The sequence below is a fragment of the Candidatus Krumholzibacteriota bacterium genome (assembly GCA_016931295.1).
Lineage (GTDB): Bacteria > Krumholzibacteriota > Krumholzibacteriia > Krumholzibacteriales > Krumholzibacteriaceae > JAFGEZ01.
The window spans coordinates 1-57,671 of sequence record JAFGEZ010000046.1 but is presented as its reverse complement, the minus strand read 5'-3'; the positions used below and the strand labels follow the sequence as shown (position 1 = coordinate 57,671).

Annotated in this window: 46 protein-coding genes (1 of these 46 running past the window's edge); 34 read left to right on the top strand and 12 right to left on the bottom strand. The window is 69.0% G+C overall.

Going from position 1 to position 57,671, the window contains the following annotated elements; genetic code table 11:
- The 7 genes from JW876_11495 to JW876_11465 form a co-directional block, all read left to right on the top strand.
- On the top strand, positions 1-186 hold the 3' portion of the coding sequence (locus tag JW876_11495) for a mechanosensitive ion channel (GenBank protein MBN1886129.1). The gene continues 633 nt to the left of window position 1, outside the view; 186 of the gene's 819 nt are visible here — the last part of the coding sequence; its start codon lies beyond the left edge, outside the window; it ends in the stop codon at positions 184-186.
- Between the two features lie 340 nt (positions 187-526).
- Positions 527-1,180 carry a class II aldolase/adducin family protein gene (locus JW876_11490; GenBank protein MBN1886128.1) on the top strand — a complete coding sequence of 218 codons (654 nt, stop codon included), beginning with the start codon at positions 527-529 and terminating at the stop codon, positions 1,178-1,180.
- Positions 1,177-1,881 (top strand): outer membrane beta-barrel protein, encoded by a 705-nt coding sequence (locus JW876_11485; GenBank protein MBN1886127.1) that lies wholly within the window; start codon positions 1,177-1,179, stop codon positions 1,879-1,881. Before JW876_11490 ends, JW876_11485 begins: the two co-directional genes overlap by 4 nt.
- Before the next feature lie 74 nt (positions 1,882-1,955).
- Complete coding sequence (locus JW876_11480; protein ID MBN1886126.1) at positions 1,956-3,350, top strand: MATE family efflux transporter; 1,395 nt, start codon at positions 1,956-1,958, stop codon at positions 3,348-3,350.
- Entirely contained in the window at positions 3,347-3,802 is a 456-nt protein-coding gene (locus JW876_11475; protein MBN1886125.1) for a pyridoxamine 5'-phosphate oxidase family protein, read from the top strand. Before JW876_11480 ends, JW876_11475 begins: the two co-directional genes overlap by 4 nt.
- The gene (locus JW876_11470) at positions 3,799-4,539 is read left to right on the top strand and encodes a ubiquinone/menaquinone biosynthesis methyltransferase (GenBank protein MBN1886124.1); all 741 of its coding nucleotides are present in this window, start codon (positions 3,799-3,801) and stop codon (positions 4,537-4,539) included. The genes JW876_11475 and JW876_11470 overlap by 4 nt, the downstream gene beginning before the upstream one ends.
- Entirely contained in the window at positions 4,536-6,368 is a 1,833-nt protein-coding gene (locus JW876_11465) for an amino acid permease (protein ID MBN1886123.1), read from the top strand. The genes JW876_11470 and JW876_11465 overlap by 4 nt, the downstream gene beginning before the upstream one ends.
- Positions 6,369-6,453: 85 nt before the next feature.
- Here JW876_11465 and mscL read toward each other — a convergent pair whose 3' ends face one another.
- From mscL to asd, 3 genes are all read right to left on the bottom strand, one after another.
- Entirely contained in the window at positions 6,454-6,912 is a 459-nt protein-coding gene (gene mscL / locus JW876_11460; protein MBN1886122.1) for a large conductance mechanosensitive channel protein MscL, read from the bottom strand.
- A 266-nt stretch (positions 6,913-7,178) separates the two neighbouring features.
- Positions 7,179-8,546, bottom strand: a complete 1,368-nt coding sequence (locus JW876_11455) for an aspartate kinase (GenBank protein MBN1886121.1) — start codon at positions 8,544-8,546, stop codon at positions 7,179-7,181.
- On the bottom strand, positions 8,546-9,619 hold the full coding sequence (gene asd, locus JW876_11450) for an aspartate-semialdehyde dehydrogenase (GenBank protein ID MBN1886120.1): 1,074 nt from the start codon (positions 9,617-9,619) through the stop codon (positions 8,546-8,548). The genes JW876_11455 and asd overlap by 1 nt, the downstream gene beginning before the upstream one ends.
- Before the next feature lie 143 nt (positions 9,620-9,762).
- Between asd and JW876_11445 the strand changes: the two genes are divergently transcribed.
- Positions 9,763-10,167, top strand: coding sequence for a hypothetical protein (locus JW876_11445; GenBank protein ID MBN1886119.1), 405 nt, complete (start codon positions 9,763-9,765; stop codon positions 10,165-10,167).
- On the opposite strand, the gene JW876_11440 is transcribed toward JW876_11445, so the two are convergent.
- Positions 10,131-13,751, bottom strand: a complete 3,621-nt coding sequence (locus JW876_11440) for a hypothetical protein (GenBank protein MBN1886118.1) — start codon at positions 13,749-13,751, stop codon at positions 10,131-10,133. The genes JW876_11445 and JW876_11440 overlap by 37 nt on opposite strands.
- Positions 13,752-13,919: 168 nt before the next feature.
- On the opposite strand from JW876_11440, the gene JW876_11435 reads away from it, so the two are divergent.
- From JW876_11435 to JW876_11425, 3 genes are all read left to right on the top strand, one after another.
- Positions 13,920-14,192, top strand: a complete 273-nt coding sequence (locus JW876_11435; protein ID MBN1886117.1) for an acylphosphatase — start codon at positions 13,920-13,922, stop codon at positions 14,190-14,192.
- Positions 14,193-14,222: 30 nt separating this feature from the next.
- The gene (locus tag JW876_11430) at positions 14,223-14,963 is read left to right on the top strand and encodes a hypothetical protein (GenBank protein ID MBN1886116.1); all 741 of its coding nucleotides are present in this window, start codon (positions 14,223-14,225) and stop codon (positions 14,961-14,963) included.
- Positions 14,964-15,132: 169 nt separating this feature from the next.
- Positions 15,133-16,596: a DegQ family serine endoprotease gene (locus tag JW876_11425; GenBank protein ID MBN1886115.1), complete on the top strand. Its 1,464-nt coding sequence runs from the start codon at positions 15,133-15,135 to the stop codon at positions 16,594-16,596.
- Between the two features lie 118 nt (positions 16,597-16,714).
- On the opposite strand, the gene JW876_11420 is transcribed toward JW876_11425, so the two are convergent.
- The gene (locus tag JW876_11420; GenBank protein MBN1886114.1) at positions 16,715-18,028 is read right to left on the bottom strand and encodes an inositol-3-phosphate synthase; all 1,314 of its coding nucleotides are present in this window, start codon (positions 18,026-18,028) and stop codon (positions 16,715-16,717) included.
- Between the two features lie 179 nt (positions 18,029-18,207).
- Between JW876_11420 and JW876_11415 the strand changes: the two genes are divergently transcribed.
- Both JW876_11415 and JW876_11410 read left to right on the top strand, forming a co-directional pair.
- Positions 18,208-19,143: a LysR family transcriptional regulator gene (locus tag JW876_11415; GenBank protein MBN1886113.1), complete on the top strand. Its 936-nt coding sequence runs from the start codon at positions 18,208-18,210 to the stop codon at positions 19,141-19,143.
- The gene (locus JW876_11410; GenBank protein ID MBN1886112.1) at positions 19,140-19,961 is read left to right on the top strand and encodes an inositol monophosphatase; all 822 of its coding nucleotides are present in this window, start codon (positions 19,140-19,142) and stop codon (positions 19,959-19,961) included. The genes JW876_11415 and JW876_11410 overlap by 4 nt, the downstream gene beginning before the upstream one ends.
- A 109-nt stretch (positions 19,962-20,070) precedes the next feature.
- Here JW876_11410 and JW876_11405 read toward each other — a convergent pair whose 3' ends face one another.
- Complete coding sequence (locus JW876_11405) at positions 20,071-21,234, bottom strand: hypothetical protein (protein ID MBN1886111.1); 1,164 nt, start codon at positions 21,232-21,234, stop codon at positions 20,071-20,073.
- Between the two features lie 420 nt (positions 21,235-21,654).
- On the opposite strand from JW876_11405, the gene JW876_11400 reads away from it, so the two are divergent.
- Positions 21,655-22,044: a hypothetical protein gene (locus JW876_11400; GenBank protein ID MBN1886110.1), complete on the top strand. Its 390-nt coding sequence runs from the start codon at positions 21,655-21,657 to the stop codon at positions 22,042-22,044.
- A gap of 46 nt (positions 22,045-22,090) precedes the next feature.
- Here JW876_11400 and JW876_11395 read toward each other — a convergent pair whose 3' ends face one another.
- Positions 22,091-24,256: a patatin-like phospholipase family protein gene (locus JW876_11395; protein ID MBN1886109.1), complete on the bottom strand. Its 2,166-nt coding sequence runs from the start codon at positions 24,254-24,256 to the stop codon at positions 22,091-22,093.
- Between the two features lie 99 nt (positions 24,257-24,355).
- Here JW876_11395 and JW876_11390 point away from each other — a divergent pair, with 99 nt between their 5' ends.
- Both JW876_11390 and JW876_11385 read left to right on the top strand, forming a co-directional pair.
- Positions 24,356-24,931 (top strand): hypothetical protein, encoded by a 576-nt coding sequence (locus tag JW876_11390; protein MBN1886108.1) that lies wholly within the window; start codon positions 24,356-24,358, stop codon positions 24,929-24,931.
- Between the two features lie 253 nt (positions 24,932-25,184).
- Positions 25,185-26,291 carry a hypothetical protein gene (locus JW876_11385; GenBank protein ID MBN1886107.1) on the top strand — a complete coding sequence of 369 codons (1,107 nt, stop codon included), beginning with the start codon at positions 25,185-25,187 and terminating at the stop codon, positions 26,289-26,291.
- Positions 26,292-26,348: 57 nt separating this feature from the next.
- Here JW876_11385 and JW876_11380 read toward each other — a convergent pair whose 3' ends face one another.
- The 3 genes from JW876_11380 to JW876_11370 form a co-directional block, all read right to left on the bottom strand.
- Positions 26,349-27,281 carry a fused MFS/spermidine synthase gene (locus tag JW876_11380; GenBank protein MBN1886106.1) on the bottom strand — a complete coding sequence of 311 codons (933 nt, stop codon included), beginning with the start codon at positions 27,279-27,281 and terminating at the stop codon, positions 26,349-26,351.
- A gap of 97 nt (positions 27,282-27,378) precedes the next feature.
- Positions 27,379-29,634, bottom strand: a complete 2,256-nt coding sequence (locus JW876_11375; protein MBN1886105.1) for an acetate--CoA ligase family protein — start codon at positions 29,632-29,634, stop codon at positions 27,379-27,381.
- Positions 29,621-29,809 carry a hypothetical protein gene (locus JW876_11370; GenBank protein MBN1886104.1) on the bottom strand — a complete coding sequence of 63 codons (189 nt, stop codon included), beginning with the start codon at positions 29,807-29,809 and terminating at the stop codon, positions 29,621-29,623. Before JW876_11370 ends, JW876_11375 begins: the two co-directional genes overlap by 14 nt.
- Positions 29,810-29,899: 90 nt before the next feature.
- Here JW876_11370 and JW876_11365 point away from each other — a divergent pair, with 90 nt between their 5' ends.
- The 8 genes from JW876_11365 (at position 29,900) to JW876_11330 (ending at position 38,860) form a co-directional block, all read left to right on the top strand.
- Positions 29,900-31,606, top strand: a complete 1,707-nt coding sequence (locus JW876_11365) for a ChaN family lipoprotein (GenBank protein MBN1886103.1) — start codon at positions 29,900-29,902, stop codon at positions 31,604-31,606.
- A gap of 89 nt (positions 31,607-31,695) precedes the next feature.
- On the top strand, positions 31,696-32,052 hold the full coding sequence (locus JW876_11360) for a hypothetical protein (GenBank protein ID MBN1886102.1): 357 nt from the start codon (positions 31,696-31,698) through the stop codon (positions 32,050-32,052).
- An 89-nt stretch (positions 32,053-32,141) separates the two neighbouring features.
- Positions 32,142-33,479 carry a potassium transporter gene (locus JW876_11355; GenBank protein MBN1886101.1) on the top strand — a complete coding sequence of 446 codons (1,338 nt, stop codon included), beginning with the start codon at positions 32,142-32,144 and terminating at the stop codon, positions 33,477-33,479.
- A gap of 31 nt (positions 33,480-33,510) precedes the next feature.
- On the top strand, positions 33,511-34,176 hold the full coding sequence (locus tag JW876_11350) for a TrkA family potassium uptake protein (GenBank protein ID MBN1886100.1): 666 nt from the start codon (positions 33,511-33,513) through the stop codon (positions 34,174-34,176).
- Positions 34,177-34,236: 60 nt separating this feature from the next.
- On the top strand, positions 34,237-35,025 hold the full coding sequence (locus JW876_11345) for a hypothetical protein (protein ID MBN1886099.1): 789 nt from the start codon (positions 34,237-34,239) through the stop codon (positions 35,023-35,025).
- A gap of 16 nt (positions 35,026-35,041) precedes the next feature.
- The gene (locus tag JW876_11340) at positions 35,042-36,427 is read left to right on the top strand and encodes an MFS transporter (GenBank protein MBN1886098.1); all 1,386 of its coding nucleotides are present in this window, start codon (positions 35,042-35,044) and stop codon (positions 36,425-36,427) included.
- Positions 36,424-38,187, top strand: a complete 1,764-nt coding sequence (locus JW876_11335; protein MBN1886097.1) for a Na+:solute symporter — start codon at positions 36,424-36,426, stop codon at positions 38,185-38,187. The genes JW876_11340 and JW876_11335 overlap by 4 nt, the downstream gene beginning before the upstream one ends.
- A 106-nt stretch (positions 38,188-38,293) precedes the next feature.
- Entirely contained in the window at positions 38,294-38,860 is a 567-nt protein-coding gene (locus JW876_11330) for a right-handed parallel beta-helix repeat-containing protein (GenBank protein MBN1886096.1), read from the top strand.
- A 22-nt stretch (positions 38,861-38,882) separates the two neighbouring features.
- Here JW876_11330 and JW876_11325 read toward each other — a convergent pair whose 3' ends face one another.
- On the bottom strand, positions 38,883-39,983 hold the full coding sequence (locus tag JW876_11325; protein MBN1886095.1) for a glycosyltransferase family 4 protein: 1,101 nt from the start codon (positions 39,981-39,983) through the stop codon (positions 38,883-38,885).
- Between the two features lie 138 nt (positions 39,984-40,121).
- On the opposite strand from JW876_11325, the gene JW876_11320 reads away from it, so the two are divergent.
- From JW876_11320 to JW876_11295, 6 genes are read left to right on the top strand one after another with little or no spacing between them, the layout of a single operon-like run.
- Entirely contained in the window at positions 40,122-41,225 is a 1,104-nt protein-coding gene (locus tag JW876_11320; GenBank protein ID MBN1886094.1) for a glycosyltransferase family 2 protein, read from the top strand.
- 56 nt (positions 41,226-41,281) lie between these two features.
- On the top strand, positions 41,282-42,010 hold the full coding sequence (locus JW876_11315; protein ID MBN1886093.1) for an SDR family oxidoreductase: 729 nt from the start codon (positions 41,282-41,284) through the stop codon (positions 42,008-42,010).
- The gene (locus JW876_11310; GenBank protein MBN1886092.1) at positions 42,007-42,930 is read left to right on the top strand and encodes a WecB/TagA/CpsF family glycosyltransferase; all 924 of its coding nucleotides are present in this window, start codon (positions 42,007-42,009) and stop codon (positions 42,928-42,930) included. The genes JW876_11315 and JW876_11310 overlap by 4 nt, the downstream gene beginning before the upstream one ends.
- Positions 42,923-43,849 carry a polysaccharide deacetylase family protein gene (locus JW876_11305; GenBank protein ID MBN1886091.1) on the top strand — a complete coding sequence of 309 codons (927 nt, stop codon included), beginning with the start codon at positions 42,923-42,925 and terminating at the stop codon, positions 43,847-43,849. Before JW876_11310 ends, JW876_11305 begins: the two co-directional genes overlap by 8 nt.
- Positions 43,846-44,958 carry a radical SAM protein gene (locus JW876_11300; protein MBN1886090.1) on the top strand — a complete coding sequence of 371 codons (1,113 nt, stop codon included), beginning with the start codon at positions 43,846-43,848 and terminating at the stop codon, positions 44,956-44,958. The genes JW876_11305 and JW876_11300 overlap by 4 nt, the downstream gene beginning before the upstream one ends.
- Positions 44,951-46,201 (top strand): SGNH/GDSL hydrolase family protein, encoded by a 1,251-nt coding sequence (locus tag JW876_11295; GenBank protein ID MBN1886089.1) that lies wholly within the window; start codon positions 44,951-44,953, stop codon positions 46,199-46,201. The genes JW876_11300 and JW876_11295 overlap by 8 nt, the downstream gene beginning before the upstream one ends.
- On the opposite strand, the gene JW876_11290 is transcribed toward JW876_11295, so the two are convergent.
- Positions 46,138-48,138 carry a tetratricopeptide repeat protein gene (locus JW876_11290; GenBank protein ID MBN1886088.1) on the bottom strand — a complete coding sequence of 667 codons (2,001 nt, stop codon included), beginning with the start codon at positions 48,136-48,138 and terminating at the stop codon, positions 46,138-46,140. The two genes, JW876_11295 and JW876_11290, sit on opposite strands and share 64 nt — an antisense overlap.
- Before the next feature lie 441 nt (positions 48,139-48,579).
- Between JW876_11290 and JW876_11285 the strand changes: the two genes are divergently transcribed.
- From JW876_11285 to JW876_11270, 4 genes are all read left to right on the top strand, one after another.
- On the top strand, positions 48,580-51,810 hold the full coding sequence (locus tag JW876_11285) for a PD40 domain-containing protein (protein MBN1886087.1): 3,231 nt from the start codon (positions 48,580-48,582) through the stop codon (positions 51,808-51,810).
- A gap of 122 nt (positions 51,811-51,932) precedes the next feature.
- On the top strand, positions 51,933-53,225 hold the full coding sequence (locus JW876_11280) for a peptidase C1 (protein MBN1886086.1): 1,293 nt from the start codon (positions 51,933-51,935) through the stop codon (positions 53,223-53,225).
- Positions 53,226-53,378: 153 nt separating this feature from the next.
- Positions 53,379-55,703 carry a hypothetical protein gene (locus tag JW876_11275; protein MBN1886085.1) on the top strand — a complete coding sequence of 775 codons (2,325 nt, stop codon included), beginning with the start codon at positions 53,379-53,381 and terminating at the stop codon, positions 55,701-55,703.
- 19 nt (positions 55,704-55,722) lie between these two features.
- Positions 55,723-57,606 carry a CehA/McbA family metallohydrolase gene (locus JW876_11270; GenBank protein MBN1886084.1) on the top strand — a complete coding sequence of 628 codons (1,884 nt, stop codon included), beginning with the start codon at positions 55,723-55,725 and terminating at the stop codon, positions 57,604-57,606.
- Positions 57,607-57,671 lie beyond the last annotated feature (65 nt).

Genomic DNA, 57,671 nt, shown 5'->3' with positions numbered 1-57,671 from the left:
GCCGTCACCGAGCTGGCCGATTCGAGCGTCAACCTCGTGTCCCGCTGCTGGGCGAAGAAGGAGGACTACTGGGACGTCAGGTTCGACGTGATGCGGAAGGTCAAGGAGGAACTCGACCTCGCCGGGATCGAGATCCCCTTCCCGCAGACCGTCGTGCACATGGCGAAGGAGGCGGGCGTCTCCTAGAAACGGGCGAATCCACGCGAAACGGCGCCGCCGCGAAGCCGTCGGAACGGACTCGCGGCGGCGTTTTCGTTTCGGATCAGACAGAAAGGGGGGCGTCGGCGGGCGGATTGACGACCGCATGGGGGATGCGATCCGGCTGCCGGTGCCCGCACGGGACGCCCCCTCCGGCCTGGACCATGGAATGGCGGGACCGCTGTACCGGTCTCTCGTCCGGACCGGGATTCCACATCCCTAGTATATCCCGTTCGCGGAGATCCGCCAGAGGGGTATCGCGCCGACGCCGCGTCGCCGGGGCCGGAAGACCCTCGCGGAACAATCGAAGATATGGTACAGTCGATCCATGGACGAACGCGAGATCAGGAACGAGGTGGCCGCATTCATGCGGCGGCTCTACGACCGCGGGCTCACCACCTGTTCAGGGGGGAACGTGAGCGCCCGTCTCGGCGATCGCGTCTTCGTGACCCCCTCCGGCCTCGACAAGGGGCGTCTCTCCGGGGACGAGGTGGCCGCGGTCGGTCCGGACGGACGGTTGATTGCCGGCGGACCCGCGCCGAGCATGGAGACGGGGCTGCACCTCGCCGTCTACCGCTCGCGGCCGGACGCGTCGGCGATCGTCCATGCCCACCCGCCCGTCGCCACCAGCTTCACCGCCTCGAGACGGCGGATCGACTGTTGCCTCGTCGGCGAGACCCGGGCGATCGTCGGCGAGCCCGTCACGGCGCCCTACGCCCTCATGGGGAGCGAGGAACTCGCCGAGGCGGTCGCCGAGGCCGCCGTCCGAGGCGACGTCGTCCTCATGGCGAACCACGGCGTCCTCGCCGTCGGACAAACGCTGCTCGAGGCCTTCGACCGTGTCGAGGTGCTCGAGGTGGCGGCCCGGATGACGGTGATCGCCGGGTTGATCGGCGATTCGCGGCCCCTCGGCGATCGGGAGGTCGCCGGAATCGACGCGCTCTTCGGAAGAGCAACCCCCGACGAAAGGACGAACCGATGAAACGGACGATCGTGATCCTCGCCGCCGTGATTCTCGTCCTGGCGGCCGCCTGTCCCGCCGGGGCGGAGACGGGATTCTTCCTGCGGGCCTCGTACGGCGCCGGGCACCCCACGCTCGGCGAGTGGAAGGATTTCTGGGATGATGTCGACGACGACGGCTTCTACGAGCAGCCGACCTTCGGCCAGTATCTCGGGATGGAATTCGGCTGGTCTTTCAGCGACCACCACGCCGTCGTCTTGTCCGTGGAGCACATCGGCGTCGAGCCGGTCTTCTTCTCGTCTCTCGTTCTCTACGACCTCTCCGACATCATCGGCGAGGCATCGTGGGCCATCTCCTGGGACATCTCGACGATACCGATCGGGCTCTCGTACGAGTTCCGCCCGGCCGTCGATCTCTCCTGCGTGCGTCCCTTCCTCGGCGTCGGGGGCGCGCTCTACCTGAGCGAGGTAGCCGTCGAGGTGCACGAGGTCACGAACACGGGCGACTGGCCGATTCCCTCGGGCAAAAACACCCGCGACGGCACCGGCTGGGGGCTGCACGCATGGATCGGCGCCGAGGCCGACCTCTCGGATGCGGTTTTCCTGCACACGCGCGTGCGGGGGCGCTACGCCGACGGGCTCGCCTTCGACGACGAAGACGGCGATATCAAGGTTGAGTTCACCGGCGTCGATTTCAATCTCGGCATCGGGGTGCGGTTCTAGGAATGACTGACGGACGACGCTTCCGCCGCGGCAGCGCCGCGTGAGGGGCGCACCGTCCGCGACGGGGGCGCCGGATGACGGCTATCGAGAGGGCGACACTGATAGACGGTCCGGTGGGGCGGACGCTCGCGCGTCTCACCGGGCCGATGATCCTCGGCATCGTGGCGATGATCGCCTTCAATCTCACGGACACCTTCTTCGTCAGCCGGCTCGGCACGCTTCCGCTCGCGGCGCTCTCCTTCACCATGCCCGTCGTGTACGCGATCAACCACATCATCATGGGCATCGGGATCGGGGCCTCTGCGGCCGTCTCGCGCGCCGTGGGAAGCGGCGACATCGAGGAGGCGCGGCGGCTGACGATGGCGAGCCTCTCGCTGGCCCTCGTCTTCACCGCCGTCTTCGTCGTCACCGGCTTCCTCTTTTCCGGTTCCCTCTTCCAACTGCTCGGCGCCGACGCGGTCACGATGCCGCTGATCGACCGGTACATGCGCATCTGGTTCGCCGGCGTCCTCTTCCTCGTCTTCCCGATGGTGGGAAACAACATCATCCGCGCGCTCGGCGACACGAAGATACCCGCGGCGATCATGGTGATCGCGGTCGTGCTCAACATCATCCTCGATCCGCTCCTTATCTTCGGTATCGGGCCCTTTCCACGGATGGAACTGGCCGGGGCGGCGCTCACCACCGTCCTCTCCCGGTCGGTGACGATGGCGGTGGCGATCCTCGTTTTGTGGCGCCGCTACCGGATGATCACCTTCCGCGGACTCGATCCCGGGCGACTTCTCTGCTGCTGGAGATCGATCCTCTTCGTCGGCCTCCCCGCGGCGGCCACCAAGGCGATCATCCCCGCCGCGCTCGGCGTGATCACCCGCGTGATCGCCCGGTTCGGGCCGGCGGCCGTCGCCGGGTACGGCGTGGCGATGCGCGTCGAATTCTTCGCGCTCGCCGTCGTCATGGCCCTCTCCTCGGTCATCGGCCCCTTCGTCGGGCAGAACTGGGGCGCGGGGCGGCGCGACCGCGCGGAACGGAGCATCTTTCTCTCGACGCGGTTCGCCCTGGCGTGGGGGCTCGGCATGCTCGCGCTCCTCGCCTTGCCGGCGCGGTGGATCGCCGGTATCTTCTCGGACAACCCCGCCGTCGTGGACACGATCGTCCTCTATCTCAGGATCGTGCCGCTCTGCTACGGGCTCGAGGGAGTCTTCGTGATCGCCGGCGCCGCGCTGAACGTCATCCGGCGCCCGATACACGCGGCGGCGCTCGCTTTGGTGCAGATGTTCGCCCTCGCCGTGCCCCTCGCGCTGCTCGGGCGCCGTCTTCTCGGCGTCGGCGGGATATTCGGCGGGATCACGGCGGCCTATCTCCTCGCCGGGCTCGTCGCCTGGCTCGTTCTGCGGCGGTCGCTCGACCAGGTGTCGTGGGACCGGCCGCCGCGCGGGCAGATGGAAATCGCCGACATGGAGGCACCATGAGACGACACGAACAGGAGATCGCGGATCACGACGCCCTCGAGGCGGTCATCGCCGCGGCGCAGGTCTGCCGGCTCGCCGTCGCCGATGGCGAGACGCCGTGCATCGTCCCGCTCTGCTTCGGGTACGAGGCGGAACGGCTCTACTTCCACTCGGCGCCCGCGGGGCGCAAGATCGATCTGCTCAAAAGCGCCGGCCGGGCCGCCTTCGAGGTGGAGACCGACGTCAAGTTCACCGGGGAGGGGGCGGCCTGCAACCGCACGATGCGCTACCGGAGCGTGATCGGCGCGGGCGCCGTCGTCTTCGTCGAGGACGAAGCGGAGAAACAGCTGGCACTCACCCTGATCTCGCGGCAGTATGGCTGCGCGGACGAGACCTTTCCGCCGGGCGTCGTCGAAAAGACGACGGTCTTCCGCCTCGACGTCGAGGAGATGACGGGGAAGAGATCGGGATGAACGTCGCGGGCATCGAGAGGATGTACGAGGGCATCGCGCCCGCCTACGAGCGGGCCAACCGACTCTTCACGCTGGGTCTCGACAAACGGTGGCGGCGGGTTGCCGCGGACACCGCCGCGGACGGCGGGGGAGAGCGGTGGGTGGATCTCTGCTGCGGCACCGGCGACCTCGCGCGCGCGCTCATCGCGGCGGCCGGGCGGAGGCGGGGAGGCGCTCCCGCTTTTCTCGCCGGGATCGATCTCTCGCGGCCGATGATCGACGAGGCGCGGCGGCGGGCGGGGACGGAACGGGCGGCGTGGATGATCGCCGAGGCCGGCGCACTTCCCCTCGCCGCGGGTTCGGTCGATCTCGTGACGATCGGATTCGCCCTGCGCAACCTCTGCACCGCCTACGGCTCGCTTTGTCCCGTCTTTGCCGAGGTGCGCCGGGTCCTCGCCCCCGGCGGGCGGCTCGTGACGGTCGAGACGAGCCGGCCGGCGTCGCGGGTCGTCGACGGGGCGATGCAACTCTACGCGCGCACCGCAGCAGCGGCCGCCGGGCGCCTCGTCAGCGGCGAGGCGGGGCCCTATCGCTACCTCGCCCGGTCGGTGGCCGACTTCCACGGTCCGGCCGCCGTCGAAGGGATGCTATTCGAGGCCGGATTCGAGACGGTGGCGTGGCGGACGCTCACGCTCGGCGTTGTCGCCGTCCACGTGGCGACGGTCGCCGGCGCCGTCCACGGAGGGGAGACGGCATGAAGCTCGGCAGGGAACTCGGACTGCTCCACGTCTTCTGCGTGGCGAGCGGCGCGATGATCTCGTCGGGACTCTTCATTCTGCCGGGGATCGCGCACGCGAAGGCCGGCCCGGCCGTCGTCATCTCCTACCTCATCGCCGGATTCCTCGCGATGACGGGGATGCTGAGCCAGGCGGAGCTCGTCTCGGCGATGCCGAAGGCGGGCGGAACCTACTTCTACGTGAAGCGCTCGATGGGCCCGGCCGTCGGCACGGTCGACGGGCTCATCACCTGGTTCTCCCTTTCGCTGAAGAGCGCCTTCGCGCTCGTCGGCATGGCCGCCTTCCTCGCGGTCGTCGCGCCCGTCGATGCGCGTCTCGCGGCGATCCTGCTCTGCGTGCTCTTCACTGCGATCAACATCGCGGGGGTCCGCGAGGCGGGGCGCGTGCAGGTGGCGCTGGTGACCGGGCTCATCGCCGTTCTCGTCTTCTACGTCGTCCGGGGCCTGCCCGCGGTCACACTCCGCAACCTCGAGCCCTTCGCGCCCCACGGCTACGCGCCGGTCGTCGCGACCGCCGGCTTCGTCTTCATCTCCTTCGGCGGCCTGCTCAAGGTGGCGAGCGTCGCCGAGGAGGTGCGCGACCCGGGCAGGACGGTGCCGTTGGCGATGTTCCTCTCGCTTCTCGTGGTGACGGCGCTCTACCTGCTCGTCGTCTTCGTGACGACCGGCGTCCTCGACGGGCGTCTGCTCGACGGCTCCCTCACGCCGATCACCGACGGCGCGCGGGCGATCATGGGGCGGGGCGGGGCGATCCTGCTGAGCATCGCGGCGATCCTCGCCTTCGTCTCCACGGCGAACGCGGGGATCCTCTCGGCGTCGCGCTACCCGCTCGCCCTCAGCCGCGACGGGCTCCTTCCCGCCGGACTCGGCCGGGTGAACGCGCGGTGGCGCACGCCGCACGTTTCGATACTGATCACCGGACTCTTCATGGCCGCCAGCCTGCTCCTCAGGCTCGACGCCCTCGTCAAGGCCGCATCGACCGTTCTCATCCTCACCTACCTCTTCTCCTGCCTCTCGATCGTCATCCTGCGCGAGAGCCGGCTGCAGAACTACCGCCCGACCTTCCGGGCCCCGCTCTACCCGTGGGTGCAGATCGTCGGGATCGCCGGATTCCTCTGGCTGCTCGCCGGGCTCGGACGGCCGGCGCTCGTCACCGCCGGCGCCGCCCTCGTGAGCGGCCTCTTCGTCTACTGGTTCTACGGGCGGATCAGGGCGGAGCGCGAATTCGCGCTCCTGCATCTCGTCGAACGGATCACGGCGAAGGAGCTGACCGCCGGCCGCGGCCTGGAAAGCGAACTCAGGGAGATCATCAGGGAACGCGACGAGATCGTGGCCGACCGTTTCGACCGCACGATCGAGGAGAGCGCCGTCCTCGATCTCGACGAGCGCCTGTCCGTGGGAGCCTTGTTCAACATCGTGGCGGAAACGATGGCCGCCCGCCTCGATCTCCCGCCCGGGGACGTTCTCGACGCCCTGCGACGCCGCGAGGAGGACAGCAGCACCGTTCTCACACCCGATCTCGCGATTCCGCACGTCGTCGTCGAGGGGGAGGGGCGGTTCGACATCATGCTCGTCCGTGCGCGCGAGGGAGTCGAGTTCTCGCCCGAGGCTCCCGCCGTCAAGGCGGTGTTCGTCCTCGCCGGGACGCGGGACGAGCGGAACTTCCACCTCCGCGCCCTCTCGGCGATCGCGCAGATCGTCCGCGATCCGCATTTCGAGGAGCGCTGGGCGGCGGCGAGGGGCGTGGAGGGGCTCCGGGACGTGATCCTTCTCGGCACGCGCAGGCGGTGAGGCGATCCCGGTTGACAGTACGAGAGGCCCGGTGGGGCCGTTCTCCGCCGGCGGCGCGGAGAACGGCCCTCCGAAGGGGTGCGCGTCAGGCGCCCGCGGGAAGATCCGAGGTGCAGAAGGGGCAGCGCGACGCCTTGATCGGCACGGTCGAGAAGCAGCGCGGGCATTCCTTCGTCGTCGGCTCCGCCGGCTGCGCTTCCTCGGTGCGCTTCAGCCTGTTGAGATTCCTGATGACGAGGAAGACGGCGAACGCGACGATCAGGAACGAGATGATCGTGTTGATGAAGACGCCGTAGTTGATCGTCACGGCCCCGGCCGTTTGGGCATCGGCGAGCGAGGCGTAGGGGCCGGCCGTCGCTCCGGCGCGGAGAACGAGGAAGAGATTCGCGAAGTCGACGTTGCCGAGCAGCAAACCGATCGGCGGCATGATGACGTCGGCGACGAGGGACTTCACGATCGTCCCGAAGGCCGCGCCGATGATGATTCCCACCGCCATGTCGACGACGTTGCCGCGCATGGCGAATTCCTTGAACTCCTTGAACATCGATTGCCTCCCCGTGCGAGTGACGATTCCGGCTAGCGTCGAAGTCCGCGGGCTGGATAGCCGTCCGGCGGCGAGCGCGTCACCGCCGTTCCGCGCGTAGCCGGACGGATCGTTCGAATGGATCTGGATACACCGCTCCGGGGAGTGTAACGGGCGAAACGATGTTTCTCAAGAACTATTCCGGAGGCACCGGGAGCCGGGAGACGGATGCGGATACGAAACCGCCAGTTGCCGAACGCGGGGGATGCCGCAATCGGGGACGCGCTCTATCCGAAGAACTCGGCGTGTATGGCGCGCACGGCCGCCGTGCGGTCCCTGCGCCGGACGAGGAAGTAGCCGGCCACCCGCGACGAGCCGGCCGAGATCATCTGGATGTTGATGCGGCGGCGTGCGACGGCGCCGAGGACGCGCGCGGCGATCCCCGGCCGCTCGAGGAGCCCCTCGCCGACGATCGCCACGAGGGCGACGTCGTCGTGCGTCTCGATCTCGTCGATGACGGCGAGACGCAGGTTGCGCACGATTCGGGCGCTTCTGGCGAGGTCCCGCCGGGAGAGGATGAAGTTGATCGACGTCTGCGACGAGACGATCGCCCGCACCGTCACCCTCGCCTCGCTCATCGCGCCGGTGACGCTGGGGAGGACCTCCCGCTTGATCCCGATCCCCGGACCGAAAAGCTTCAGTACCGCCGCGTCCTCGGTGCAGGTGACGCTCTTGATGACGTCCGTGCGGACGACGCCACGCTCGCCGATCACCGTTCGCGGCCGGCGGCTCGACGGCTCGCCGATGTCGAGGATCCGGATCGGTATCCCCTTCGCCTCGAGGGGCTCGAAGGTGAGGGGATGGAAGATCCGCGCGCCGAAATAGGAGAGCTCGGCCGCCTCGCGGTAGGAGAGCCTCGGGAGGGGGACCGCGCTCCGGACAACCCGCGGGTCGGCGCTCATGAACCCCGCCACGTCCTTCCAGAGATCGACGCTCGACGCGCCGATGCAGTGGGCGATCGCCGCCGCCGAGTAGTCGCTCCCGCCGCGGCCGAGTGTGGTGATCCGGTACTCGCGAGATATGCCGTAGAAGCCGGGCACCACGTAGCGTTCGTTGCCGCCGAGGGCGCGCCGCAGGTTCTTCGCGGAGACGCCGAGGTCGATCGTCGCGTTGCCGTACTCGCCGTCGGTGACGAGCCCGATGTCCTCGGGAAGCATCTCGCGGCACGGAATGCCGTGGTGGTTGAGGATAGAGACGACAAGCAGCGAGGAGAGCCGCTCGCCGTAGGAAAGGAGCATGTCGTCGGCGCAGTTGGGGATGTCCTCGAGGCAATGGACGCCGAGCAGGTACTTGCCGAGCTTGCGCACGCGTTCGTCCATCGCGGCGAGAACGCGTTTCCGTTCGTCGGCGTCCTCGATGTAGCCGTCGACGATCCGCTCGTGCGCGCGGTAGAGGGCGCCGAGCACCCGCTCGATCGCCGCCTCGTCCCGTTTGACCTTCTCGACTGCCTGAACGAGCTTGTCGGTCACTCCGTAGAGGGCCGAGACGACGAAGACGACGGGGGGCTCGTACCGGCGCACCGCCTTGATCACCCGCGCGATGTCCTCCGGAGTGCGGAGGTTCGATCCGCCGAACTTGACGACGCGTCGTTCCATCATATCTCCCCGTAGCAGCGCATGAACGCTTCGGCGTTCGAGACCGAGCCGCCCGCGGCTCCCTTGACGAGATTGTTCGAGAGCAGCACGAAGTGGGCGCGTTCGCCCTCGGCGTGCAGGCGTCCGGTGTAGACGGTCATGCCGGGCGGCTCGCCACAGAAGCTCATGCTCGGCCGGGGGAGATCCTCGCGATCGCACCACTCGATTGCGCGGGCCGGCATCGTCGGCAGGTCGGTCCCCGCAACGCCGGCGCCCGCCCACGCGTCGAGGATTTCCCAGCGCCGGACGGGACGGTCGAAACGCACCCAGACGGTCTCGAGGTGGCCGAACCGGACGGGAACGCGCACGCAGACGGGGCGGATCGGCGCGTCGATGCCGAGGATGAGACGCGTCTCGCGGGCGATCTTTTCCTCTTCCCCCGGGATGAAGGGGACGAGGTCGCCGGCGATGTCCATCGCCGACAGCCCCGGATAGCCCGCGCCGGAGATCGACTGGCAGGTCGCCACGTTCACCTCGGCGATCCCGAAGGGCCTGAGCGGCGCGAGGGCCGACACGAGACCGGCCGCCGCGCAGTTCGGGTTGGCCACGATGAATCCGCCGCCGGGATAGCCCTGCCGCTCGATCGAGGCGATGTCGCCGAGATTGACGTCGGGGACGATCACGGGCACGTCGGGCGCGGATCGCATCGCCGCGGCATTGGTGAAGACGCGCATCCCCCGGTCGCGGAGTGCCGGCTCGACCGTCGCGGCGATGTCGGCGGGAAGCGCGCTGAAGACGTATTCCACGCCCGCCTCCGCGAGAAGATCCGGATCGGCCCCTGCGATGGGCAGGCCGGCCGCCTCCGGCGGGAGGGGGAGGGGCAGCATCCACCGCACCTCGTCGCCGTACCGCGACCCCGTCCGCCGCCCGGATGCGGCGAGGATCGCCGTCTCGAACCAGGGATGCCCGGCGAGCAGCCGCACGAACGCCTGCCCCACGAGCCCGGTCGCGCCGAGCACCGCCGCTTTCTTCCTCTCCATGGATCCGTTCCTTTCGCGGGCGCCGGGGGAGCCCGCCCGAAGCCCCTTTTCCATACCACCGCGGCCCGCGGGCTGTCAATCGTTCTTCCCCGGGCCGTCTTCTCTGCTATACTGGAACCGTTCAGGCGACCGCGCCGCCGGAAGCGGCCCGACATCCCCGGTTCCCGCCGGGGACCCGAAGCAGGGGGGGATCGGTCATGAACCAGTACACGCATGCATGGCTTGCGTTCCGCGCGGTGCAGCGTCTCGACGAGGTAAAGCACTCGCGGACGAGCGAGGCGCATGCGCGGAGTCTCGTCTCCTGGTTCCACGGGCATCGCGACGACGTGATCCAGGGGGCCTGGTATCCCGACGAGGTGATCCACGACAACGGCACGAGCCACATCCTCAAGATCACCCCGGCCGGGGAAGCCACGAACCGGTTCAAGAGGATCCCGACGACCTGCCTCTCGTGGCGGCTCGTCAAAGACTCCCCGCGTGTGGCTGCGGACATGGCGGCGGTACCGGCGCTGGCTGGATTGAGCGTCGTTGCGCAGGGCGCGGCGACCGATCGCAGCGGCGATCGTCAGCGGACGAGGACGAGGCGGCCGGTGGCCTCGTAGACGCCGGCGCGCAGGCGGCAGAAATACACCCCGGAGGCGACCGGCCGGCCATGGTCGTCGAGGCCGTCCCACGAGACGCGGTGCCGCCCGGCGTCGCGGATCTCCGAGAAGAGCGAGCGTATCTTCCGGCCGGCGACGTCGTAGAGATCGAGCGTCACGCGCGTTCTCCCGGCGAGCTCGAAGGAGATCGCCGTCGCCGGGTTGAAGGGATTGGGGAAGGCGGGAAGCAGGTTCGTCGTCCATGTGGCGGCGGGAACGTCGTCGGCGCCGGTCGCCTGCTCTGTCGTTACCCTGATGTCGTCGACGTACCATCCCTCGAAACCGTACTGCTCGTTGGAGGCGAAGCGGAGCCGCAGTTGCACGGGACCGTGCCAGGCGGACAGGTCGAAGAAAGCCTCGATCCAGTCGAACGATCCCGACCAGCACCGCTGGTAGGGTTCGAGAAAGATCGTGTTGGCCGCGCTCGCCCGCGCGTTGTAGTTGCCGACGGGCGAAATGATGGTCCATGTCCGGCCGTCGTCGTCCGAGATCTCGACCACGCCGGCGTCCTCCGCCCAGTAGGGGTACATCGCTCCCGCCTCGGCCTCGATCCGGTGGTGGAAGGCGAGAACCGAGTTCTCGTGCAGGCAGAGGGGGGGCGAGACGAGGACGGCGTCCATCATGTTCGCGTAGGGCGCCGCCTCGGGGCCGCATTTCCAGCTCGATCCGCCGCTCCAGGAGCGCTCCGACGTGAGACGCCAGCCGTCCGTGCCGATCAGCGCCCTGTGCGTCCAGAGCGACTCGTCGTCGTTCGCATCGAGAGCGTCGCCGCAGAGCTGCACGGAGAGGGTCTCGACCCGCGCGGTGATGTTGAGGCCGGAGAGGGAGAGATAGGCGGTCACCTCGGCGAAGGGCGGCGCGTACTCGCGGACGAAGAGCTCGATCTCGCCGTCGATCACGATCGCGCCTTTCGCGGGCAGGAGGGGCGCGGTGATGGTGTTTTTGACCGCCCGCATCCACGAGTCCGGGGGAAAAGAGATCGAGATGACCGGCGAGACAACATCGTCGCTTCCGTTGTTGCGCCACAGTCCGTGCAGGCAGAGGTGTTCCCACGGTTCGATGCAGCCGTCGCCGTCGCCGTGCAGCGTGTCGCTCAGGGCCCAGTATTCGAGGAAGAGATCGGGGGCCTCGACGACGAGCGAGTACCCGCTGTCCCAGCGGCGCTCGTCCTCGCGGACGCTGATCACGAAATCGAGGCTCTGCCCGTCGTCGACGGGGCTGTTGACCGTCACGACGAATGCATCGTCGCCGATGATCGACGTCCGCGGCGGCAACTCGCCTATCGAGAAGTTACCCCGCAGAATGTCGACCTGCGGATGCGAGCAGGTGAGGATCGCCTCGGCGCCGATGAGCGATCCGGAGCCCGCGTTTTCGATGACGATGTCGAACGCGACCGTCTCGCCGTTCTCGATGATCCCGTCCCCGTCTCCGTTGCTCGCTCCCGTCGTGTCGTCGTCCACGGCGAGCCACACCACGCGCGGCAGGGGGAGGTCGCCGTTCACGATCTCCACCGTGTCGATGGCCGAATAGCAGTTCGGCGCGGTGACCGAGAGGATGGCCGTGGCCGTTGCCGCCGCCGATGGCTCGAGGAGGACGTATCCGGATGCATCGGTGAAGTTCGAGCAGCAGATCGACGGCTCCTCGCACCAGAGGGATACCCGGGCCCCCTCGACGGGGATGCCCCCCGAATGAACCTCGACGGCGAGGCCCGGCTGGTCGATGTCTATCGTCTCCATGCAGGTCACCTCGAGCGTCGCCGGCTGGTCGGTCCAGATGCGCATCGCCGGGTCGCCGAGCAAAACGAGACCGTAGAGGACGTACCGGACAGCCGCGTAGGAGATCCACGGCAGGTTGTCGAGGCGCGAGTCCTCGAGGGCGGCGCCGATCCCGACGATCCCCTCGCCGAAGACGGCGTCGAAGAACTGCCGGTCGAAGAACTGCGATACGCCGCAGGTCGTGCCGGGGGAGTCCCAGCCGAGGCGGGTGTTGCCGACGAAGGCCACCGCCCCGCCGGGAGCCGTGAGGAAGGCTTCGGCGATGCAATCCTCCGCGAGTATCGTTCCCGCCGCGTCGCGGTTGTCGAAGGCCGCCGCGTAGCACCCCTGCGAGTAGCAGACGAACGGCATCGCGGGCGGGGTGTTTCCGAGGGCCGACACGTCCGCCGAGCGCAGCTGCATCACCTCGAGGGTATTGGAGTGGCCCACGTGGTTGACGACGTTGACGCCGCTCTCGAGGAGGGGCACGACGTGGAATGCGTTCCACGGGAAGCCGAGATCGCGTTCGTAGAGCGTCCCGCATTCGAACCGGGCGGGGAGCCCCGCGTTCGTCGATCCCCATGCGTCGGAACCGTCGCGGATCTCGTCCTTGTAGTCACCGCCCCAGGTGTCGACGCCGTCGATCGACCAGAGGAGCTCGCCGAGCATGAAGGCCCGCGTGCAGGCGCCGGGATCGGGATAGTCGCTGTAGACGACGAGCTTGGCGAGCGCGTTCGAGACCTCGATCGGCGAATCGACGGGGAGCCGTCCGAGCAGGACCTCGGGAAGGAAGTCCTCCTCTCCCGGTTCGCCCCAGTACGCGTCGCCGTCGGCGTTCCAGTCGCCGTCGAGCCCCGCGTAGTAGAGGTCGCAGGGGAGGTCCGTCTCGACGTCCATGCCGACCTTCACGTACATCCCGCGGTGCGGGATGATCTCGTCGTCGCCGCCGAGGAGGACGTACTCGGTTTCCCACGACGACCACGCGTCCGCGATGAACGCGCGAATCCGCTCCTGGATGTCGCTGCCGGCGTACGTCGAGTCGATGTGCTCGACGGTGACGACGCGGGCGGGGAGCCCTCCCTTCGTGCGGAGCCAGACGAGCGGGGCGAAGGAGCCGGCGAGCGCCTCGCTCGTGACGATCACGTAGGGCACGCGGGTCTCGCCCGCGCCGAGGGCGCCGGGGAGGGCCTCGGCGATCGTCGGCAGCGCCTCGGGGTTGTCGATCGCGGGGGCCAGGCGCCGCAGGGCGGAGAGCCGGGCGCCCGGGGCGGGCGCGGGGCCGGCGGCAGCGGCCGGCTCCGTCTCCACCGTGACGGTGACGGCGCCCGCGGAGGACAGGGCGCCCGTGGCCTGATCGTACGCGCAGGGGAAGATCTCGATGAAGGCCACCCGCAACCCCGCGAGCGACTGCACCGAGGCGAGTCGCCCCCATGCGGGAAGCGGATGCGCCGCGGTTTCGATCTCCGCGGCGACCGAACGGCCCGGGGGAACCTGCGCGGGGGCGTGGAGGATGCCGGGAACGACGCCGAACGGGCGAACGTCCGCGGCGGAGAAGGAGAGCCGGGAGACCGTCTCGCCCTCCGGCAGGAGCAGGCGGACGGCGCGCGACGGCAGGGCCTCCCGACCCGGCTCGCCGATGGTCCGGCAGCCGGCGATCGTGACGAGCACACCTCCGGCGACCCGCTCGGTCCGCGGTTCGTCGAAGCGGCAGGTCCTCGTTATGGTGCCCGACCTTGCGTGCCCGGCGAGAAGACTGCAGACAAGGAGAGCCCACGCGATGCGTTTCGTCATCTCGATGTGGTTGTCGCACCTTTCCCAGAGAACTCCAAGCCGCGATTATACCATAGATAACGGGGCCTCGACACTCTTTTTGCTGGCCCCGGCGCGGCGCCGCCGGTACACTGTCGCCGCCGGCCGGACAGCGCTCGCGGCCGGCGATCGCGGGGAGACCGGCCGGGGATGGAACGGATCCGCATACGGGTGACCGGAATCGTCCAGGGAGTGGGGTACCGCTGGTTCGTCCGGCGCGTCGCGACGGATCTCGGACTCGCCGGGTGGGTGAGGAACCTTCACGACGGCTCGGTCGAGGCGGAGGCGCAGGGCGGTGAGGGCCCGGTGAGGGCCTTCGTCGCGGAACTGCGTGTCGGGCCGCCCGCGGCGGATGTCAGGGGGATCGACGTCGAGCGGATCCCTCCCGTCGGCATGGAAAACGGATTCCGCGTGCGGTTCTGACGGATTCGCCGCGGAAAGCGAACGGAGGGGATGATGCGGCTGCATCTCATCGACGTGACCGGCTTCGCCCTTCCCGACGGATCGACGAGCGTCCACTGGTTCCGAGACGCCTTCGCGGCGCTCGGTCTCGAGGACTCCTTCGATCTCGTCGTGCACGACGGCATCGCCGGTGCGCTGCCGGATCCCGGCGAGGCGGCCCGTCCCGGCGCCGGCGTGATCGTCTCGGGGAGCCGCGGCCCGGTCGACCCCGAGAAGCCGTGGGTGCCGCCGCTCCTCGAACTGATCGCCGATCTCCACGAACGCGGCGCCGATCTCCTCGGAATCTGCTTCGGCTGCCAGGCCCTCGCGATCGTTCTCGGCGGCGCCGTCGGCGAGAATCCGCGCGGCCGCGAGATGGGGACCGAACTCGTCACGCTGACTCCCGAGGGCGAGCGCGACCCGATCTTCGAGAACCTGCCGACGCAGATGAAGGCCAACCTCGTCCACAGGATGCACGTCACCGCGCTGCCGCCCGGCGCGACGCGGCTCGCCTTCAACCAGATGACGCCGGTGCAGGCCTTCCGCCTCGGCCGCAGCGTGGGCCTCCAGCCTCACCCCGACATGACACCGCGCCAGCTGAACGGGCTCGTCGATCTCTACGGCAGGATCCTCGTGCGCAACGAGGGGTTCCTCGACGACAACGAGCACCTTGCGCTCTTCAGGCGAAGCTTCCGGGAGACGCCGGAATTCCGGCGCACACTCCTCAATTTCGCGGGATCGATCAGGCAGTGACGGCCTCGCGCGTGTCGTTCTCCTCGTCGATGCAGGCTTTCGCTTTGATTCGTCCGGCGTTTCCGGGAGGGGAATCGTCTCTTCGCCGGCGGATCGCGGGAACTTTTCCGGGGCCGTCGCTGTTTCATACGGGAGAGATCGACAGTCAACCGAACGGGAGGTTACCGACATGTCACATCATTCACGGAAAGCGAAGGCGGCGGCGTTCGCCGGCCTTCTCCTGCTCGTCCTCCTCGCCGGAGGCGGTCTCGAGCGCGTTCTGACGACGGCCGGCCCCGGTGCATCGGGGAGCGCGCTCATGGCCGCCACCGCGGCCGAGGAGACGCTGCCCGACGTCGTCGAGCGGGTCGTCCCCGCCGTCGTCAACATCTACTCGAAGAAGGTGGTCAAGACGCGGCAGGAGACGCCGTGGTTCTTCGAGCACCCCTTCTTCAGGGATTTCTTCGGCAACCAGCAGCGCGGACGCGCGGTGCCCCGCGAGAGGATCGAGCAGAACCTCGGGTCGGGAGTCATCGTGTCGGCGGACGGGTACATCCTCACGAACAACCACCTCGTCGAGACGGCCGACGAGGTGCGGGTCGTTCTCCCCGACGAGCGGGAGTACGAGGCGGAGATCGTCGGGAGCGATCCCCGCAGCGACGTCGCCGTCCTCAAGATCGACGAGAAGGATCTGCCCACCGTGCCGATCGGCTCCGCGACCGATCTGCGTCTCGCCGAGACGGTCCTCGCCATCGGGTACCCCTACGGGATCGGCCAGACGGTCACCAAGGGGATCGTGAGCGCCCTCGGCCGCTCGGCGATGCACCTCGTCGACTACGAGAATTTCATCCAGACCGACGCATCGATCAATCCCGGCAACTCGGGGGGCGCGCTGATCAACACGCGCGGCGAGCTGGTCGGCATCAACACGGCGATCGTCTCGCGATCGGGGGGGAGCCAGGGGATCGGACTGGCGATTCCCATCGAACTGGCCCGGTCCGTGATGGAGAGCATCATCGAGCACGGGCACGTCGTGCGCGGCTACATCGGGGTGAGCATCCAGGAGGTCACGCGGCAGATGGCCGAGGCCTTCGGTCTCGACGAGCCGCGGGGAGTTTTGATCGGGCAGGTGCTCGACGATTCGCCGGCGGCGAGCGGCGGGATCGAGCGCGGGGACATCGTCCTCGAGTACGACGGCGCGCGCGTCGACCGGCCGGCCGATCTCCAGCAGCGGATCGCGGCCACCGAGCCGGGCACGAAGATCGATTTCGTCGTGCAGCGCGATGGAAAACGCAAGACGCTCGAGGTGAAGATCGGCGAGCATCCAGACTCGGCGGCGAAGACGGAGGATGATGCGATCGAGGACTACTCCCCCCTCATGCTCGGCGTGGGGATCGAGAACCTCGACGACCGCTACCGCGAGCGGCTCGATATCCCCGAGCGCGTCGATGGCGTTCTCGTGACCGAGGTGGATCCGGCGACGCCGGCGGGGGAGGCGGGACTCCAGCGCGGGGACGTGATCATGGAAGTGGATCGGGAGCGCGTGCGCGGCATCGACGATTTCAACGACGTCCTCAAGAAACGCGATGACGCGCGGCGGCTGCTGTTGCTTGTCTACCGGCAGGGAGGCACCTTCTATCTCGTGATCCGGTAGTGCAACCCCGCCGCGGGCCGCGCGCATCGACCGGCCGGCGGATGAACGGGGCCCGGACGCGAACGGGGGCGCGACATCGTCGCGCCCCCGTTTCGTTCCGCCGAGCAGTACGGCCCCGTCAGTCGTAGTACTCCTGGCCGAGGTGCGTGATCATGTCCTCGCCCTGGATGTAGCGCAGCGTGTTCTTCAGCTTCATCAGCTGGATGAACAGGTCGTGCTCGGGATAGAGCTCCGGGGCGTGGATCGGGCTCTTGAAGTAGAAGGAGAGCCATTCCTGGATGCCGCGGAAGCCGATCCGCTTGGCGAGATCCATGAAGAGGGCGAGGTCGAGCACGATCGGCGCGGCGAGGATGCTGTCGCGGCAGAGGAAGTCGATCTTGATCTGCATCGGGTAGCCGAGCCACCCCACGATGTCGATGTTGTCCCAGCCCTCCTTGTTGTCGCCGCGCGGCGGGTAGTAGTTGATCCGCACCTTGTGGTAGAAGTCTTCGTAGAGATCGGGGTAGAGCTTCGGCTGGAGGATGTGCTCGAGCACGCTGAGCTTGCTCTCCTCCTTCGTCTTGAAGCTCTCGGGGTCGTCGAGGACCTCGCCGTCGCGGTTGCCGAGGATGTTCGTGGAGAACCAGCCGTTCAGGCCGATCATCCGCGCCTTGAGCCCCGGCGCGATGATCGTCTTCATGAGGGTCTGGCCCGTCTTGAAATCCTTGCCGGCCGTCGGCGCCTCGTTGGCGAGGGCCAGTTCGAAGAGGGCGGGGATGTCGTTGGTGAGGTTCGGCGCTCCGTTGGCGAAGGGGATCCCCATCGAAAGCGCCGCGTAGGCGTAGACCATGCTCGGGGCGATCTCCGGGCTGTTCTCCTTCATCGCCTTCTCGAAGGAGGCGATGTCTGCGTGAACCGCGGTCGGCTTCATGAAGACCTCGGTGCTTGCGCACCAGATCATCACGAGGCGGTCGCAGCCGTTCTTCTCCTTGAAGGAACGGATGTCCTCCTTGAGCATCTCGGCCTTGTCCCACCAGGTCTTGCCCTCCTTCACCCACGTGCCGGAGAGCTTCTTGACGTATTTCTGGTCGAAGACGGCCTTCATCGGCTTGATCGACTGGAGAAAGGGTTTCACCCCGTCGAGGAGCCGGGCGTCGAGCACGCCCGCCTTCGAGGCGGCCGTGTAGACGTCGTCCTCGAAGATGTCCCAGCCGCCGAAGACGAGGTCGTCGAGCTCGGCGAGGGGGACGAAATCGCGGATCGCCGGAACGCGGTTTTCGGTGCGCTTGCCGAGGCGGATCGTCCCCATCTGGGTGAGCGAGCCGATCGGTTTCGCGATGCCCCGGCGGACCGCCTCGACACCGGCGATGAACGTGGTCGCCACCGCGCCGAGACCGGGGGTGAGGATGCCGAGCTTTCCCGACGGTTTCCTTGGTTCGTGCTTGATCTCCATCGATGCCTCCCTGGGACCGGGCCGCGGCGGCCCGGCGTCTGGCGACTCTTCAGGGCGCCCGGATTCTTCCGGCGCGCATCGCGGCACGTCCCCGTGCGCCGCATTTCCCATATTCCAGGGGTTGACGTCATAAAACAAATTTATTATTATTATGTGAGGCATAAATAAATATTATGGATATGAGATCACTCGGATACCTCGCCTCGCTCGCCGAGCACGGATCGCTCACCGCGGCCGCCCGCGCGCGCTACGTGACGCAGCCGGCGGTCTCGATCGCCCTGCGCCGGCTCGGCGACGAACTCGGCGCCCCTCTCTACGAGGCGGACGGACGGAAGGTGCGCCTCACCGACGCGGGGCGGCGCGTGCTCGATTACGCCCGGCGGTTCGCCGCACTCGACGCCGAGCTCAGGCGCGAGATCGCCGATCTCGGCGAACTGCGCTCGGGGCGGCTGGCGATCGGCACGATCGACGCGGCGTCGATCTACGTGCTTCCGGACGTCTTCGCCCGGTACGGCGAACGGTATCCCGGCATCGATGTCCATCTCGAGATCGCCGCCACCGCGCCCCTCCTCGCGTCCCTGCGCGCCGGCCGGATCGATCTCGCCGTCGGTTCCCTGCCTCTCGAGGGGGGGGAGGGACTGACGGTGGCCGAGTTCTTCCGCGAGGAGATGCTGCTCATCGCCCCGCCGGGCGACCCGCTCGCAGACCGGCGGCGCCACCGCGCCTCGAGCCTCATCGGCCGTTCCTTCATCTCCTTCCACGACGGTTCGGTGACGAGGCGGATCATCGAGGAACGGCTCCGCGAGCGCGGCGTCGAGCCCAGGATCGCGATGGCGATCGACAGCCCCGAGGCGATCATGAATCTCGTCGCGGCCGGACTCGGGCTCGCCGTCCTCCCCGAGCGCGTCGTTCAGGACGACATCGAGCGCGGACGCGTCTGGTCAATCGAGGTCGCGGGGCTCTCCTTCGAACGCCGGCTCGGGCTGATCGTCCGGTCGGAGGGGTACCTGCCCCGCCCGCTCCGCGCCTTTCTCGACGAGGTGGAACGGGAGCGGGGAGTCGCGCTGCCGCGCGGATTCGCACGAAACCATGCGATGAAGGGAGACAAGACATGAGACAGCGACTCGACGTCGCGCGGGAGGCGATCCTCTCCGCCGGCTCGCTCCTGCACGAGACATTCGGACGCGAGATCGACGGCGAGGTGGAGGAGAAGGACCGGAACGACTTCGTGACGGAGACGGACCGGTTGAGCGAGAAGATGATCACCGCGACGCTGGGACGAGCCTTCCCGGATATCCCCGTGCTGGCCGAGGAGAGCGCCGTCCGGCCATCGGGACGGACGTACTGGATCATCGATCCCCTCGACGGGACGACGAACTTCATCCACGGGTACCCGCAGATCGGCGTCTCCATCGCCCTCGTCTCGGAGGGCGAGCTGGCCCTGGGGCTCGTCTACGATCCACTCCGCCAGGAGCTCTTCGAGGCCACGGCCGGCGGCGGGGCGAGCTGCAACGAGCGGCCGATCGCCGTCTCCGGCGCGGCCGGGCTCGGCGAGAGCCTCGTCGGCACGGGATTCCCCTTCCGTGCCCACCGCCACATCGACGCCTATCTCGCCGCCTTCAGGGAGATCTTCCTCTCATGCCGCGGCGTCAGGCGGGCCGGCGCCGCGGTGCTCGACCTGGCGCACGTCGCGGCGGGCCGGCTCGACGGCTTCTTCGAACTGCACCTGAAACCCTGGGACATGGCGGCGGGGGCGCTGATCGTCCGGGAGGCGGGCGGTGTGGTGAGCGATTTCTTCGGGGGCGACGGATTCCTCGCCTCGGGGAATGTCGTCGCGGGGACGCCGCCGGTCTACCGGGCGATCCTCGACGTCGCCGGCAGGCATTTCACGCCCGGGGCGATCGCGGATCTCCGCACCGATCTTCCCGACTGAGCAGGCAATCGGGGCCGCCCCGCCGCGCCCGGCCCGGCGCATACGAAGAAGAGGGACCGCCGGCAGCGCGGCGGTCCCCCTCGCGAGACCGGATCGTTTTCTTCCCGGATCACTCCACGTCGGTCGGGCAGTGATGCTTCCACAGGCCGAGGAAGTATCCCCGTCCCGCTTCGTTCGTCGCCCAGATTCCCTCGACGTCGCCGAGCATGACGCGATCGCGGCTCAGGTACTCGCCGTCGAACCAGCCGTTCGAATCGGCGACGGGACCGGTGTACTCGGGATCGACGCCGTACAGTCCGCGGACGAATCCGCGGCAGTTGCCGGCGGGGTTGATGATCTTGCCGAAGAAGACGTTCCGTCCGTCGCTGTCGATGCCGTAGAGGCCGCGGACGTGCCCTTCCATGTTGCCCCGGTCGTTGACCCAGAGGCCGTGGAAGACGCCGAGCAGTTGGCGGCCGTCGGGATCGGCCGTCGTCGAGTCGACGGGGATCGAGTCGTCGTCGACGGGGCTCCAGCGCCCGACGAGGTAGCCGCGCGGGCAGGCGCGGGGCACTTCGTAGCTCGATACCATGATCCCGTTGTAGCAGCGGTTGATCCAGTGGGTGAAGCGCTGCGCGGCGAGATCCTCCTCGCCGAAGGTCGCGCTGTAGGGGCCGAGCTCCACGACCACCTCGGGGACGACCGCGGCCGCGTTCGAGTCGGCGACCGCCGCGCTGTCGGCCCTGGCGGCCGGCGGGAAGACGATCTTCAGCTGGATGCCGTCGACGTGCGGACAGGTATTGGACGTGACGGCGATCGTCGACCGGTCGATGCGCTCGACGTAGTCGTTCGGGTCGAATGCGATCGTCCGCTCGATCTGGATGACGCCGCCCGGGGCGTAAATGCGCCCGCTCCAGTCGATCTGGCAGCAGTCGCCCACCGTCGAGTCGGTGTACGCCTCGCCGAGGTAGCCCCAGACCATGCGGAGGCGGTAGACCTTCGCCCCGTCGAGCATCTCGCAGTCGCGGATCTGGTCGCGGATCCGGGTCTGTTCCCGGTACTCGCCGGCGGGGTCGCATTCGGCGAGCATCGGTTCGTAGATCCCGGCCTCGCCGAACGCCGGTTCCTCGTCGGCGGCGGTCAGTCCGCCGGTCGGGGAATCGAGATCGATCACGGCCGTTTCAGTGTCTCCCGTGGTGGCGGGGGAGGCGGGGGAATCGTCGCCGAAGAACTGGCAGCCTCCCATGAGGGCCATCGCGGTGACGACAAGGATGGTGAAGAGCGTTTTCTTCATCTCCGGTCTCCTTTCCAGGGTGCGTATCTCGCCCGTGTCACTCATCGTCGATGTGGAAATCGGCCGAGAGTACGGCCGTCCCACGACTGATGACAATGCAGGAGCGGTGCCGAACGGGGCGCGGCGGCGTTCTCTTTTGTAACAGATTGCGCAGCAACGAGCTGCAACGGCGCAGGAGCGGGGTGCGTGACGGGCGGCGGCCGTGCCGTGTACCCCGGGGTACACTTCGATGCCGTACGATGTCCATCACGGTTCACCCCGGCACGGCGGCAGCGCGTACGGCGGGAGGAGAGACGGAGACGCCGGTTTGCCAGGGGTCGGCATGCAACTTCCGGATTCCGGAGCCGTACTCGGGGAAGAGACCCGCGCCGAGGGCGGCGGCACGCCTGGGCGCCGGGCATCACCGAAAGGAGTCGTTCCGTGAAGAACCACGCAACACTGCTCGCCGTGCTCCACATCGTCAACGGGAGCCTCGGCCTGATCGTCGCGCTCGTCGTCTACCTCGCCGTGGCCGGAGGCGGCTGGATCAGCGGCGATCCCGAGGCCATGTGGATCACGCAGATCGTCGGCGGTTTCATCGCACTCTTCTTCTTCGTCCTTTCCGTGCCGAGCATCATCGGCGGGATCGGGCTCATCATGATGCGGCCGTGGAGCCGCGTCGTCCTGATGGTGATGGGGATCCTCAACCTGCTGAACGTGCCCGTCGGGACGGTCCTCGGCATCTATACGCTCTGGGTTCTGATGAAGGACGAGACGCTCGAACTGCTGCGGCGCCGTCCCGGCAGGCCGAGCGACGACATGCTCGCCTGACGGCCCGTCCGGCGGACAACGGCGCCGCGGCGGCGGCGCCCGCGCGTCAGAAGGTGCGGCCGATGGAAAGGAACGTCATGAGGTGATGACGCCGGCTGCCCGAGACGGTCCACTCGACGGGACCGGCGATGGTGTTCCAGGCGAGCGTCACCCCGCCTCCTCCCGCGACATGCTCGATGTCGAGAAGCGCGTCGGGGTCGTCGTCGGCGACGCCGGCGCCGCCGATCAGCCTGACGTACCGGTCCGCGAGCACCTCGAACTCGATGCCGGCGGTCGCGCCGATCGCGTGACGCCCGGACAGCTCGAAGTGCTTGAGCCCCGGCAGGTCCTGCCTGCGGGGGTCGCCGAAGCGCATCCAGGAGTTCATCCCCCCGAGAAAGAAGCGGCAGGGAAGGGGCGTCTCGTCACCCTCCGTCGTGCCGGCGGAGCCGTCGAACGCGAGGGTCAAGCGGCGCCCGAGGGGCGCGCGGACGCGGAAGAAGACCGCGCCGCGCCGGTACGACCGATCCCCGGCCCAGCGATCGGTGGTCGTCTCGCCGGCGACGCGGAGCTGGACGCCGCGGTGCGGCATGTCGCGATCGTCGAGCGTGTCGAAGATCAGCTCTCCCGTCAGCATCAACAGGTCGATACGTTCCCCTGCCGTCTCGCCGGGAGCCGTCACCGGATCGATGCGTACGTGCTCGCTCGCCGCGCCCAGCCGCAGCGAGAAGAAGCTCGAGAAGGCCGTTTCGGCGGCGAGGCCCGCCCGGGCCGAGACCGCATCCATGACCGCGGTCCGTTCGCCACGTTCGTAGACGTCGATCTCGTCGTTCTCCGTCACGCCGAAGAACTCGATGCCGAACCGCCAGCGCGAGCCGAGCCACGCGCCGTAGGCCGTCTCGAAGCGCGAGGAGCGGCCGAGGCGGACGTCGATGTCGAGCGAGGAGGAATGGCCGAACGTGTTCCTCAGCCCGACGCCGAGAAGGAGGGAGGTGTCGTACCGGTCGTCGTAACGGAGGCCCGCCATGAAACGCGGCGCGTTGTCCTCCGTGACGTCGACGAGGATGCGCTCTCCGCCCCCCTCGGGGAGAGCGCGCCAGCGGATGTCGCGGAAGAGTCCGCTGCCCCGCAGCCGGTCGAGGGCGCGGTCGAGTTCGACGGCGGGTACGGCCGCGGGCGCGACGAACCCGAGCGCCGCGTCGACGAAGCCTTCGGAGACGCGGCGGAGCCCGTCCACGTGCGTCGCCACCACCTGCAGCGTGTCGATCGCCGGCGGCGCCGGTGCCGACGCGATCGCCCGTGTTTCGCCGGTCAGGCGGAGGATCGCGTCGAGGTTCGCTCGCGCCGCCTCCTCGCCCCGCCGGACGATCTCCGCTGCCCGGTGATAGTCGGTGGTGCCGATGCCGTCGAGGCGCGGCGAGATCACGATGTCGCATCGCTTGATCTGGGCCGGTTTCCCGCGCGCCTCGAGCAGCGCGGTCGACTGGACGAGGATGTCGACGATCGAGCGGATGCTGTCGGCCGCGAGAAGCCCGCTGCCGACGTCGACCCCGATCACGATATCCGCGCCGAGCGCGACAGCGTCGTCGGCGGGGAGATTGCGCACGAGTCCGCCGTCGACGAGGAGACGGCCGTCGAGCTCGTAGGGGGTGAACAGGCTCGGTATCGACATCGTCGCGCGCATCGCGTCGGGGAGGAAGCCGCCGTCCAAAACGACCGCCTCGCCCGTGGCGATGTCGGTGGCGACGCAGGCGAAGGGCCGGGGGAGGTCGCGGAAGTCGGCGATGCGATGGCACGGCCAGGTGAGGCGCGTGAAGAGGGCGTGCAGACGATCGCCGCGCAGCAGCCCCGTCGGCAGCTCGAGGCGTCCGTTCCGCCACGCGGCCGACGCGAGGTGGCGGCCGCCCCGCTCCTTGTCGCGCATCGAGAGCCACCGGTACGAGGGGCGGTCGTCGAAGAGCGCGAGCCAGTCGGTCTCGACGACGATCCGCTCCAGCTCGGCGGGGGAGAGCCCCGTGGCGTAGAGGGCGCCGACGATCCCTCCCATGCTCGTTCCGGCCACGACGTCGACGGGCACGCCCGCCTCCTCGAGGACGGCGAGCACGCCGATGTGCGCGAGCCCCCGCGCGCCGCCCCCGCTGAGGGCGACCCCGACGCGCGGATCCGCCCCCGCCGGGCCCGCGAGGAAAACGAAAAGAACGATCGTCGCGACCGGCACGATCCGTCGATGCATGCGCTCTCTCCCTTCCCGCGCACTATCGCCTGAAACATCGCACGGATTCAAGCCGTATTCAACGAAGCGGACCGGGTATCGAACAAGGGAGGACGCCCGATGAGACGAATGCCGATTGCCGCCGTCATCTGCCTGCTGGTCGTCTCCGTCGCCGCGGAAGCCGGGGCTCGCCGGCACCACCGCTGCGATCGCGACCATTTCCTGTTCCGGGACGGCCGGGACGTATCGATCGATTTCGAGGACGGCGAACTGGTCATAGAGAACGACGACGAGAACGAGAGCGTCGTCATCACCGGGGATCGCGAGCTGCTTGTCAACGGCCGGCGCATCGACACCGACCGGAAGACCGGGCGGCTGCTCGACAGGTACGTCCACCTCTACGCGAAGATCGAGGAGGCGGCCGGGGATCTCGGGCGGGACGCGGCGAAGGTGGGGGCGATGGGGGCGAAGATCGGGATCGTGGCCGTGTCGCGGGTCTGCCGGCTGCTCGACGACGATTACGACACCGACGATCTCGATGACGACATGGAGGAGGACGAGGAGCGGATCGAACGGCTCGCGAAGAAGCTCGAGAAGAAGGCGGACCGGATCGAGGACCTCGCCGACGACCTGAAGCGGGTGCACGGGCAGTTGCGGCGCGCCGTGCCGGAACTCGACGATCTCGACTGGTTCTGACCGGACTGTAAACCGACGGCGACACTGTAACTCGACACGGGGCGGGGGCGTTCAGGCACCCCCGCCTTTCCTGTCTTCCAGCGTTGACATATCGGGAGTGGGGAGGCCGGGGCGTGCGCGGGCGTAACGATGCATGAAAATTTCAGTTATTGACCCTCGAACATTCGATTTTCGTTGACAGGATTTCGCGTTCCCGGGCAGAATACCGAATCAATCCGCTCCACTTCCACCTTGCTCCAGGAGGAGGGACGACGTGAAGAGACGTTCTTCGCTGTACCTTCTCGGGATGCTGTGCGCGGCGATCGCGGTCCTCGCCCTGTTCGCCGGCTGCTCGGAGGATTCCACGCAGCCGACGGCGCCGGACGGGGCCACCCTGATGAGCGCGAAGCACCCCGGCATGATCGCCACGATGGCGGTCCAGAATCGCCACACCCCGCTGTTGATGACCGATCCCGAGATCGTCGGGACGGCCACCGGCCTCGACGAGCGCGGCAAGCCCGCGATCTACGTCCTCTTGAAGTCCGATGCAGGCCGGGCCCGCGTGCCCGCCGAGCTCGAGGGCGTCCACGTGATCCCGCGCGTCACCGGCGAGTTCACCGCCCTGAAAAAGCCCCAGCCGTCGAGCGGTCACACCGCCCGGTACCCGCGCCCGATCCCGATGGGCGTCTCGGGCGGCAACGCCTACGACCTCGCCAACAACTACTGCTGCAGCGGCACCCTCGGCGCCCTCGTGGCCGGCGGCGGCACGCAGTACATCCTGAGCAACTCGCACGTGCTCTGCGGCGACGTCGCCTCGAGCTCGGGCGATCCGGACATCGCCGAGATCGGCGATCCGATCAACCAGCCCGGCATGATCGACGTCCAGTGCCAGGCGATCCCGGCCGACTACGTGGCCAACCTCTCGACGCTCTCGACGCTGATCGACCCGACCGCGAACGTCGACTGCGCCCTCGCCGAGGTCATCCCGGGGATGGTCAGCGCCGACGGCACGATCCTCGAGATCGGCGTCCTCTCGTCGCAGACGATGGACGCCTACGTCGATCTCGACGTCAAGAAGAGCGGACGCACGACGGGGCTCACCCGGAGCTACGTCTACGCGATCAACGGCACGGTGAACGTGGGCTACCAGGACGAGTGCAACGGCGTCTCGTTCACCAAGCTCTTCACCGGCCAGATCATGATCTACAACAAGCGCGAGGCCTTCCTCGCCGGCGGCGACTCCGGTTCGCTGCTCGTCGAGGACGTCAGCGTCAACCCGCGCGCGGTGGGGCTCTGCTTCGCCGGCAGCCGTTACGACGCGATCGCCAACCCGATCGACGACGTGCTCGCCCACCTGGGCGTCTCGATGGTCGGCAACTGACGGACGCGATCGACCGGTACCACGGACGGCGCCCATTCCGGGCGCCGTCCTTTTTTTTTACGGGGTGGCGGCACCGAGACGATCCGCCAGGCGCTCGCGCGAGAGTGCGCGCGTCTCGGCGAACCAGCGGCGGGCGGGATTGCGCCGGTCGGTGAGGACGGGGGCGCCGGCCGTTTCCGGCTCGAACCGGTTGGCCCACGCGTGGACGCGCTGGTACTGGGCGGTGAAGCGGTCGACGGGGTTGTCCAGTTCCTCGGGCAGCTCGAGCGGTCGGTCGGCCGCCAGCAGGACGACCCGGCCGAGGGCATTCGGGGGTTCCATCGTGGGGAGGGCGAGGACGCGGGGAAAACTCGAGCCGAGCGTGGCGGCGACCGCGCGCACGAGCGGGCTTCGCCAGCCGGCCGTCTCGAGATCCACGACCGCGACGCCGCCGGCGGCGAGCCGCGCGGCGACGAGGCCGAACGCCTCGCGCGTGACGAGCCGGCCGGGATCGTCGATCGACGCTGCGTCGCTCACGAGGACGATCTCCCATGGCCCGTCGTGCGTCTCGAGATAGGTCCGCGGATCGCCCAGGACGAGCGACGCGTCGTCGGCGTCGAGGCCGCCGTGCCAGGCGGCGGCCCACGCCACACGCGGATCGGGCTCGACCGCATCCACCCGCCAGCCCTTGCCGGCGAAGCGTCTCGCCGCCGAGCCGTCGCCGATCCCGACGAGGAGGACGCGGCCGGGAACCTCGAAGAGACGCCCGGCGAGTCCGGCGGCGTTCGACGACGGCAGCAGGCACTCGCCCGTCTCCGGATCGACCGATCCGCGGATCAGCCCGTCCACCACGAGGAGGCGCTCGCCGAGATCCTCGACGACGCGCACGCCGCATCCGCTCCCCGGGTCATCGTTCGATGGCGGGAGGGGGGTGCGGAGAACGGCGGTGAGGGCGATGACGGCGACCGCCGCCAGCACGGCGATCCACAGGAAATGACGGCTTCGTCTCATGAGATCGTGTTCCTTTCCGTGCGCGGTCGTTCCCGGGCCCCGCCCGGCCGGCGCGGCGATCGTCAGGTCGCCCCGCTGGGCGGATGCGCGGCGGCCGTCACCTGACGTGCCTGACGAACCGTCCGAGCGCCCGCGTGGCCCGGTCGATCTTCCTGAAGACGGGCAGCCCCGCCTCCTCCATCATTTTCGCGGCCGGATCGTAGATGCGCCCCTCGTTGATCGAGAAGACCACCGGCTTGCCTGTCGTCGCGAAGAGGCGGATCATGATCCGCGGATAGGAATCCTCGCGCTCGATGTCCTCGCCGTGGTCGGGGGAGGCGGCGAGGTTGTTCAGCGACGGCGTCGCCGCCACGCTCGAGACGAGGACGCAGTCGACGCCCGGGTCGTCGATCACCGCCGCGACGGCGCGGCCGTAGTCGGCCGTCGAGATCGCCGGCGTGGCGTCGACGGGATTGTGGACGTCGATGAACCCGGTCGGCAGCGCGTCGGCGAGGCGCTCGACCGTGGCCGGGGCGAAGGCGGCCAGCTCGAGGCCGCCGAGGCGGTCGGCGGCGATCGAGCACTCGAAGCCCGCCTCGCTGAGGATCCCCACGCGCGGTCCGGCGGCGGGGCGTTTCCCGAGCATCGTGAAGAGGCGGACGCAGTCCTCCATCTCCGAGAGCGTGTCGGCGACGACGACGCCCGCCTGCTCGAGCAGCCGGGAGAGTATCTCGTAGTCGCCGGCCATCGCCGCCGTGTGCGAGGCTACCGCCGCCGCTCCCGCCGCCGTCCGTCCCGTCTTGTAGAGGACGATACGCTTGCCGGCGGCCATGCAGCCGCGGGCCGCCCGCAGGAAACGCTCCCCCTCGAGGCGCTCGAACCCCTCGACGTAGAGGACGTAGAGGTCGAGCGCGGGATCGTCGGCCAGCGTCACGAAGTAATCGGTGACGGTGAGATCCATCTGGTTGCCGACGGTGATCATGTAGCGCGGATCGTAGACGCCGGCCATCGAGGACAGCATCGTGACGAGCCACGCGCCGCTCTGGCTGATGACGGCGCTCCTTCCGCCGAACGGGCCGGAGAAGGAGAGCTTGTACTCGGGGAGGAAGAAGGTGTTGTAGCCCCCCGGCCGCGAGACGATCCCCATGCAGTTCGGCCCGTTGAGGACGACGCCGCCGCCGGGACGGGCGTGCGAGGCGGCGAGGCTCGCGCGGAGCGCGCGGTCGCGGTCCCGGCCCCCCTCCGTCTCGCCGAACCCGCCGGAGATGAGGACGATCGAGCGTCCCATCCCGGCGTCGACGATCCGTTCGAGGAGCGCGACCGCCTCGTCGTCGGCGGGGATGGCGAAGACGACCATGTCGGCCGGGGCGGGCAGGTCCTCCACGGTCTTCCACGCGCGGCAGCCCTCGATCTCCTCGGCATGCGGGTGGAGGAGGAAGACGCGGTCTCGGGGGATCACGCCCTCGGCGAGGACGTTGCGGAGGATGACGCGCCCCATGTTCGTCTTGCGCGCCGAGGCGCCGACGATGAGGACGCTCTCGGGCCGCAGGAGCCGGGCGATCCCCTCGCGGGGCGGCTCTCGCCGAGGTTTTCCGGGCGGCGCGAGGCGGCAGAGGCCGTCGAGGGGGACGAGTCGGCCGCCGGCGATCTGGACGGGATTGACCTCGAGCTCGGCGATCACCGGCTTGTCGCCCCCGTCGAGGGGCGAGAAGGCCAGGGCGAGCGCGGCGAAGCGGCGGATCGCGTCGAGAAGGCGCGCCGGCTCGACGAGGGGCTCGGCGAAGACGCGCGTCTTGCCCGTCACGACCGGCCAGAAGAGGGTGCGCTCGAGGAGCCGCGCCGTCGAGTCCTCGTCGTCGACGAGTCCGGCGGCCTGCACGAAGAGGGCCTTTTCGGGGCGGAGGGCCGCCTTCCATACCTCGGTGCCGACACCGCCGAGCCCGCAGAAGACGACCGGCCCGAAGGTGGGGTCCTGGCGGAAGGAGAGGAGGAGCTGTCGGGGGACGGCGTCGTCGACGTCGATCCGCTCGGCGACGAGCATCCCGCGCAGCGGGATGCCGAGGCGACCGGCGATCGATTCGAAACCGGCGAAGACGCCCCGGAGCGTGCCGGGGGCGGTGTCCTCCGTGAAACGGATGCCGCCGTGCTCGAAGCGGTGTGGCATCCCCGGGGAGATCAGCTTGCAGACCGCCCGGTCGAAGGGGACATCGAGGCCGTCGATCTCGCCGGCGTCGGCGACGAAGCGGGCGCGAGGCGGATCGAAGCCGGCCAGGCGGAGGATGTCGTAGATCTCGTGCTCGTCCAGCGCGTCGCGGCCCCGGCCGGCCGCCGCGGCGACGATCCGGCCGACGGCGGCCGCGTCAAACCGCTTCATCGCCCCGCGTTCCGCCATCGTCGTCTCCTTCCGTCAAGTCGAGGCACGGCGCGCTCTTCTGCACCAGCCTCCCGTACTTCGCGCACCAGAGCGCGATGAAGGTGTGACAGGCCCCGTCGAGATGTTCTTTTCGCGGAAAGGAGGCGTGCGGGCAGTCGGGATCGCACCATTTCATGTCGTCGCTCCGGCGAAAAAGATAGTACACTGTACGACATGCCGCTCCCGTTGTCGAGTCCATTACGCTGGGGCGGGAAGGGGGTGCGCCGTGGCGGCGAGAGGCGCGGACAGCCGGGAGATCGAGGAGCAGCGGCGGATCATCTCCGGGCTCAAGAGCGAGATCTTCGGCGTGGACAAGACCGGGTCCTCCGGGTACATCGGGGATTTCCTCGCGGATTTCGATCGCTACCGACGCGTCGTCCCGCTCGAGCGCGTCTTCGACCGCGCCGCGAAGGCCGAGTTCGTCTTCTTCGGCGACTACCATCCACTCGACGCGAGCCAGGACCTCGTGCTGCGGCTCATGCGCGAGCTCGCCGGCCGCGGCCGGAAGATCGTCGTCGGGCTCGAGATGCTCTACACGCGGCAGCAGCCCTCCCTCGACCGCTGGATGAAGGGGACGATCGACGAGCGGGCCTTCCTCGAGGAGATCGACTACCGGTCGGAGTGGGGATTCAGCTGGGAGAGCTACCGGCGCATCTTCGAACTGGCCAGGGATCCCTTCATCCCGATCTTCGGGATCGACGAGGAGCCGCGCGACCACCTCCGGGCGATCCGCCGGCGCGACCGTCTCATGGCCCGGCGGCTCGTCAACATCGGCCGCTTCTTCCCCGGCGCCGTCGTCGTCGCCGTCGTCGGCGAGAGCCACGTCGCGGCGGGACACCTCCCCGCCGAGGTCGCCCGCCTCCGCCGCCGCCTCCCGGACGCGGTGACGATCGTCCAGAACATCGACGAGATCTGGTGGAAGCTCATGCGGCGCGGACGGGCCGGCGCCGAGGCGGTCGCCGTGGACGCCGGCCGCTACTGCGTCCTCACCGCCCACCCCCTCCTCAAGTACCAGGCCTACCGCCGTCGCCTCGATCTCTGGATCGAGGGGGAGGCCGCCGAGGACCACACCGCCGTCTTCCACGACATGATCGAGGATCTCCTTTTCGCAATCTGCCGCGATGGCGCCCCGCCCGAGGTGACCGTCTGCCCGGAGTACCGGGACGGGATCGACGCCCTCTACCCCGAGGTGCACTGCCGCAGCGCCTACGCGGCCTTCTCGTCGTTCCTGCGGGGGCGATCGGCCGGCTATCTCGCCGTCCTCGCCGGTCTCGAGAGGCTGCGGGCGGGGGGAGCGAGCTACATCCCCGCGTTGAACGCGATCCTCTGCATCGCCCCGGGCGACGCGCAGCGGGCGCACGAGGCAACGCGCTTCGTCCTCTACGCGATGCGCGACGAGATCGGCCGGGCGCGCCGCCGCGTCCGGCCCGCGTCCGACCGCTTCTGCGCCTTCGTCATCGAGGAGGCCCTCTGCCGCTTCGGCTCTCGGCTCCTCTCGCCGGCGGGCGAGGCGGGGGAGGCCGATCCGCTCGTGGCGGCGATCGACGGCCGCGGTGTCTGCCGCCGCCCGGCGGGGCGCCTCGCGCTCGAGGAGACGCGGCGGCTCGCCGCCCACTTCAAGTACCACGTGCGCCGGGAGCGGACGGGGCTTCTGCGGACGACGGCCCGCCTCGCCCGCCTGTACCGGCTGCCGATCCGTCGCCGCCTCGTCGTCGTCGACGCTCTCGGGCACACCCTCGGCGACGCCCTTCACCGGGCCTTCCTCGACGGGCGGGTGACGTCGCAGGAAATCCGCGCCCTCTTCGAGGCTCCCCTCGAGAAGCCGGGGGAGGCGCGAACGCGGTACCTCGACCTCGTCCGCCGGCTGAAGCCGGACCGGGGCGCCTGGGACCGTCCCCGGCGCGCCAACGCCCGCCGCGGGCCTTTTGTTTGACATTTCCCGGCGCACCCGGCACAATTCCCGCAATGCGACGCGGGACCGCGCCCTGCAGGCGCCGGCGCGCGCCGCCGGGAGGAGCCGACGTGGAGGACGCGAGGGACATCGTCGGGACGACCGTCCTCGTCTCCCTGCGGGAGACCGGGGGGCTCGCCTTCGCCGGCATCCCCGGCGAGGGCCCCTTCTTCTGCCGTGTGACGGCGGTCGACGAGGTCGGCCTGTGGGTCCGCAGCCGCACCTTCACCACGATCGAACTCGCCGACGAGGCGGGCAGGGCCGTCCCGAAACGAAAGCGGCGGCGGGAGACGCACGTCGTCGACATCCTCCTGCCATGGCGGAACGTCGCGACCGTGGTGGCCTTCGAGGACGAGGTCCCCGCGGCGGCCGACGCCGAGGCGCTCGGCGAGGTGGACGGGGAAAGCCGGATCGGGTTCGTCACCTGACGTCTCCCCCGGAACGCAAGGAAGAAACCATAGCCCGGCAGGACGGGAACGCGGATATGAAGGAAACCCTCAGAAGACGGTTCCAGCGCATGCGGCCGGGGATCCTCGTCATCATCTCCTTCGCCGCGGCGGCCCTGGCCGGCGCGCTGCTCCTCGCCCTGCCGGCCGCCTCGACCGGCCCGCGGCTCGGCTTCGTCGACGCCCTCTTCACGTCGACCTCGGCGATCTGCGTCACCGGGCTCGTCGTCATCGACATCGGCACGCGATTCACCGCATTCGGCAAGTCGGTCGTCATGGTCCTGATCCAGCTCGGCGGCCTCGGCGTGATGACCTTCTCCGTCTTCCTCTTCCTCTTCCTCGGCAGGGGGCTCGGCGTCCGCCAGCGGTGGATCGTCACCGAGAGCTTCACCGCCACGCCGATCCGCGAGATCCCGCGCCTCATCAGGTCGATCTTCGCCTTCACCTTCCTCGTCGAGGGGACGGGAGCGGTCCTGCTCTACCTGCACTGGCACGGGCGACTGCCGGCCGGCGAGGCGGTCTTCGCCGCCGTCTTCCACGCGATCGCGGCCTTCTGCAATGCCGGCTTCTCCTTTTTCGAGACGAGCTTCGTCGCCTGGAAGGGCTCGGTCCTTCTCAACACGACGATCATGGCCCTGATCGTCGTCGGCGGGCTCGGCTTCCCCGTCATCTACGAGCTCATCGGCTGGACAAGGAACCGCCGCCTGCACCGCCGGACGGCGATCTCGCTCCACTCGCGGATGGTACTGTGGACGACGGCGATCCTCGTCGTCGGCGGCACGATCGTGATTTTCCTCCTCGAGGGAACCGGCGCGATGGCCGCGCTCGGATGGAAGGAGCGGTTCTTCACGGCGCTCTTCCAGTCGGTCACGGCCCGGACCGCCGGCTTCAACACGCTCGATATCCCCGCCCTGCGCGGGGCGACGCTCTTCATCCTCGTGATGCTGATGTTCGTCGGGGCGAGCCCCGGCTCCTGCGGCGGGGGGATCAAGACGACCTCGGTGGCCACGATGGCCGCGATCCTCTCGAGCAAGATACGCGGCCGCGAATCGGTGAGCATCTTCCGGCGGACGATCCCCGAGGAGACGGTCTCCCGGGCGCTGGCGATCTTCATCCTCGCCGTCCTCGTCGTGACGGCCGGTTTGATCATGCTCCTCGTCGCCGAGATCGGTCCGGGAAACCCCGGCAGGACGGGCTTTCTCGCCTACGCCTTCGAGGCGATCTCGGCCTTCGGTACCGTCGGCCTCTCGATGGGGATCACGGCGGGGCTCTCGACGGCGGGAAAATTCGTCATCATCGCGCTGATGTTCCTCGGGCGGGTGGGACTGCTCACCGTGGCGTACGTCGTCACCCGGCGCGAGCACGTCACCTACTTCCGGTACGCGGAAGAGAAGGTGATGATCGGGTAGGGCCCCGGGAGGCCCCGCGAAAGGAAGAACGATGGCACACAAGTACGCGGTGATCGGTCTCGGCAATTTCGGATTCTACGTCACCCGGACCCTCTTCGAGGAGGGGCACGACGTGATCGCGATCGACCGGGACGAGGAACGGATCCAGAAGGTGTGCCCCTACTGCTCGCAGGCGATCCAGGGCGACGTGACGCAGAAGGACATGGTCCGCACGCTGGGCCTGGAGGAGATGGAGGCGGTGATCGTGAGCATGGGCGGGGACGCCAACGCGGCAACCCTCGCCACCCTCTACGTGAGGGAGCTCGGCGTGCCTCGCATCCTCGTGAAGGCCACGAACGAGGACCACGGGAAGATCCTGAGCAAGGTCGGCGCCACCGACGTGATCTACCCGGAGAAGGACATGGCGATCAAGACGGCGCGGAGCCTCTCGACGCCCGACATCCTCGACTACTTCCCCATGTCGGGGAATTTCATGATCGCCGAGATCGCGCCGGTCGACGCCTTCGTCGGAAAGAGCCTCGCCGAGCTGCAGCTCCGCACGCGATTCAACATCAACGTCGTCGGCATCAAGGAGCTCGTCCCCGAGAACTTCATCCTCGTTCCCCCGGCGGGGTTCACGATCAAGCACAGCGACATCCTGGTCGTGATGGGCCACCGGGACGACATAGACAAGCTCAAGAACCTGAAGAAGGAATAGGCACCGCACCGTCCGGCGGCGAAGCCGAGCCGCGACCGCCGGGCAACAAAAGGAGACCGGATGACCGTCAAGAGAACCTTCGCCGTCCTGATCGCCCTCTGTCTCGTTTTCGCGGCAGCCGCTCCCGCCGGGGCCGCGACGTTCGGCTTCCGCGTTCGCGGCGGCTTCGAGCACATCGGCTACGGCGACTTCAACGACTGGGCCGACAACGTAAACGACACGGTCTTCCCCGAGGCGGGGATCACCGAGAAGATCGACAATCTCACGTGGATCCCCGCCTTCCAGGCCGAACTGGTCAGGGGGATCGTCCCGAACGTCGAGCTGGCGATCGGTGCGGGCGTGATGCGCGGCAAGAGCGAGCTGAACATTTCCTACGGGGGCGCGGCAGGCTTCGAGTACGAGCACGCGGTGACGGCCTTTCCCTTCACCGCCACGGTCTATGTCAACCCGCCGCTGCCCGTGATGAAGCCCTTCGTCTACGCCGGGGCCGGCGCCTACCTCACCAAGCTGAAGTTCGAGCAGTACCTTTATGGCGGCACGGACAACATCGACTTCGAGGCCGACCTCGACACGTGGGGATTCGGCATCCACGGCGGCGCCGGGGTCTCCTTCGATCTCGTGCCGATGGTCTCGCTCGAGATCGGCGTCCAGGGACGCTGGTGCACGATGAAGGGATTCGAGGGAACGGCCACCGACAACACGACGGGGGAGACGGAGGACGTCTTCCTCGCGAAGGAGGGCGTCGAGCTCTTCGGCCCCGAGACGATCACCGAGAAGGGCAACTACGAGGAGGCGGAGGTCGGCCTCTCCGGTTTCGGGGTCACGATCGGCCTGAAGATGGCCTTCTAGCGGCGGGGGAGAGGGAATGAACGGCATCGGCAGGTTCCCGCGCACCTTCTGGACGGCGAACACGATCGAGCTCTTCGAGCGGCTCGCGTACTACGGGATGAACGTCATCATCTCGATCTACCTCACGCGCCGCGTGGGGTTCAGCACGGAGCTCTCCGTCTCTATCGTCGGCTGGTTCATCGCCTCCCTCTATCTCCTGCCGATACCGGCGGGGGCCGTCTCCGACCGGATCGGCTTCCGCAACGGGCTCTTCATCGCCTTCGGGGTGCTCGCCGCCGGCTACGCCGTCCTCGGGCTCTTCCCCTCGAAGGCGACGTGCGTCGTCGCGCTCGCCCTCATCGCCGTGGGCGGGGCCTTCGTCAAGCCGGTGATCTCGGGGACGGTGAAGAAGACCTCGCCCGAGGGGCTCTCCAAGATCGGGTTCTCGATCTTCTACATGATCGTCAACGTCGGGGGCTTCACCGGCAAGATCGTCGCCAAGCTCCTCCGCCAGGACCTCGGGCACTGGATCGCCCGCTCGGGGAACGAGGGACTCGCCCGCTGGGTGGAGGCCAACGTGCCGCCCTTCGCCCTGACACCCGAGATCGCCGCGCGGGCCGCCGAGCAGCATCCGCCGATGGAGCCGGCGGCCTTCCTCGACATGCTGAAGTGGCAGGGGCTCGGGATGCAGGCGATCTGCCTCTTCTCGACGGCGATGGCGCTCGTGGCCCTCCTCTTCGTCTTCTTCCTCTACCGCGAGCCGGACCGCGCGGGGGAGCCGGTCGCATCGACGAAAGAAACCTTCCTCGACATGTTCCGCGTCCTGAGGGACGTCAAGTTCATCGTCTTCCTCGTGATCTTCGCCGGCTTCGACCTGATGTTCTGGCAGCTCTACCTCTCCGTGCCCCTCTACATCGTCAGGCACATCTCCGAGACGGCGCCGATGGCCCTGATTGTGGCGATCAACCCGGGGATGATCATCCTGCTCCAGCTGCCGATCGCCTGGCTCGTGCGGAGGATGAATTCCCGCTCGGCGATGTTCCTCGGCGTGGCGATCTCGACCGTGGCGATGGTGCTGCTCGGGGTCCTCCAGACGCTGCCCGGGGTCTGCGTGGCCATCGCCTGCTTCGCCATCGGCGAGATGACCTTCGCCCCGCGGTTCCTCGACTACGTCGCCGGGCTCGCCCCGAAGGGGAAGGTGGGGCTCTACCTCGGCTACTCATACCTTCGCTCCTTCATCGCCAACGCCGCCGGCGGGCCCCTCTCGGGGTATCTGCTCGCGAAATACGTCCCCGAGACGGGCGCGCGCGATCCGGCGAGGCTGTGGTTCACCTTCGCCGCGATCGGCGTGGCCACCCTCGTCGCCCTCGCCCTCTACAACCGCTTCGCCGGGGTGGAGGCGGAGGGGGCCGAGCCGGCATGATCGCCGGAGTGCCGGCCCTCGACGCGGCCGTCGTCATCCTCTATCTCCTCGTCGTCTTCGGGATCGGCGCGGCCCTCGCGCGGCGCGCCTCGCGCGGCACCGACGACTTCTTCGTCGCCGGGCGATCGCTGCCCTGGTGGGTGATCGGCACCTCGATGGTGGCCACCACCTTCGCCGCCGACACGCCGCTCGTCGTCTCCGGGCTCGTCGCCCGGGGCGGGATCTGGCAGAACTGGATCTGGTGGTACTACGGGATCGGCGCGATCGTCGCCGTCTTCCTCTTCGCCCCCCTCTGGCGGCGGGCGGGCGTGACGACCGACGCCGAGCTCGTCGAGCTGCGCTACGACGGCCGGCCGGCGGCGGGGCTGCGCTGCTTCCGCGCCGCGTGGTTCGGCGTCTGCCAGAACGTCCTCGTCATCGCGTGGGTGATGCGGGCGATGGCCAAGATCATCCTCACCGTCACCGGGTGGGGGGAAGGGGCGGCCGTGCTCGGGATGAGCGCCGAGGTGGCGGTCGTCCTCGCCCTCTTCGTCGTGGCGGTGGGCTACACGGCCCTCTCGGGCCTCTGGGGGGTCGTCGTCACCGACCTCCTCCAGTTCGCGCTCGCGATGTTCGGCTCGATCTGGCTCGCCGTCGCCGCCCTCCGCCGGCTCGGCGGGATCGGGGCGGTCGCCGGGACCATCGCGGCGCGCGGCTTCGACGCGGCGGCGATCCTGCGGATCGTGCCGACGCCGGCGTCGCTCGCCGCGGCCAATCCCTTCACCGAGTTCCTCCTGCTCGTTTTCGTCGTCTGGTGGGCCTCCTACTCTGTCGACGGGGGCGGGTACCTCTCCCAGCGCCTCTTCGCCGCGAAAAACGAACGCCACGCCACGCTCGGATTCCTCTGGTACGCCGTCGCGCACATCTGCCTCCGGCCGTGGCCGTGGATCCTCGTCGGCCTCTGCGGGATGGCGATGCTCGGCACGGTGGAGGACCCCGAGACCTACTACCCGCTCATGATGCGCCGGATCCTGCCGGCGGGGGTCTTCGGGATCGTCCTCGCCTCTTTCGTGGCCGCCTTCATGTCGACGATCGACACGCAGCTCAACTGGGGCTCCTCGCTCGTCGTGAACGATCTGCTCCGCCGCTTCCTCTGGAAGGGGCGGAGCGAGCGCGAGTACGTCGGCGCGGCGCGGATCGCCGTTCTCGTCCTCGCGCTGCTCGGCGCGCTGGCGAGTTTCGCCGTCACCGACATCTCGGCCGCCTGGAAGCTGATCCTCTCGGTGACGGCGGGGGTCGGCTCGGTCTACATCGCCCGCTGGTACTGGTGGCGGGTGAATGCGTGGTCGGAGATCACGGCGATGGCGGCGGCGATCCTCACGACGGGCGTGTTCGCCCTCCTCGGGCGGAGCGAGGCCATGGCCGGCCGTGCCTTCCTCGAGTTCCCCTTCTCGACGGCGCTCACCGTCTGCGTCTCGGTGCCCGCCTGGGTGGCCGTCACGTTCCTCACGCGCCCCGTCGACCGCCGGCGCCTGGAGGCCTTCGTGGAGCGCGTGCGCCCCGGCGGCCCCGGCTGGCGCCGCGTCTACACGGCCCGCCCCGATCTCGTGCCGCGGCCCGGGGGGCGCCGCACGACGCTCCGGATCGCCCTGGGGCTCGTCGCCCTCTACTCCTCGCTCATCGGGATCGGTCGTATCGTCCTCGGCTCGCCGAAGCCGGGGATCGCCCTCGTCCTCCTCGCCCTCATCGCCGCCGCGGGGCTGTGGCGCGCGTCGCGGTGATCCGTCCCGCCTCGAAACCGTGACAGATATCGTGTGTACTCGTATTGAACGATCCGATCTGCGATGGCTGCTCGTTGAGAGGCGGCCATGGAAGGAGAGCGGTCCGATGATGCGCTTGAGAGGATTCGCGCCGGCATCTCTGATGTGTTTGCTCGCGCTCGGGACGTGTGACGCGGCGGAAGGTGCGACGATCCTGGTGCGGCAGGACGGGACGGGGGATTATACGCTGATAAGGCCGGGGATAAGCGCGGCGACGAATGGTGATACGGTTCTCGTGGGGCCGGGGGAATACTACGAGCCGACGATCGAGATCCGGAAACCTGTTCATCTGATCAGCGAGGAGAAGCCAATCGTCACGACGATCCGGATGTACAGCGGATGGGTGATGGAATGCGTGACGGTGGTTGATATATTGAATGTGGCCGAACCATGCACGGTGGAGGGATTTACGATCAGGGGCGCGAGGGACGGGTTCGCAGAGTCGGGTGGCGGAATCTTCAACGCCAACTCAAATACCACGATCCGCAACAACATCATAACCGACAACTGGTGCTCTGGTGGCGGCGGGATGGATATCTCGGGCAGTCCGGGCGCGGTGGTCGAGTACAACCTGATCACGCTGAACGAGGCCGTTACGGGTGGCGGGATCAAGGGACTGCTGAGAGACAGGTGATCGCCGCCGGAAGACGAGCGCTTCACGTTCCCGCTTTCGAATCGATACCAACGAGACCGAACAGCAGATCGCCGACGACACGGCGCTCGGAGAACGCGTCGACGTACGCGCTCGCGTTACGGACGATCGAATCCCTGAGCTCATCGTCCGATGCCAGGAGATCGATCGCCGCGAGGAGGTCGCCAGGCGATTCCGGGGGAACGAGCACGCCCCGCTTTCGATCGGGGACGATCTCCGGGATGTATTTCCACCGGGACGCGACGACCGGCACGCCGGCGGCGAAGGCCTGGAGGATGACGGCCGGATGGCCTTCCCCCGCGTGGAACGTGGGGAGGAGAAGCGCGTCGTAGCGGAGGATCGTGGAAACGACGTCGGCGGGGGCGAGGATGCCTCCGTAACGGACGTTCCCGGACGGGGAGACGCGGTCCATGAATTCGGCCCGGTCGCGATCGACGATCGGGCCGTAGAGATCGCAGGAGAGATCCTGTCGCCCGGCGAGGGCGTCGGCGATCGTGAAGACGCCCTTCTCACGTTTCACCTGGCCGACGAAGACGCACCTGCCGTCGAATCGCGCGTTTCCGCGGGATCGGCCGATGTCCGCGTCGCGGATGAAATTGGGCAACCGCCGCATCCGGTCGACGGGAATACCGGTGGCCGAGGAGAGCGTCCGAGCGAACCCGTCGGTCTCGGGCAGCAGGTACGCGGCCCGGTGCAGCAGCCGCACGGCGACCTTCCTCCTGATCGAACCGGCCGCATCGATCCCCTCGGCGAGCGAGGTGCCGAACATCTTCACGACGAAGCGCTTCCGTGACGCCGCGAGGATTCCCATCAAAACGAGTCCGGCGGTGAGCAGGAATGACGTATTCGCGCAGATGATGACGAAGCGCGACCGGGGCAGCTTCCGGGCGAGCTCCCGCATGATCCGCAGGAACCGGACGGCGTCCCTCGCGCGGTAGGGATCGCCGGCCATCCGGATCCTGTCCGTCGACGTGCTGTTGATCGTGGCCACGTCGATGCCCGCCTCGCGCCAGTATCCGCTGGCGGCGAGGTTCATCGTGAAGACGGAATCCCCGCCGATGCACGGCGGCAGGGGACCGATGACGAGAAGGCGATCTCCTTTCATCTCCCGTCGATTGTACCACCGCCCGCGCGGCCGGGCAACGACGGACCCCGCCTTGACAGGCCGGCCGCGATCGGGTAGGCTTCGGTCGACCCCGCCAGGAAGAACACGGTTACATCCATCCCGTGGAGGCCCGTTCCCGTGAGCGACGACGGTGGCGATCGACTTGCCGTCTCGGTGGTCATCCCCTGCAGAAACGAGGCGTCGACGATCGGCGAACTGCTCGAATTCCTTCTCGCCGTGACGGGGGAGGAGGACGAGATCCTCGTCGCCGACGGGATGAGCGACGACGGAACGAGAGGGATCGTCGAGGGCTTCGCCGCGAGGGATCGTCGCGTGGCACTCGTGGACAATCCCGGACTGCACGTGTCCAGCGGGCTGAACAGGGCGATCCGCGCATCCGGTGGCGCATACGTGCTCCGGATGGACGCGCACACGCGCTACGCTCCCGACTACATCGAGGCCTGTATCGGGGAGCTCGAGCGGACGGGGGCGGACAACGTCGGCGGGCCGCAGCTCGCCGACGGGCGCGGATATGTCGGCGGCGCCATCGCCGCGGCCTGCCTCTCGCCGATCGCCGTGGGGGGATCGCGCATCCACGATCCCGATTACGAGGGCCCGTCCGACTCGGTGATCTACGGCTGCTGGCGCAGATCGCTGTTCGATCGCGTCGGTCTCTTCGACGAGGAGCTCGTCCGCAACCAGGACGGTGAGCACAACCGGCGCATCGCCGCCGCCGGCGGCCTGATCCGGCAGACGCCCCGCATCCGGTCGTGGTACACGCCGCGGGGCGATCTGCTCTCGCTCGGCGGGCAGTACGAGCAGTACGGCTACTGGAAGGCCCGGGAGATCCGGACGTTCCGCGCCGTCCGGTCGTGGCGGCATCTCGCGCCGGGTCTCTTTGTTGCCGCGTTGGCGGCGCTGGCGGTCGGCGGCCTCGCTTCCCGGCGGTCGCTCGGGCTCGCCGGGGCCCTCGGCGCGGCCTATCTCCTGTTTCTCGCCCTTTCGGCGATTTGTCTCTGCGTCCGACGCGGGGGCTGGCGGTTCCTGCCCGTCATTCCCGCGGCCTTCGCGTTCATGCAGCTGGGGTACGGGATCGGGTTTCTCCGGGGCGCGTGGGATTCCTGGGTGCTGGGGCGGCCGGCGCGGGCGCGGTTCACGCGGTTGACCCGGCGGTCTGGCCGCGCCGGGGACGATGGCCCGCCCGGGCGGAGCCGGAAGGAAACGGAAGGCGGATCGTCGTGAAAAGCGGAGCAGGGACGGCGCTGGTCACCGGGGCGTCGCGGGGCATCGGCCGCGAGATGGCCCGCGTGCTCGCCGAACACGGGCACGATCTCGTCCTCGTCGCCCGGGACGGCAGGGCGCTCGACCGGTTGCGGGATGAGATCGAGGGCGAATCCGGCGTGCGCGTCATGGTCATTCCCGCCGACCTGTCGGAGCCGGGCGCCGCCGACGCGATCCACGGGAAACTCGCCGGCGAGGGGATCGGGGTCGATGTCCTCGTCAACAACGCCGGATTCGGCCGGTACGGTCCCTTCCACGAATCGGACCGGGACGCGGCGCTGCGCATGATCCGGTGCAACGTCGTCGCGCTCACCGAGCTCACGAGACTGCTCCTGCCCGGCATGGTGGCGCGCGGACGGGGGCGGATCCTCAACCTCGCCTCGACGGCCTCATTCAGGCCCGGTCCCTTCATGGCGGTCTATTTCGCGACCAAGGCCTACGTCCTTTCCCTCTCCGAGTCGCTCGCCGCCGAGCTCGCGGGCACCGGCGTCACCGTGACGGCCCTCTGTCCGGGGGCGACGGCCACCGGATTCGCCGGGGCGGCGGGAACGGCCGAGTCGCGCGCCGCCGAGCTGAAGGGGATTCCGGGGCCGCGCGAGGTGGCCCTCTTCGGGTACCGGAGCATGACGGCCGGCAGGGCGGTCGCCGTGCACGGCCTGGCGAACCGCCTGATCGTCGGGGCGCTGCGATTCATGCCGCGAAGGCTCGTGGCCAGGATATCGCGGCGTGTGAGGGAGACGCCATGACGGTGACGGCGAAGGACACGGTGACGATGGAATCGGCGGCGGTCGATGCCGCCGTCGATCGGAGCGCCGCCGCCCCGGCGCCGGAGGTCGCGCATGCCGGCGGGGCACTCGCCGGGCCAGTGCCGGCGGCGATCCGCCCGGCGGGGCTCCGCGAGGTCCGCTGCGGCGGCCTGCCGCTCCTGACGGGGCGGTTCGAGGATGCGGCCGACTGGATCGTCGCCGAGGCGGGCGCCTCGGGCCCGGCGCCGACGATCGTCACGCACATCAACATCAGCAACATGTACCGGCTCGAACGGCGCCCCGCCCTGCGGGAGTGGCTGGCGCGCGACGGCGTGATGATCCTGGACGGGATCGGGCTCAAGGTGGGCGGCCTCGTCTCCGGGCTCGGGTGGCTTCCCGACCTGAACGGCACGGACCTCTTCCCCTTCGTGATGGAGCGGGCCGCGTCCCGCGGCATCGGCGTGTTCCTTCTCGGCGGGGAACCGGGAGTGGCGGAACGCGCGGCGGCTCGAATGAAGGAGCGCTACGACGGGATCGCGATCGCGGGATGCCTGGACGGCTACTTCGGTCGCGGAGAGGAAGCGGCGATCGCCGCGCGGATCCGTCGAAGCGACGCGCGCCTGCTCCTCGTGGGCAGGGGGTTCGTCAGGCAGGAAGCATTCGTCCTCCGCCAGCGCGACCGCCTGGGCGTCTCCCTCGCGTGGAACGTCGGCGGGCTCTTCGATTTCGTGTCGGGCGCGAAGCCGCGGGCGCCGCTCGTTCTGCGACGCGTCCGGCTCGAGTGGCTCTACCGGTTCCTGCTCGAGCCGCGGCGGATGTGGCGGCGCAATCTCGTCGAGGCGCCGGCGCAGCTCGCCCGGATACTTCGGCGCCGGCCGGCGCGGGTCGCGGAGCGGCGGGGTGCGGCGCGCGATGAGTGACAAACGACCCGATACGGTTCCCCTGCTCGTCACGATGGACCTGGAGTTCGCGCCGGACCACGACGCCGAGGCGCAGAGCCGTGTGCTCGGACGACTCGCCGGCGATCTCGCCCCGATGGGGATTCCCCTGACGGTGTTCGCCACCGCCGACGCGGCCGAGCGGTTCGCCGGGCCGGTTCGCCGCCTCGCGGGCGACGGGCACGACATCGCCTGCCACGGCCTCGACCACGGGCGGTGGGAAGACTACCGCGCGCTGCCGTTCGAGCGGGCGCGCTCGTCGATCGGCGAGGCCGCCGGGCGGATCGGGGCGATCGCCGGCGAGCGGCCCACGAGCTTCCGCGGTCCGGGGATGACCACCTCGTCCGCCGCCCAGCGGGCGCTCGAGGAACACGGGTTTCTCGCCGACTTCTCGGTCTGCCCGCAGCGGATCGATCTCGTCGGCCGGGCCGGGGACGATCCCGCCCGGCTCGTCGCGCCGCGGCGGCCCTACCGGCCGAGCGCCGATTCTCCCTACAGGAGGGGAACGCGCCCGATCCTCGTCGTGCCTTTGAGCGGCTTCGGCGCGCCCTTCCTCTCCGGCGTGCTGTTCATGGTCGGCCCGGGTGCGATGAAGCTCTTCTTCCGCGCGCTCCTCGCCGAGGCGAGGCGCACCGGCTCGCCGATCGTCTACCTCTTCCACTCCTACGAGTTCGCCGCGTACACGGGTGTCGACGGCGGCGCCGCGCGCGACGGCCATGCCCGCGGCGACGGGCCGGTGGCGCGCAGGCGGCTGCACCGGCTCTACATGCGCAGCCGCCGCCGGCGCTACGAGGCGACGCTCTCCCTCTTCGACTACATGCGCTCGTTCGGGGACGTCCGGCCGATGACCGCCCGGCAATTCCTCGGATCGCGGCCGGCCGGGGGGCGTGATCGCACGTGAGCGGCCTGCTCGCATGGACGATGTCGCGGCTCTTCCGGACGCCGCCCTACCTCATCCTCTTCGTCAGCGACCGGTGCTGGAACCGCTGCCGGCACTGCTGGTACACCGCGGAGTGGAAGAAGGTGCACCTGCGGGGCGCATCCCTGGATCTCGACGAGCTCTCCAGGCTCGCCGCCTCGATCGGGCGGATACGCTTTCTCAGTCTGACCGGCGGCGAGGCCTTCCTGCGCGAGGACATCGTCGAGATCGCGTCGGTGTTCGCCCGGAAGACCCGCCTCGCCCGGTATGAGATACCGACCTCCGGGTTCGATACGGACCGGGTCGTCTCGGTGACCGGGCGGCTGCTCCGCGCGACCGGTCCGATCCCCCTCCGCGTGGACGTCTCCCTCGACGGCACCCGCGAGACGCACGATCGCACCCGGAACGCCCCGGGCGGCTTCGACAACGCCCTCCGGACGATCCGCGAGCTCCGCCGGATCGGGGAAAGGCACGATCATTTCGACCTCGGCGTCATCACGACGATGACTGCCTTCAACCAGGACGAGATCGAGGAGATCGCCGCCGTGGTGAAGGAGGCGAACCCCGGGGGGGAATGGATGATCAACGTCGTCAGGGACCGGCCCCGCGACTCGTCCGCCTCGGCGGTCGATCCCGCGCGCTACCGGCGGGCCCACGAGATCGTCGACGGGTGGATCCGCGAGGGCGGCTATCGCGGCCACCGGGGGCACCGGTCGGCCGGGTGGCTGAGCGCGAAGAACGCGACCCGGCGCGGGGCGATCATGCGGTTGCTCGAGGGCAGGCCGCCGGCCGGGTGCTGCGCCGCCGGCGCGCTCGCCGGCGTGATCCATCACGAGGGCACCGTCATGGCCTGCGAGTCGCTCGACGAGTCGTTCGGCAACCTCCGCGATCACGATTTCGATCTTCCGGCCGTCTGGCGGTCGCCGCGGGCCGAGGGGCTCCGCGCGTGGATCCGGGAGACGCGCTGTTCGTGCACGCACGAGTGCTTCCTCTCGGTCAGCCTCCTCATCCAGCCGCGCTTCTGGCCGGAGCTGGTCGGCGGGCGGATCCGGCTCCTGCTATCGGGGAGGAAAGGAACCCGCCGTGCATGATCTCCCCGCCGCCGCCGTGACGGTCGTCGTCGCCTGGGTTCTCCTCGAGATCGCCTGCGCGGCGGCCCTGCGGCATCTCCACCGGCGCACGGGGATCTATTACCTCCCCCGCCGGGCGCCGCGTCCGAGCGCGAGGTGCCTGGCCTTCGTCTCGCGCCTTCTCGCCGAGGAGGGCCGGGGGAAAGTCATGCAGTACAGCGAAACGCTCGGCTGGACGATCCGGCCGGATATCGACGACGATGCGCACGGCACGAACGCTGCGGGGGCGAGGGGGCGGCGGGCGTACGACCCCGCGGTCGCACCCGGCCGCATCCGCGTCACCACCTTCGGGGACTGCCTGACCTTCGGCGAGGGCTGCGCCCTCGAGGACACCTGGCAGCGGCAACTCGAGGAACTCGACGGCCGGTTCGAGGTGATGAACTTCGGCGTCGACGGCTACGGGCCGGGGCAGGCCTGGCTGCGCTACCTCGACACCCTCGCGGCCGTGCCGAGGCAGGACGCCGTCGTCTTCGCCCTCGTCTCGACGAACGTATTCAAGCCCCTCAACGTCTTCAGGCCGTTCTTCTCCTACGACCACGGCATCATGATGTCGAAGCCCGGGTTCGCCCTCTCCGGCGGACGGCTCGAGAAGCTGCCCAACCCGATCGGCCACCTCGAGGGCTACCGGCGCCTGCTCGACGATCCCGTCGCGGAGCTCCGGCGCATCGGCCAGGTTGACGCCTACCACCGGGCGTCGTACGCGGGCGGCCGTCTCGATGTCCTCGCCTCCGTGCGCCTCCCGAAGATGCTGCTCGCCGAGTACCGGAAGCGGCGCGCGGTCGTCGACCGCCGGGGACGCATCAGGACGGGTTCGGCGGCCCTGGAGACGACCCTGCGGATCCTCGACGCCGCAGGCGAGGCGGTCAGGGCGCGTGGCGCCGTCCCCCTCTTTCTCCTTCTGCCGCTGAAGCGGGAGATCGAGCGCTTCAGGAGGAGCGGGACGAGGCCCTGCGGGGCCGTCGCCGGCCACCTCGCGGCCCGGGGGTACGCCTGTCTCGACGCGCTCGACGCATTCGGGCGGGCGCGGGAACCGGGGGCGGAGGATCTCTTCGCCGGCAGGCACTACTCGCCGCGGGCCAACGGCCTGATCGCCGCCGCGCTCGCCGGGGCCCTGGGAAACCTTCTCGACGGGAGAGGGGTTCAGGTTGGACCGGGGCCGGCGGGATCGAACGAGGCGGCCAGCTCGCCAACGGCCGACCGGTAGCGATCGAGCCAGTCCGCCGGGACGGCGTAGAGCCGGTGCGCCGCGCTCTCGAGAAAGCGCCGCTGGATGTCGAGGAGCGCCTCCACGCCGCGCAGGATCCGCGCGAATCCGCGGCTCGCATCGGTGTCGTCGCGCTCGTGCGCGAGGACGAAGAGGCAGGCGTCGACGATCTCGCGGAGGGAGCAGCGGTCCGTGTAGATCGACCAGTGCGAGGCCGAGCCGAAGAGCAGGGATTCCCGGAAGAACCAGTAGGTGATCGTCCGGTACCGGTCGAAGGCGACCGGCTCCAGCGCCGTCGTGCGTCGCAGCCGGAGCGCGGTCCGTTCGAGAACGCGCCCGGTGTCGAGTCCGTCGAAGATCGCGGCCAGCGTCCCCGCCGGCGGGACCGGCGCCCGGTCGCCCAGGGTCGGCCACCAGGCGTCGAGCCGTTCGTGCGCGGGCAAAAGCAGGCGTGTTGCGCCGAGAAGGCCGGCGAGGCGCGTGTCGTTCGGAAGACGCCGGTAGAGGGGGATCATGTGGCGCAGGGCGTAGAGTTCCGGCAGCCGTCCCCCGTCGGCGGGAGCGCCGGGCGGCGAGAGGCGCAAAACGGCCGGATCGCCGAAGAGGGGGTGGCGGAGGATGCGCAGATGTCCCGCCTCGCGATCGTGTCCTGTCGGCGAGGAGCGTTCGAGGATCTCTCCGTACGGCGTCCTCTCCGCCTCGGCCGAAAGGCCGGCGGCGTCGGCGGCGTCCGCGGTCGTCACGATGCCGACATGCTCCCAGAACGGCGCGGTGTGGCCCGCGTACCGGTCGGGATTGAGGGGCAGGTAGCGGATCGTCGGCCGCTCCGTGCCGGGGCGAAGGCGCAGGCTGCGCTCGACCGCCTCGCGCAGGGCCTCGAAGAGCTTCCCGTGCGCCGCCGCCGTGGGGTGGCAGTAGTCGACGAAGTCGTCGTCGGAGAGGAGCCGCGCCATGCCGATACGGTGCACGGCCGCCCGCTCTCCCGGTTCGATGCGGGCGAGCGCCTCGCGGTAGCGCTCCGTGACGCGGTAGGTCCCCGTGTCCGCCTCGCGCGCCGCCGCGAAGAGGGCGTTTGCCCGGTCCGTCTCGCCGAGGGCGCGGCAGGCGACGGCCCGGTTGAATTCGATCATGGGCGGGAGGGGGATGCCGCGGGCGGGGATGGCGTCGAGCGCATCGCGCGCCGCGGCGGGATCGCCCCGCTCGAAGAAAATCGAGGCGATATTGTTTTGGGCGATGACCGACTGCTCGGAGCCGGACGCCCCGTCGATCACGCGGCTATAGGCGGCCTCGGCCTCGTCGAGCCGGCCCGCTCCCTGGAGACGGATGGCCCCGGTCAGGGCGGATGCCGATTCGCCGGCCAGGAGCGGCTGGTCGTCCTGGACGTTCATCACCTTGTAGAAGAGGACGTTGCCGGTGTTGTTGCAGGGCGGGAAATCCCGTTTCGAGGCGGGCTCGACGAGGATCGCCTCCGTGCCCGTCCCGGCGGCCCGGCGCACGATCTCCGCGATGAAGCGTGCGTAGTCGTCGGGGGAGACGCACCGTTCGGGGGGACGGGCGCAAAGCGGGTACGCGGCGAATGCGTACGGACGGTTCCGGCGCGCCAGCGGCGTGCGTTTCCGGTAGAGCGCGTCGCGCAGCCGGGCGAGCGGCCCGCCACCGCCGAGGAACCCACGCCGCCCGCGATGCCCGAAGCCGCAGGCGTCGCAGTTGGCGAGACAGACGATCACCGCGTCGTATCGACTCGTTTCGGCGAGATCGCCGTAATGGGCCGCCGCGTCGGCCGCCGTCATGCCCGCCACGGAGGGGTTGTCGAAGGTGACGGGCACATCGTACGCGCAGCGCGTTTTGAACAGATCCAGCGCGTTTTCGAAGACGCCGCCGAGGCTCGACAGGGCCGAGTCGGACAGGACGAGGATGCGTATGGCCTTTCGGTTCATGGCTGGATGCCGCGTTCCGCGCCAGGCCCGGCGCGGGAAAAAACGAGAGAAATCCCCGTATGGAACGGGTATCATCGATCGCGCTGGGACGATGGACGCTCCGGGAGCAGTAGAACACACGAGCCGGCGGTTTCGCAACGAGACAACCGGCTGCGGGAAACGGAAAGGCGCGGGAACATGACGTACGCCCTGATCGGCCTGGCTCTTCTCGCCGTCGTCGGCCTGATCGCGCGGTATCGCGCGGGGAAGCGCCGGCGGGACGGAGAGCCGCGCGACGATATCTATCCCTTCTGGTAGGCCGGATTCCGCAACAAAAACGCTCCGGTTTCCGTTCTCCTTCCATGGGCGCCGCTGGCGGTCCCGGCCGTCGAAAGGCCCTTTACCCGGCGGGGACGGTCTGGTACCATGAGCGCCTGTTTTCTCACCACCCAAGGAGGACCGATGAACCGTCGTCTCATCCTCGCGGCATCCCTGTCAATCCTCCTGGCCCTCACCCTCACCCTTCCGGCACCTGCCCTCTCGGGCGAGGCGCGGCTGCTCCGGTACCCCTCGATCATGGGGAACCGCGTCGCCTTCGTCTACGCGGGGGACATCTGGGCCGTGGCGGCGACGGGGGGGACGGCCAGGCGGGTCACCTCGTTCCAGGACGGGCTCGAGGTCTTTCCGAAGATCTCTCCCGACGGCAAGTGGATCGCCTTCTCCGGCGAGTACGCCGGCACGCGGCAGATCTACGTCGTTCCCTGGGAGGGCGGCGTGCCGAAGCGCCTCACCTTCTACCCGGACGTCGGCGTGATGCCGCCGCGCGGCGGGTACGACTACATCCCCTACGACTGGACGCCGGACGGCAGGATCCTCGTCCGCCACAACCTCACGCCCTACGGGCGCCGCGTGGGGAAATACTTCCTCGTCGATCCGGCGAGGCCGGGCTTCGAGGAGCCGCTCCAGATCCCCGAGGGGGGACCGGCGAGCCTCAGCCCCGACGGGAAGAAGATCGCCTACAGCATCAAGTCGCGCGAGTTCCGCACGTGGAAGCGCTACACGGCGGGGCGCGCCCAGGACGTCTTCATCTACGACCTCGAGAAGAACGAGATCGAGAAGATCGCCGACTGGGAGGGGACCGACAACTTCCCGCTCTGGATCGGCGACGCGATCTACTACACCTCCGACCGCACGAAGACCCTCAATCTCTGGAAGTACGACATCGTCTCGGGCGAGACGTCGCAGGTCACGAACTTCGACGAGTACGACGTCCTCTGGCCGAGCCGCGGCGGCGACCGCATCGTCTTCGAGAAGGGGGGCTACCTCTTCCTGCACGATACGGCGACGGGGGAGACGACGAGGATCGCCGTCGACCTCGGCTCCGACAAGCCCTTCCTGCGCCCCGTCTTCAAGAACGTCGCCGGCGACATCGAGAGCTTCGGGCTCTCCCCCTCGGCGAAGCGCGTGGCGTTCGGGGCGCGCGGCGAGCTCTTCACCGTTCCCGCCGAGCACGGGGCCGTGCGGAACGTCTCCAACACCCCCGCGGTGCGCGAGATGTACGCCGACTGGTCGCCCGACGGGAAATATATTTCCTACGTCTCGGAAGCCGGAGGCGACTACGAGATCTGGATCCGCCCGCAGGACGGCTCCGGCGAGCCCCGGCAACTCACGACGAACTCTGACGCGTGGATCCTCTCGCCCGTCTGGTCGCCCGATTCGAAGCGGATCGCCTGGACGGACAAGAAGAACCGCCTCTGGTTCCGCGACGTCGAGGGGGGCGCGAAGACGAAGGTGGACGAGTGTCGCTACTCGGCCGTCCGGAGCCACTCCTTCTCCGCCGACGGGGCCTGGATCGTCTACGTGAAGGACGACGAGAACGGCATGACCAACATCTGGGCCTGGTCGATCGAGAAGAAGGAGCGCGTGCACCTCACCGGCGGGATCACCGACGACTGGGATCCCGTCTTCTCGACCGACGGGAAGTACGTCTACTTCGTCTCCCGCCGCGACTTCGACTACCCCGAGCGGCGCTTCGACTCGCGCATCTACGTCGGTACCCTCTCCCGCGAGACCCCGGCCCCGCTCGGGCCGCAAAGCGACGAGGAGGAACCGGCCGACGACGAGAAGAAGAACGGCGACGACAAGAAGAAGGACGAGAAGACGGACGGTGATGAGGCGCCCGTCATCACCGCGATCGACGACGGGTTCGCCGAGCGCGTCGCCGCCCTGCCGATCCCGCCGGGCCGCTACCGCGGTCTCACGGCGGTCGAGGGTGGCGTCCTCTATCTCGACGGCGACGGCAATCTCATGATGTTCGATCTCGGGAAGCGCAAGGCCGAGGAGATCATGAAGAACGTCCGGGGATACGTCGTCGCGCCGAAGGCGAAGAAGTTCCTCTGGACGGGCGGCGGCTCGTGGGGGATCGCCGATCTCAATCCCGGCCAGAAGCCGGGGGAGGGGAAGCTCGACCTCGCCGGGATGGATCTCCGTATCGATCCGCTCGTCGAGTGGAAGCAGATCTACACCGACGCGTGGCGGATCATGCGCGACTGGTTCTACGATCCCGACATGCACCGCGTGAAATGGCGTGAGATGCACGACCGCTACGCGGCGCTCCTGCCGCACGTGGCCCACCGCGCCGACCTCGACTTCCTCCTCGGCGAGCTGATCGGCGAGCTGAACGCCGGGCACACCTACGTCTTCTCCGGCGACCAGCCGCGCGTCGAACGCGTTCCGGTGGGGCTTCTCGGCTGCTCCTTCGAGCCGCACAAGGGGCGCTGGCGCATCGCCAGGATCTACGCCGGCGAGAACTGGCCCGGCCGCGCCCGCTCGCCGCTCGTCGAAGCGGGGCTGAACGTGACGGAGGGCGACTACCTCCTCGCGATCGACGGGCACGAGCTCACCGACGCGACGAGCCCCTACGCCCTGCTCGAGAACAAGGTGGGTGTCAACGTCGCGCTCACGATCGGCGAAAAGCCCTCGATGGAGGGGGCGCGCGAGGTCACCGTCCAGCCGATCGACTCCGAGCTCGATCTCCTCTACGCCGAGTGGGTGAAGGAGAACCGCCGGATCGTCGACGAGCTCTCCGGCGGGCGGATCGGCTACATCCACGTGCCGAACACCCACTACGACGGCTTCCGCGAGTTCTACAAGTTCTTCCAGCCGCTGCAGCACAAGGAAGCCCTCATCATCGACGACCGCTACAACGGCGGGGGGCACTCCCCCTACGACATGGTCGAGGTGATGTCCCACGAGGTCTTCCAGTACTGGGCCGCGCGGCACCAGGAGCTCGCGACGACGCCCTTCCTCGTCAACGAGGGGCCGAAGGTGATGCTGATCAACGGCCTCTCCTCCTCCGGCGGGGACGCCTTCCCCACCTACTTCCGCAAGGCGGAACTCGGGCCCCTCATGGGGGAGACGACCTGGGGCGGGCTGATCGGCTACGGGTTCTCGCCCGGGTTCGTCGACGGCGGCGGTCTCGCCGTGCCGGGATTCGCCTTCGTCAACACCGAGGGGGAGTGGGACGTCGAGGCGGTCGGGGTCGATCCCGACGTCTACGTCTTCGACGACCCGACGCTCATCCAGGCGGGCCGTCAGCCGATGATCGAGAAGGCCGTCGAGTACCTGCTCGAGGAACTGAAGGCGCACCCGCGCCGCGAGGTGAAGGCCCCCGAGGGGCCCGACCGCTCCTGACGGGCCGGCGCGCCGACAATCGCCGCGGCCGGGGCCTCCGGGTTCCGGCCGCGGCAACCGTCCCCGCCGATGCGGGGACGCGATCCGCTCTCTCACCGCATCGAACGGCAAGGAGACAGACGATGAGACGATTCGTGTGCGCCGCGGTCCTCGCGGCGATGGTCGCAGCGTTCCCGGCGTTCGAGGCGCTCGCCGGCGAGCGCGACCGCGTCCGCTACGAGAAGCCCTACCGCGACCCCGTTCTCAAGGAGATGAAGGCGGAGATGGATTCCCTCGCCGCCCTGCGCGGGGCCGTCACCGACTCGATCGACGCGTACTGGTCGGAAATCGAGACGGAGAAGCGGGAGAACCGGCCCGTCATCCGTTTCGATTTCTCGGAACTGAAGAAGCCCGCTTCGCCGGACGTCTTCGACGCCCCCTTCCATTTCCCGCCGGTCGCCCAGTACTACACGAGCACCTGCTGGTGCTTTTCGGCCACCTCCTTCCTCGAGTCGGAGATCCACCGGCTCACCGGCCGCGAGGTGAAGCTCTCCGAGATGCACACCGTCTACTGGGAGACGGTGGAGAAGGTTCGCGGGTGGATCGAGAAACGCGGCCACCAGCCCTTCGCCGGCGGCGCCGAGTCCGACGGCGTCCTCATCATCTGGGAGACATACGGCTGCATGCCCCACGCGGCATACCCCGGCCTCGTCGGCACCGACCGCCACAACCACTCGGAGATGAACGCCGAGATCCGCGACTATCTCGACATGATCCGCGATAAGGGCCACTGGGACGAGGAGACGGCGGTCGCGCACGTGCGGACGATCCTCGACCGGCACCTCGGAGCGCCCCCGGAGAGCTTCGAGTGGGAGGGGGAGAGCTGGACCCCCGCGCGCTTCTTCCACGAGGTCACCGGAATCGTCCCCGGCGACTACGTGGGCGTCATGTCGACCCTCTCGGCCCCCTTCTGGCGGCAGGCGCGCTTCGACGTGCCGGACAACTGGCGGCCGACCGACACCTACTGGAACCTTCCCCTCGACGAGTTCATGAACGTGATCAAGGGCGCGGCGCGGAAGGGCTACACGATGAGCATCGGGGGCGACGTCTCGGAGCCGGGCTACTACGGCTTCGAGGACGCGGCGATCGTGCCGAGCTTCGACATCCCCGGGGACTACATCGACCAGGACAGCCGGGAGTTCCGGATCCGAAGCGGCGTCACCGGGGACGACCACGGCGTCCACCTGCTCGCCTGGAAGCGGGTGGGCGGACGCGACTGGTTCCTCATCAAGGACTCGGCCCGCTCGTCGCGGCACGGCGAGTTCGAGGGCTACTACTTCTACCGCGACGACTACATCAAGCTCAAGATGCTGACGATCATGGTCCACAAGGACGCGATCGCGCATCTCGCCGCGAAGCTCGAGAGCGGCGACTGACCGGCGCACCCGGGGATTCGCCCCGGGCGGCGCGGCGGGGCGGGGGCGGCAGCGCTCTCCCGCCCCGCCGGCGCGTCGTCGCGCGACCCCGCCAGCTCGTTGCCGCATTTGCCCAAACCCCCGCCGATGTCGTATATTGATCGGGAAGCGGAGATGCCCGGTTCCCGACCTGGAGCGATGACCATGCGGCACGGCCACGGCGTACGGCGGTTCGTCATCCCTGTCCTGATTCTCGCGGCGGCTCTCGCCGCCAACTGCTCGGACGAGGCTTTCGTCGGGGAGGCGACCGGGAACCTGCCGCCCGAGGTCTGGCTCTCGAGCGGTCCGGTCGAGGGGGACACGACCGGCTACCAGGTGCATTTCTACTGGGGAGGGTGGGATCCGGACGGCGAGATCGACCACTTCGAGTTCGTCATCGCGGACGGACGGCCCTACGGATTCGATCCGGAGGACACGACCGGTCTCGACAAGTGGTTCCGGACGGCCTCGTACGACAGCGTCATCAGGGTGGCGGCCGACGAGTCGCCGCGTCCCTACAATCCCCTGCGGCCGCAGGATTCCCTGTACACCCGCTACGACCGCACCCATACCTTCTTCCTCCGGGCCGTCGATCTCCAGGGGAAGCGGTCCGATGCGGTGCATCGTTCCTTCACGGCGTGGACGCTCGCTCCCTTCGTGACGATCACCGATCCGAGACTCCAGACGGGCAGCAAGGAGCAGCGGCAGAGCTACAGCACGGTCATCACGTTCGCGTGGGAGGGGCGCGACCCGATCGATTCCCCGTCGAACGCGCAGGATCCGGATTCAATCCGCTTCCTCGTGATGCGGAAGCTCGATTTCGAGCAGGAGCTCTACTGCGGCGGCTGCCCCGTCGTCACCTGGATGAACCGCAACCCCGAGCGCTACGAGAGATACTGGGGACCGTGGGTTTATTACCGCGCCCCGGAGGATTCGGGACGGACGACGATCATCGGCGACGACGAGATCCTCTCGCGGGGGGAAGCGCACATCTTCGCCGTTCAGGCGAAGGACGAGGCGGGGGCGGTGACGGCCGTCTTCGAGAAGGGGACGAACGTGCGCGAGTTCGTCGTCTCGGTGAAGCAGGGGCCGCTCCTCTCCGTCAGCGAACCCTTTCTCGGCACCGATCTCTTTCTCGGCGAGCGGATGAATCCCGTCAAGAAGGAACTGCCCCCCGGCGTGCCGCTGAACTTCGTCTGGGAGGCGAACGCGAGCGACTACGGGGGACGGATCGTCGGCTACCGGTACGGCTGGGACGTCGAGGATCTCAAGAACCCCGACGACTGGGCCGTCTCGATGAGCCCCTACCACCGGGAGGCGCCGGAGCGCTCCTTCTACGTCGGGACGCACACCTTCTACGTCCAGGTCGTCGACGACGGCAACCGCTACACCCTCGGCCAGATCCAGGTGGAGATCATCCCGTTCACGATGGAGCGCAACCTCCTCCTCGTCGACGATTTCAACTCCGACGACACCCCGAAACCGCTCCGGGAGATGCCCACCGAGAGCGAGCACGACGCCTTCTGGCTCGACATCTGCGGCGTCGTCGACGAATTCTACGCCGAGCGCGACGTCTTCGATTGCCAGCTGAACGGTATCGAGCCCCCGCCGATCAGGACCGTGGCGCACTACAAGAACATCATCTGGGTCTACTCGGCCTCCTCCGATGCCTTCCGGTCGCTCATCCGGTTCTCCCCGGTGAGCAACGCCGTCCAGGGGGGCACGACGGCGCTGAACTACCTGGCACTCTTCATCGCCCGCGGCGGCCATCTCTGGACGCTCGGCCGGGGGGAGCGGGGCGGGGGACTCGCATCGACCTTTCTCGAGCCGCCCCTCTTTCCCGCCTCCTTCAAGTTCGATCACGACTACCGGTCGGCCGATGACACGAGCGGTGTGAACTGCATGCCCTACAAGGATTACTGCCTGCGCGCGGTCGACAAGGTGATGGGATCCTTCCAGGTCGATCCCGTCGAGATCCCGCCGGATTTCCTCCGGTCGCTCGACCGCGACGCGCTCAGGTTCGCCGTGCGGGACGCGGAGGACCCCGTCTCGGCGCTCTTCGCCGGCATGCCCGACACGCTGCGGCTCTGGACGGAGATCACGCAGCCCGGGCTCTTCTTCGATCCGGCGAAGCGGGGTTTGTACTACGTCGAGTGCTACGACCCGCAGTACTACCTCGATTTCAAGCTCCTGCCGGGACACCTGCCGTGCTTCCACGCGCTCTACCGCATGCGCGCGAGGAATGCGCGCTCGCTTCTCGAGGACGCGACCGTCGCCGTCGTCGTCGACAGGTACGGCCACATCCGGCCGGAAGTCCAGTCCGGCGTGTCCGTCGCGGCGAGCAGCTTCCATTTCGGCGTGCCGCTGTGGTTCTTCGACCACGACTCGGTGCGACGCATCGCCGCGGCGATCTTCGACGAGTGGCAGATACTGGCTCCCGAGACGGAAGCGTCGAGGTGATGCCGCGCCGGAGAAGCCGATGAGACGCGCGATCCACCTGGCCTGCCTTCTCGCTCTCGCCGCCGGGGCGGGCGCGCCCGCGGGCGTCCGGGCGGCTCAGGTCCGCGTCGTCGTCCTGGACGCGGCGACCGGCGACACGCTCGCCGTGCGCGCCTCCGTCACCGACGCCGCGGGCGTCCCGCGCTACCCGCCGCTCGGGAAATGCTTCTACCAGCCGGTCGGCGTCGGCTACTTCTACGCGGACGGCCCGTTCGACGTCTTCATCCCCGACGGCGGCGCCGTCGCGCGCTTTTCCCACGGCTTCACGTACGAGGAGCGGATCCTCGATCTCGCCGTCGCGGGGGATACGACGATCGAGGTGTCCCTCCCGCGGGCCTTCGAACCGCCGGCGGGCTGGCGCTCGGCCGACACGCACGTCCACATCGCCCACCAGGGCGGCATCTACACGCTGCATCCCGCCGGCGCGCTCACGATCGCCTCGGCCGAGGGGCTCGACGCCGTCTTCTGCCTCGACAACGAATGGGATTTCACCGGGGCGCCCGACACGTGCAGCACGGCGGACTGTGTCGTCTGGATGAGCGAGGAGCGGCGCTCCTCGTCGGTCGGCGACCTCGCCTTTCTCGGGATCGACGCGCTCGTCGAACCGCTCTGGAGCGACTGGTGGCCGACGACCGCCTCCTCGGCCGACACCGTCCACGCTCGCTACCCCGGTGCGGCCGTCGTCGCCGTCCACCCGGTCACCACGGTCGACTTCGACGACCTCTCGGGATGGCCGGGCGTGGGGCTCGCCCGCGCCGCGCCCCTGCACGCGCTGACCGGCGCGATCGACCTGATAGAGATCATGAGCTACAGCAACTGCGACGACGATCTCGCACGCGATCTCTGGTACCGTCTCCTGAACTGCGGCTTCCGCATTCCGGCGGCGGCCGGTTCCGACGCGTGCGTGAACCGGCTCGGGAGCTATCCCGCCGGCGGCGTGCGCACCTGGGTCGAGACGGGCGAGGGGCCGCTCGATCCGCTCGCCCTGCTCGACGGCATGCGGGCGGGGCGGTCCTTCGTCTCCTCGGGCCCACTCATCCCCGCGTTCACGATCTTCAACGCATCCATGGGCGATTCGCTGCCGCTCGCGCGGGGACGCTGGACGGTGTACGGAACGGTCCGGGCGATGAGCCGCTGGCCGATCGACCGCGTCGAGATCGTTTGCAACGGCGAGACGGCCGTCCAGTTCGACCTTCCCGCCGGGGTTTGCCGGGTCGACACGTTCTTCTACCTGCCCGTCGACCGGTCCTCGTGGGTGGCCGCCCGCGTTGTCGGCGGGGACGACGGCTGGATCAGGCGCTCGGACAGGGCGAGCGCGCACACCAACCCGATCTGGCTGCCGATGGGGGGGGAGCGGATCGCCGGGTGGCGGGACGCGGCGGGATTCGTCTCCTGGCTCGACGATCTCGAGGCCCTCGCCGAGGGCGAGGGGACGTGGCCCGCGCCGGGGGACTCGGCGCGATTCTTCGCCGACCTCGCCGCCGGTCGCGAGGCGTATCAGGCGCTCTACGAGAAGGCCACCGCCGCCGACCGCGTCGTTCCCGACCAGCCCGCGGCCGGATTCCTCCTGCGGCAGAACGTGCCGAATCCCTTCGCCGAATCCACGCTGATCGTGTTCGGCCGCCGTCCCGGCCTGATCGCCGGCGCGCCCTTCCGGCAGGCGGCGCCGGTCGAGATCGGCATCTACGACGTCGCCGGGCGGCTCGTCAGGCGGCTCTGGCGGGGGAGAATCGGCGAGGGGGAGACGGGGGTCGTCTGGGACGGCCTCGACGACGGCGGCAGGCCCGCCGCGAGCGGGATCTATTTCTGCCGGCTGCGCACGCCCGCCGGACCGGTCACCCGCAAGATGGCGCTGGTGAGGTGACCGCGGCGGGAACACGAAAAAGGATCCCGGGCGTCGCCCGGGATCCTTCTCTATTGGTAGCGGGG

Coding starts and splice junctions, on each gene's coding strand:
- JW876_11270 (MBN1886084.1), top strand. CDS start 55,723: ATGAGACGCGCGATCCACCTGGCCTGCCTTCTCGCTCTCGCCGCCGGG.
- JW876_11415 (MBN1886113.1), top strand. CDS start 18,208: ATGAGATCACTCGGATACCTCGCCTCGCTCGCCGAGCACGGATCGCTC.
- JW876_11490 (MBN1886128.1), top strand. CDS start 527: ATGGACGAACGCGAGATCAGGAACGAGGTGGCCGCATTCATGCGGCGG.
- JW876_11335 (MBN1886097.1), top strand. CDS start 36,424: ATGATCGCCGGAGTGCCGGCCCTCGACGCGGCCGTCGTCATCCTCTAT.
- JW876_11380 (MBN1886106.1), bottom strand. CDS start 27,281: ATGAGACGAAGCCGTCATTTCCTGTGGATCGCCGTGCTGGCGGCGGTC.
- JW876_11445 (MBN1886119.1), top strand. CDS start 9,763: ATGAACCAGTACACGCATGCATGGCTTGCGTTCCGCGCGGTGCAGCGT.
- JW876_11410 (MBN1886112.1), top strand. CDS start 19,140: ATGAGACAGCGACTCGACGTCGCGCGGGAGGCGATCCTCTCCGCCGGC.
- JW876_11485 (MBN1886127.1), top strand. CDS start 1,177: ATGAAACGGACGATCGTGATCCTCGCCGCCGTGATTCTCGTCCTGGCG.
- JW876_11355 (MBN1886101.1), top strand. CDS start 32,142: ATGCGGCCGGGGATCCTCGTCATCATCTCCTTCGCCGCGGCGGCCCTG.
- JW876_11350 (MBN1886100.1), top strand. CDS start 33,511: ATGGCACACAAGTACGCGGTGATCGGTCTCGGCAATTTCGGATTCTAC.
- JW876_11405 (MBN1886111.1), bottom strand. CDS start 21,234: ATGAAGAAAACGCTCTTCACCATCCTTGTCGTCACCGCGATGGCCCTC.
- JW876_11395 (MBN1886109.1), bottom strand. CDS start 24,256: ATGCATCGACGGATCGTGCCGGTCGCGACGATCGTTCTTTTCGTTTTC.
- JW876_11305 (MBN1886091.1), top strand. CDS start 42,923: ATGAGTGACAAACGACCCGATACGGTTCCCCTGCTCGTCACGATGGAC.
- JW876_11465 (MBN1886123.1), top strand. CDS start 4,536: ATGAAGCTCGGCAGGGAACTCGGACTGCTCCACGTCTTCTGCGTGGCG.
- JW876_11470 (MBN1886124.1), top strand. CDS start 3,799: ATGAACGTCGCGGGCATCGAGAGGATGTACGAGGGCATCGCGCCCGCC.
- JW876_11425 (MBN1886115.1), top strand. CDS start 15,133: ATGTCACATCATTCACGGAAAGCGAAGGCGGCGGCGTTCGCCGGCCTT.
- JW876_11315 (MBN1886093.1), top strand. CDS start 41,282: ATGGCCCGCGTGCTCGCCGAACACGGGCACGATCTCGTCCTCGTCGCC.
- JW876_11430 (MBN1886116.1), top strand. CDS start 14,223: ATGATGCGGCTGCATCTCATCGACGTGACCGGCTTCGCCCTTCCCGAC.
- JW876_11310 (MBN1886092.1), top strand. CDS start 42,007: ATGACGGTGACGGCGAAGGACACGGTGACGATGGAATCGGCGGCGGTC.
- JW876_11275 (MBN1886085.1), top strand. CDS start 53,379: ATGCCCGGTTCCCGACCTGGAGCGATGACCATGCGGCACGGCCACGGC.
- JW876_11340 (MBN1886098.1), top strand. CDS start 35,042: ATGAACGGCATCGGCAGGTTCCCGCGCACCTTCTGGACGGCGAACACG.
- JW876_11435 (MBN1886117.1), top strand. CDS start 13,920: ATGGAACGGATCCGCATACGGGTGACCGGAATCGTCCAGGGAGTGGGG.
- JW876_11375 (MBN1886105.1), bottom strand. CDS start 29,634: ATGAAGCGGTTTGACGCGGCCGCCGTCGGCCGGATCGTCGCCGCGGCG.
- JW876_11370 (MBN1886104.1), bottom strand. CDS start 29,809: ATGAAATGGTGCGATCCCGACTGCCCGCACGCCTCCTTTCCGCGAAAA.
- JW876_11420 (MBN1886114.1), bottom strand. CDS start 18,028: ATGGAGATCAAGCACGAACCAAGGAAACCGTCGGGAAAGCTCGGCATC.
- JW876_11325 (MBN1886095.1), bottom strand. CDS start 39,983: ATGAAAGGAGATCGCCTTCTCGTCATCGGTCCCCTGCCGCCGTGCATC.
- JW876_11280 (MBN1886086.1), top strand. CDS start 51,933: ATGAGACGATTCGTGTGCGCCGCGGTCCTCGCGGCGATGGTCGCAGCG.
- JW876_11390 (MBN1886108.1), top strand. CDS start 24,356: ATGAGACGAATGCCGATTGCCGCCGTCATCTGCCTGCTGGTCGTCTCC.
- mscL (MBN1886122.1), bottom strand. CDS start 6,912: ATGTTCAAGGAGTTCAAGGAATTCGCCATGCGCGGCAACGTCGTCGAC.
- JW876_11345 (MBN1886099.1), top strand. CDS start 34,237: ATGACCGTCAAGAGAACCTTCGCCGTCCTGATCGCCCTCTGTCTCGTT.
- JW876_11455 (MBN1886121.1), bottom strand. CDS start 8,546: ATGGAACGACGCGTCGTCAAGTTCGGCGGATCGAACCTCCGCACTCCG.
- JW876_11285 (MBN1886087.1), top strand. CDS start 48,580: ATGAACCGTCGTCTCATCCTCGCGGCATCCCTGTCAATCCTCCTGGCC.
- JW876_11290 (MBN1886088.1), bottom strand. CDS start 48,138: ATGAACCGAAAGGCCATACGCATCCTCGTCCTGTCCGACTCGGCCCTG.
- JW876_11475 (MBN1886125.1), top strand. CDS start 3,347: ATGAGACGACACGAACAGGAGATCGCGGATCACGACGCCCTCGAGGCG.
- JW876_11330 (MBN1886096.1), top strand. CDS start 38,294: ATGATGCGCTTGAGAGGATTCGCGCCGGCATCTCTGATGTGTTTGCTC.
- asd (MBN1886120.1), bottom strand. CDS start 9,619: ATGGAAAAGGGGCTTCGGGCGGGCTCCCCCGGCGCCCGCGAAAGGAAC.
- JW876_11440 (MBN1886118.1), bottom strand. CDS start 13,751: ATGACGAAACGCATCGCGTGGGCTCTCCTTGTCTGCAGTCTTCTCGCC.
- JW876_11480 (MBN1886126.1), top strand. CDS start 1,956: ATGACGGCTATCGAGAGGGCGACACTGATAGACGGTCCGGTGGGGCGG.